Genomic DNA, 57671 nt, shown 5'->3' with positions numbered 1-57671 from the left:
ATGGCCGGCATGAAGAAGCTCGTGCCGAGCAGCCGGTCGAACAACATCATGACGGCAGCGACGAAGAGCGCCGGGAAAGCGAGCAGCGCCATGGCGGTAGCCGTGAATATGCCCCATATCGTCAATGGCATGCGCATCAGCGTCATGCCCCGCGTGCGTCCCTGCAGCACGGTGACGACGTAATTCAGCCCGCCCAAAGTAAAGCCGATGATGAACAGGATCAGCGATGACAGCATCAGGATGATGCCCCAGTCGCGCCCGCCCGGCGTTCCTGAAAGAAGCGCCTGCGGCGGATAGAGCGTCCAGCCGGCGCCCGTCGGCCCGCCGGGTGCGAAGAAACCGGCCACCAGCACAAGGACGGCGGAAAGGTAGAGCCAGTAGCTCAGCATATTGGCATAGGGAAACACCATGTCGCGCGCGCCGAGCATCAGCGGGATCAGGTAGTTGCCGAAACCGCCGAGAAACAGCGCGGTGAGCAGGTAAATCACCATGATCATGCCATGCATGGTGATGAACTGATAATAATGTTCCGCGTCGATGAAGGAGAAATAGCCGGGAAAACCGAGCTGCAGGCGCATCAGCCAGGAAAGCACCAGCGCCACCATGCCGATTGCGATGGCTGTCAGGAAATATTGAATGGCAATGATCTTGGCATCCTGGCTGAAGACATATTTCGTCCACCAGCTTTTCGGGTGATAAAGCTCGACGTCCTCGACTTCAGCGGGCTGAATGACCTGCCCGGCGCCGGATCCAATCTCGGCCATGTTCCAACCTCCCTGTTCCCCCGATGCGGTCTTCCCTTCCAATATGCGCGGCGCTTATCTGGCCGCCGGCGTTTCCGCCGAAGCCAGCAATTTCGAGAAAGTCGGCTGCTGCTGCAGCCAGGCTTGATAATCGGTCTCGGTATCGACGACGACGGTGCCGCGCATCTGCGGATGACCCACACCGCACAGTTCCGCGCAGAGAACCTCGAAGGTTCCCGTCCGGGTCGGCGTAAACCAGTAGTAGGTGACCGAGCCGGGGATCATGTCCATCTTGGCCCGGAACTCCGGTACGTAGAAATCATGCACGACATCGACCGCGCGCAGCAGCATCTTCACCGGCCTGCCGGCGGGCAGATGCAACTCACCGCCTTCAACGATGACATCGTCCATTCCGGCGAGATCGTTCCTGTTCAGGCCGAGCGGATTGTCGGGTCCAATAGCGCGCGTATCCGCCCGCCCGAGCCGTCCGTCCGCTCCCGGCAGGCGGAAACTCCATTGCCATTGCTTACCGACGACTTCCACCTCGCTCGCACCGTCCGGGACGGTTACGAACTGGTTCCATACGAAGAGGCCCGGGAGAAGCATTGCAGCCACCCCAACCCCGGTTCCGCCCGCCAGCCACCATTCCAGGCGCTTGTTTTCGGGCTGGTATGCCGCCCGGTTTCCGGCGCGGTGCCTGAAGCGGAACACGCAATAGGCGACGAACAGCACAACGGCCGAGAAAACGAAGCCGGTGATCCAGAAAGTGATGATGATCGTATTGTCGATATAGCTCCAGTTCGAGGCTATCGGCGTCCACCACCACGGGCTCAGCAGGTGGAATACGATCGATCCCACCACCAGCAGAACGAGAATCACAACGACAGCCATCGTCTCCTCCCGTGATCCGGCCACGAATACTTCTACAACCCCATCGCGAAGTATATTAGAATTATCTCATAAATTGATCGGGCGAGCAATTATGGTGGCGCCTGCGGCAGCGTCTCCTTCCAGTGCTACGGCCTCAATCGGGAAGGCAATCGCGAAAAGCAGACAGATCGGAAGAAAACGATACCACATGGCATCCCCGCACTCTCCATGGCCGTCCCAACCGCCGCGGCTCCCCTCGCGGGGCCGCAACGGCAGGGAGGATGATCTACGGATAGATTTCCTCTATGAATTCAAGGCGTACGGCTTGGATAATCGGACACGATCAGTTTCCGATAGAGGTGCCAGGTCGAGTGGCCGAGGATGGGCATGACGACCGCGAGGCCGATAAATACCGGGATCGTGCCGACGACGAGCAAGGCCGCGACGATCAATCCCCAAAGCGCCACCGGAACCGGGTTGGCAAGCGTGGCGCGGATGCTCGCATCCACCGCCGCGACTGCGCCGACATCCCGGTCGAGCAGCAGCGGGAACGCCACCACCGTTGTCGCCAGCACGACGACCGCGAAAACGAAGCCGGCCAGATTGCCCCAGATGATGAGGGAGAGACCTTGCGAGGTCGTCAATACGTCCGACAGAAAGGTGGAGAGCGAAACCGGACCGGTCGCATCGAAAGTCGCAGTGTAGATGCTCTGCGCAACAATCAACCAGACGACGAAAAGCACGAACAGCATGACGGCGACCGCGATGATCGACGGCAGGGCCGGAGAGTGACGAACCTCCAGTGCATGCCGCCAGGAGCTATCCAACCCCTGCTCGCGTCGTCGACTGATTTCATAAAGCCCGATGGCCGCGATCGGACCAATCAGTGCAAAACCCGACATCAGCGGATAAATAACCGGCAGCAGATTGGCGCCGGAACTCCACATCACCAGAAAAACACCGGCAATCGGATACATAAGACAGAGAAAAACATAGTGGGACGGCTTTTCTTTAAAGTCCTCAAGTCCCAGCTTCAACGCATCCACAATATCCGGGATGCCAATCTTGCGGACTTCCGGGCGGGCAAATTCACCACTCGCACCGGCCATGACATGGAATGCCGTCATAGCACTTCTCCTCCTGCGCCATGATCCGGCTGGCGGTACAGGAACGCTCGGTGACTTCTTATCGACGCGTCAAACCGCAACCGGCTGTTTTGTAATTTATCAAATTCTGTCGCCTTTGTCGCCTGTTCTTTAAATTGGAGAAATCAGACGCCCGCCGCCGGCACGGTCGGCGGAACCGCACTTGTGCAGGTTTTGGATCGTTGCCAGCTCCGCGCACTGTCTATGGCGCGTGCGAAGCGGGCGTGGTCTTCGGCATCGACCGATCCATCGGGCGTGAATATCTCGGCATCGCCTCGCAGGGCCGCGACATCGACACCGCACAGTTCCGCCAGACCGAGCGCCGTCAACTCGCGCATGGCGGGCACGCAAATGGTTCGACCGCTGGCGGCGGCCAGAAAGCGGGCGAAATAACGGCTGTTCGACAAGCCGCCATCGATGGAGATCGTGTCGCCTATGGGGGCGACCGCCGATGCCGCCTCGATCAACCGCACCGTCAGCAGGGCAATGCCTTCCAGCACGGCACGCACCATGTCACGCCGCTCAGTCGCGTGGTCCATGCCGATGAACAAAGGCACGGCCTGCCTGTCCCAATAGGGCGCGGCAAGGCCCGAAAGGGCGGGCACGAACACAAGGCCGCGACGAATGGCCGACGGCCCCTCGAAACCGTCGAGTTCTGCATTTTCAGCATAGAGGCCGATCTTTTTCGCCCATTCAAGCGCCGCGCCGGCATCATAGATCCCGCCTTCGATGGCAAAGATAGCGGGGGCGCCCTGCATTTGCCAGCCAATGGTCGGCAGAAGCTCTCCCGTCAAAGGCCTCCCGTTACCGGCAACGGCCAGCAGAAAAGCCCCGGTTCCGAAGGTTATCTTGCAATCGCCGGCCTTGCGGCAGCCATGCCCATAAAGCGCTGCCTGCTGATCGACGATGGAAACGCGGATGGGCGTTCCCTCGACCGCGCCGAAGCCACCATCGACAGGGCCGATTGTGGGCAGGCAATCCAGCGGCACGCCGTGAAGCGCGCAGAGTTCCGGGCTCCAGTCTCCGGTTGAAAGATTGAGCAGACCCGTGCGCGACGCCGTTGCAAGGTCGGTGCGGAAACAGCCCGTCAGCCGGTCCAGAAAAAACGCATCGGTGGTGCCCAGCCGCAAACGGCCCGCAGCCCTTGCCTCTGCCACTGCCGGATTGTGCCTGACCAGCCAGGCCAGTTTGCTGGCCGAAAAATAGGGATCGAGCGGCAGCCCGCAAATCTCTTTAGAACGATCCGTTGCCGAAGGCGGCAGGGCGGCGAGCGCTTCGGCGGTGCGGGCATCCTGCCAGACGATGACCGGCGACAGCGCCTCGCCGCTTACGGCATCCCACGCCAGGCAACTCTCGCCCTGATTGGCGATGGCGATGGCATCCACCGGCCCGGCGGCAGCCAGCACCGCGCGGATGTTGCCCAGCAGTTCTTCCGGATCATGTTCCACATGGCCGGCGGCCGGATAAAATTGCGCGTGACGCCGGCTGGCCACGACCTCCGCCGTGCCGCCATCGCTCACCACAAGGCACCGGGTCGATGTCGTTCCCTGATCGATTGCGGCAATGCGCATCAATTGGTCTCCTGAAAGTGGAAAGCAATCTGGCCCGCTTCAAACGCAGCGCCGGGAATGGGCACCAGTACACGGCGTTCAGGAGGCCAACGGCCGGTCTTGCTCCACACTTCCGTTCCGTCGAGATGAAGCGAAAGCCGGCCTTGAACGCGTCTGGTGAAGCGAAGCTGAAAATCGCGAAATGCGGGTCTGTCGAGCCCACCCGGCCTCAACATGGCGGGAACCGCCAGCTTGAGCGGATCGGCGAAGGTGACGGGCACCGCCGGCGCGCCGCATGGTCCCCGGGCGAGATCGTCAGCCACCGCCGCGCCAACCCGACGGCCTTCGCGAAACGCCCAGCCGCCCGTTTCCACGGCCCGCAAGACATTCCCGCCGGCGAAGAATATCGGGTTGGGCATCCGTCCGTCCTGATCGATCAGCGGCCCGGCGCTGCCTGCCGCAACATCCACGGGGGATGCATTGAGAAGCGCTGCCTCCGGTGTGAACCGCCCGGTGAGCAGAACACCGTCGCATTGAACTGTCATGATGCGACCATCCGCCAGACGGATATCGGCCTCCTCGACCCGGCCGCGTCCGCGAATATCCGTGAGTACCGCACCACAATAAAAGGGCACCCCGGCCAGTCGCGGAAACCATTGGAAAGGCGACCGCGCCAGCGGATGGGGCTCTGGCTCGATCATCGCCACCGGCCGGGCGCGATGCGTCAGGCAGGTTAGAAGCGCGGAAAAGGAAACCAGTTCCGAACCGACGATAAGCGGCCGGCGAAAGGGCATGATGCCGTGAAAGGCGACATAGGATTGCAGCGTGCCGGTGGTGACCACACCCACCGGCCGGTCGCCGGGCAGAAGCCGCGCGGAGCGTGGTTTTTCCCGCGCGCCGGTCGCAAGCGCGATACGCCGGGCCTTCAGCGTTTCGACGCCGCGCGCCGACGTCACCAGCACCGCGCCATCCTGCCCGAGTTCCACCACGGAATGACCGGTGCGGATATCGACACCCGCATTTTGCGCCTGCCGCTGCAGGCGTTGCGCATAGGCCGGGCCGAAATAGACGCGTCCGAACTCACGCATGCCGAAGGGCGAATGCAGGCAATGCCGGGTTGCGCCACCAAGGGCCGGCTCACGCTCGAGGATCATCACGCGGGCGATACCGCGCGCTTTCAGCTCCAGCGCCGCCGCCACGCCTGCCGGGCCGCCGCCGACCACGATGACATCCGCACTCATCGGTCGCCTCCCTCGTGAACGGCAAGCGGGATCGCCAGGCGGTCGCCCGCCATCGCGGCCAGCCGGGCGTTGCAATAAAAGCCCTGACAGCGACCCATGCCGGCGCGGGTGCGCCGCCTCAGCCCGCCGAAATCGCCCGGCGGCACCGGGCTTAAAAAGGTCGCCTCAATCTCGCGGCGGGTGACGAGTTCGCAATGACAGACGATTTCGCCGTGATCGGCACGCTGCCAGTCCCGCTCGCAGGTTTCCGTCAGGTTGGGCATCGTCACGCCAGGAGCCAAGGGCGGTGAGACAAAATGCGTGCCGAAACCTTCGTGAAGCTTCAGCGCATGTTGCGCGAGACCGAGTGCGGCGCTGAGGCCCGTGGAGCGAATGCCGCCGAGCGTGATGGCCCGCCGGTCCGGCCGGGCGGAAATGCGGTAATGCTTCTTTTCAGACGCCGGTCGCAGACCGGCATAAACGGCGGTTACGGAAACGGAAGCTAGCGCCGGAACGATCTCCGCACCGCGCTCCAGCAGTACTTCCAGCGTCGCCGTCTCGACCGTCGCGCGCTCGCGGTCTTCCTGCTCTTCCGCCGTCGGGCCGACGAGAACATTACCGAAGGCGGTGGGGCACACGACGATGCCCTTGGTGATTTCGGTCGGAACGGGCAGGACGATGCGCGGCACATGCCGGCGGGCAGCCTTGTCCAGCACCACGAACTGCCCCTTGCGGGGCTTGATGGCAAAGTCAGGCGAAAGCCCCAGACGCGCATCGACAATATCGCCGAACAGCCCGGCGGCGTTGACGACACTCGCGGCAAGGATAACGCCTGCGGTCGTCTCGATCCGCCACGTGCCGTCGAACGCACCGGACAGAACTTCCGCGTTGCGCACCAGCTGCGCGCCGAGCGCCACCGCCTGCGTGAGATAGCCCAGCGGCGCGGACCACGGATCGATGATATGTTCGCCCGGAACGTCGAGCGCGGCGAAAAGGCGGTCGGACAGGCCCGGCATGGCTTCGCGAGCCTGCACGGCCGTAAGGAACTCAAGCCCGGCAATGCCGTTGCGCCGCCCCTGATCCGCAATCGCCTGCAGTTTTTCCGCCTCGTCCGGGTTCCAGGCGCAGACCAGCGCGCCTGTTTCGACGAGGCTGAGGCCCATCTGCCCGTGAATGGAGAGATATTCCTCCCGGCCGGCCTTCACCAGTTCCAATTCCAGACTGCCTTCTGGCGCATCGAAACCGGTATGGAGGATGGCGCTATTGGCCTTGGAGGCGCCGGAGAGGATATCGGGGCCTTTTTCGATGACCACCACCTTCGCACCGGCCAGCGCGAAACGGCGGGCGACCGCGCAACCGACCACACCGGCGCCGATGACGGCGACATCAAATTCCGTGGAGGGGGTTTCAGCCATGGGCTTCCCTTTGCCTTCGTCTTTCAAAGCGAAATCAGCAGGCGCGACGGATCGCGCCGATGCAGCAGCAGCGTTCATAAACGGGAGTGAAATTCGCGCCTGTGCCAGTAGGGGCAGCCAGCGCCAGCCGGCAGCCCCACGACTTTATTTCACGAAAGTTTTGGTCAAGCCCGCCGTGCGGTCGACGATGAGGACGACGGCAAGGGTGAGCACGATCAAGAGAACGGAAATGGCCGCAACGAGCGGATCGGCCTGCGTTTCCACATGCTGATACATGGCGACGGGAAGCGTGGTGATGCGCGGGCCGGTGAGGAACAGCGAAATTACCGCTTCATCGAACGACACCAGAAAGGAAAGTGCCGCCGTCGCCACGACGCCCGGCGCGATCATCGGCATGGTCACGCGTCGGAAGACCGTGAGCGGCGATGCCCCGAGCGTGGAGGCGGCCTCCTCGAAGATCAGCGGCAGGCCGGCAAGCGAGGTGGTGAGAACACGCAGCGCATAGGGCAGCACGATGATGAGATGCGCAATCACCAGACCGGTGAAGGTGCCGAGCAGGCCGGCACCGGCAAAGACGATCAGGATCGCGAGGCCGAGAACGATGGTCGGCAGAAGCAGCGGCGCGGTGAAGAAGGCGAGAAGCGCATCCGCCCCGATCACCCGCATGCGAACGATGGCATAGGAGGCGGGCAGCGCGATCAGCATGGAGAGCGCGGTGACGATGATGGCGAGAAGGGTGCTGGTGCCCAGCGCTCCCATCATCTTGGAATTGTGCATGAGATCGACATACCAGCGCAGGCTCCAGCCGGAGGGCGGAAAGGTCATGTAGCTATCGGCCGAAAACGAGATCGGCACGACGAGAACCACGGGCGCCAGCAGGAAAAGGAACATGATGAAGGCGACGATTTTCAGTGCCAGCGGAGCGGGACGTTCTTCCATCTTCGATCTCCTTTAAAGAATGGCCCGCAGAAGCCGGGAATAAAGCACCAGGGCAGCGCCGAAAATCACGAGAATGATCATCGACAGCGTCGCGGCGAGCGGCCAGTTGAGCGTCACGATGGCCTGATCGTAGATTTCCGTCGCCAGAAGGAAGACACGCCCGCCGCCAAGCAGCTTGGGGGTGATGAACGAACTGACGGCGAGAACGAAGGAAAGCAGGCAACCGAGGGCGACGCCGGGCATGGTAAGCGGCACGATGATCCGCCAGAATACCTTCCACGGCGACGCGCCGAGCGTTTCCGCCGCCTCTTCGACACGCGGATCGAGTCTGCCGAAACCCGCCAGCAGCGCCAGGATCATATAGGGCATCAGGATTTCCGTGAGGCCGATGACGACGCCGACTTTGTTGAACAGCAGCCGCACGCCGCTTTCAGCGCCCATTGCGAAGAGGATGTTGTTGATGAGGCCGTCATCGGCAAGGATCGCGATCCAGCCATAGGTGCGCACCACGGCCGACGTCAAAAGCGGCGAAATGACCAGCACCAACAGCAGCGTCTTCCAGCGGCCCTGCGCCCGGTGAAGATAAAGCGCGATGGGATAGGAGGCGATGAGTGTGAGAACCGTAATCAGAAGACTGGTCAGGATGCTCTGGCCGATCAGTTCGATATAAAAACCGTCGGTCAGGGTGGACGACCAGTTGTCGAGCGTGTGGGCTTCCCCGAGACCACCGCCGCCAAGGCTTTCACGGAAAGAAAGCAGGAGCAGGTTGAAGACGGGCATCACGAAGGCAAGGCCATTGACCGCAATGATCGGCCCGAGAAGAAGCGTTGCGAGAAACACCATGGAGGATGTGCGGCTGCCGGGAGCCGTGATCATGACCGCCGCTGTCATTGGCCTGCTCCGAAGACCAGCGTGTCCTCCACGCGCCAGACGAGGCTGACCGCGCTGCCCGCCGCCACAGGTGTTTCCCCACCAGAAGTCGCACGCTCCACGGACAATGTCTGTCCGCCCGCGGCGATCTCGTAGTGAAGGATATCGCCTGCATAATAGACATCGCGAACCTCCCCGGCGATGCGATTGACCGGCGCCCCGTCGAAATCGGGTGCGGCGTCGCCGGCAACCGTCATGGCCATGCGGTGCGGCCGTACCATAAGGTCGATGGTGCCACTGTGCGAGCCGGGCGCACGCAATACCGCATCCCCGACCGTGATGTGATCGCCGACCGCGTTTCCGACCAGCCTGTTGGTGCGGCCGACGAAGGAGGCGACGAAAGCCGTCGCCGGGCGCTCGTAAAGATCATGCGGCGTACCGAGCTGTTCCAGACGCCCGCCATTGAGCACGGCGACCTTGTCGCACATGCTGAGCGCCTCGACCTGATCATGGGTGACGAAGATGGAGGTGATGCCGAGCTGTTTCTGGATGCGGCGAATTTCAGAACGCATCTCGTCGCGCAGCTTGGCGTCGAGATTGGAAAGAGGTTCATCGAACAAAAGGATGGAGGGCTGGATGACCAGTGCACGCGCCAGTGCGACGCGCTGCTGCTGGCCGCCGGAAAGCTGGGCAGGCCGGCGGTCCTCGCGCCCTTCCAGACGCACCATGGCAATCGCTTCGCGCGCACGCCGTTCCGCTTCGGCAGCCGGCACCTTGCGCATTTCAAGACCGAACATGACGTTCTTGAGAACCGTCATATGCGGGAAAAGCGCATAGCTCTGAAAAACGAGGCCGATATCGCGCTTATAGGGCGCAAGCTGCGTCACATCCTTGCCGTCGATCAGGATCGAACCTGACGTCACGGGGGCAAGGCCGGCAATCATGCGCAGCGACGTCGACTTGCCGCAACCGGATGGACCGAGGAAGGCAACCAGTTCGCCCTTGGGAATCTCGAGATTGAGATTATCCACGGCGACCATGGTTTCGTAGCGCTTGGTCAATGAACGAATCGAGAGGAATCCTGGCTGCATGATGTCTGAAGTTCCCATTCTGGCTTTTTGCCTTTCTCCAGAACATGTCCCATCCCGGCGGGTCGCGGACATGCCCTGTCCCTTGATCTATGCAATCGCGGCGGAAATTCACCTGCACTCTGCGCGGCGCTTTCCCTATGCAGGCCTTTGGGCCACCCACCCCTCCATCGATCCCAACACCGACGGAGGAAATGAGGCGGGGCCCATGCCGTTTCCGCATCCGCCCGAAGGGGATGCTGAAGTCTTGCCATTTTTCACGACAGAGACGCGAAAGCCTTAGCGGCTGAGCGGAATGACCTTGCGGCGCCAGTCCTGCGTGATCTGGTCACGAACCTTCGAGAGGCCGATCCAGTCGACCGGGATAACCTTGTCCATCGCCTTGACGACCGTGCGATCGCTGACATCGGGAGCCACCGTGGCCTTGGCGTTGGTCGGCGCATAATACATGGCGGCTGTGAAGGCGGCCTGGGCTTCCGGGCTCAGCGCGTAATCGATGAACTTGCGGGCCGCCTCGGACGACGGGCCGCCCTTGACGAGGTTGAGCGTATTGATCTGCAGGATCGTGCCTTCCTTCGGAAGAACGACCTTCATCTTGCCCTTGGAACCGTCGGCATTGACCTGGCTGCGGGCATTCCAGCCCACGCCCAGCGACACCTGGCCGTTGACGACAGTTGGATAGACTTCCGGCTTCGGTTCCCAGGTCTGGACGTTCGGCGCGACTTCCGCCATGGCATTGATGCCGGCGTCGATATTCTTGATAAAGTCGGTGCCGCCATTCATGTGGTCCATGATGATGGTCGTACCGATACCGACGATGTCAGGAGCGCTCAGCATGGCGATCTTGCCCTTGAAGGCGCTGTCTTTCAGGGCGTTCCAGCTATCCGGTGCGGTCTTGATTGCATCGGTGTTGTAGATGAGAACGAGGTTGTCGAAAGTCACGCCGACACCGGCGACACCTTCGAAGCGGGCGTTCGGATAGAGGTCCGCAACGTTCTTGGTCACGCTTTCATCGACCTTGTCGAACAGGCCTTCATCCGTGCCGGTCTTGGCGACAGAGACGTCCATCAGCGCGATATCGGATTGCGGAGCAGTTTTCTGCGCGCGCAGCGAGCCGAGCATGGCGGCGGAACCCTGCTGCGGGAAATAGTCTACCTTGATATCCGGGTTGGCGGCCATGAAAGGCTCGATGACGGCCTTGGTGTAGCGTTCCTGGAAAAGGCCGCTATAGCCGAGGAACGTCACGGTCTGCTGGGCGTGCGCCGGCAGGGCCGCCGCGCCAAGCATGAGAATCCCACTCAGAAGTATCGATTTCTTCATTGTCCTGTTCTCCTCTATTGTTATTGGGAGTGGCGAACGGATCCGCCACCCGAAAGATTGTGTCAGGCGCTGAGCTTGGCCTGGACGAATTTGTTGGCGCCGGAAATATCCGGCAGCTTCTCGCCGTTGCGCAGGCGTTCCAGAAGCACGATCTCGGCTTCCTGCATGCCGATGGCGCGTTCCGCCATGGCGCGGGCCTGGCTCGGATGAAGGGCGACAACGCCGCTTTCATCGCACAGGATCGCGTCGCCCGGATTGATCATCTGGCCGCCGACGCTGATCGGAACGTTGATCGCGCCTTCCAGACCAAGGATCTTGGTGGTGATCGGCGACGGGCCGCGGCACCACATGGGCATGTCGACCTTGGTGAACTCCGAGAAGTCGGTCGCCGGGCCATCGACGACACCGGCTTTGACGCCCGCCATCTTCATGGTGTTGGTGATGACGCCGCCCCAGCAGGCGTGGCGGGTATCACCGCAACGGTCGATGAGAACGATATCGCCCGGACGCACGAGTTGCGTCAGGTAGTGGAGCATGGTCGAATCCGCATTCGGGATGCGCAGCGTGACGGCAGTGCCCGCCACGCGCTTGCCCGGAAGAACGGCCCGGATTTCAGGATCGACGAAACCGGAATGAAGCACATGGCCGATCGTTGCGACTTCAACCTTTTCAAGAAGCTCGATGATGTCGGCGCCGATCTGTTCCGGCATGGGGTTGACGATAAACATTGGGTCTTTCTCCGATCAGAGAACGTGGTGGTTCGCCACCGGCACGTTGGCGCGCACCTTGGCCGAATAGTCGAAGTCGAGAGCGGCGCCGGCAGTTCCGACGGTGTCGGAGCATTGCGCGACGATGTGACCCCACGGATCGATGACCATGGAATGACCCCAGCAAGCCTTCTTGCCGCCCGCATGGGTGCCGATCTGGCCGACAGCGAGGAAATAGGTCTGGGTTTCGACGGCGCGGGCGCGGGCCAGCACTTCCCAATGGTCCTTGCCGGTCATCAGCGTGAAAGCGGCGGGCAGAACGATGACATCTGCACCCTTGTCCCGCAGGGCGCGGAACAGTTCCGGGAAGCGGATATCGTAGCAGATGCCGCAACCGACTGTCCTGTCGCCAACCTTGTAGGTCACGACCTCTTCGCCACGGGCAACGGAATCGGATTCGCGGTAGCTGATGCCGTTCGGCGTATCGACATCGAACAGGTGAATTTTACGGTAACGGGCGATCTGTTTGCCGTCCGGGCCGAAAACGAGCGTCGAATTGTAGAAGCGGTTGCCTTCCTTCTCGACGATGGAACCGGCATGCAGCGTGATCGCGTGCTTTCTGGCCAGATCCGAAAGCAGCGAGTAAATCTCGCCGCCGGGGAATTCTTCCCCGCTCTCATGCATTTCCTGAGGATTATCTCCAAGAAATGCGAAGTATTCCGGAAGAACAACAAGATCAGGACTATCCGCCTTGACTGCCTTCTCAATTAAATCGGCAGCAACCTTGAGGTTCTCTGCCTTGTCGTTCTGGGTATTCATTTGAACAAGTGAGACTTTCACGTTGCTCTCCTCTCATGTTGCGAGGAGAATTAAGAACGGGAACTGTTTTCTTGACAAACGGAAAAACTCTATCGAAACCCATAAGGTAAGCTTATAGATTAATCATTTTGCGTTGCAGCATAAAATTTAAGCTGCAGCCGTCATCCATTGCGTGGTGGTTTCACTGACGATTTCCGTCGCCATGTCGGCAATGGCACGGGCAAGCGCGTTGTCGCCGCGCTCCTGATAAACCGTGTGGAAGGTAAGAGGCGGCACCGGCGGCGTGATGTCGAGAATACGCGCTTCGCCCGATTTGATGATGCCGTCCACCAAAACGCGCGGCAAGGCGCCCACCCCGACGGCCGTGGCCACAAGGCGCGTCATGATCGACAGCGAATTGGAATTGTAGATGCGGCTGTCGGACAGGCCATGGGAATCGAGAAGCGCGCGCAACGCCTGATGCGGCTGCGAGCCGGTCGAGAAGGTAAGAAGCGGAAAATGCGCGATATCTTCAAGCGTGACACCGGTTTCCGGCAGCGGCAGTTCGACCGCGCCGACCCAGCAGGATTCGAATGTACAGAGCGGTGAATTATAAATATCCGCAGCCATGATCGGCCCCATGATGAAACCGACATCCACCTCGCCGTTCTGAATGCGCTGCGAGAGTTTCAGGCTGGTATCGATGGTCAGATCGAGGCTGACACCGGGATATTGCTCGTTCACGCGGCGGATAAGCAGCGGCAGCCAGGCATAGACGATCGTATCGGCGGCACCTATCCGCACCGTACCCCTCAGCGCCTCGCGGTTACTGACGATCTGCCGGAATTCGCCGGTGAGGTTGACGATCTTTTCGGCATGTTGCAGCGCCAGACGACCGGCGGGCGTCAGGTTGACGCAGCGCACATCGCGCGTGAATAGCACGACACCGAGCTCCCGCTCCAAAGCGGCAATCCGGTTGGACACCGATGCTTGCGTTGTGTGCAAACGTTCCGCGGCTGCCGAAAAGCTGCTCAATCGAGCAGCCCAGAGAAAAGTTTCGAGGAATCGCGTATTCATGGGCTCAATCTTCTCGCATGGCTCCGCGATCCAGCTCCAAGTCTCTGGCTTCGTCTTGCCCTTGGCCTTTGTGGTTCAAGGGGCAGTATGTCCGATGCGCGCGCCCATAGGCAAGCGATCAAAGCCGGCGCCTCCCTTTCTCATGGGGATCGCGCCGGCCTCGTTTGCAGGGTGGGAGAATAGCCTTGAGGCGACGGGATGGCGGGAGCCAACAGACGCCCGCCATCCCTGCCCGGCTTTAGTGACCGCCCTTTGTGGCCGGCACCGGCGTGTTGAGAAGCTGCTGCTCCCAGAGATAGGCGATGCCGCTGCCGCCGAAGTGCTGGATGAGGATTTCGGTCAGCTCCTCGACATGCTCGGTGCGCGCCCAATCGCGCTGCCATTCGCCGGCGAGCGCCATCACGGTCATCGGGTTCGCACCGGCCGCGATCATGCGCTGGATGGCAACTTCGTGAGATTCCTTCGAAATCCCGCCCGACGCATCGGTGATCACGGTCACGTCCCAGCCTTCGCCGGCGGCCTGGATGACGGGCATTGCCACGCAAACCTCGGTCCACAGGCCGGCGATGATCAGTTGCTTGCGGCCGGTCGCCTTGACGACGTTCACCACATTCTCGTCCTGCCAGGTGTTCACCCAGGTGCGATCAATGACTTCCTGGCCGGGAAACACATCGGTAATCTGCTTGAAGAGCAGTCCGCCGCGCGCCGCGATCACGCTGGTGAGAACCGTCGGAACATTGAAGGCTTTTGCCAGCTTCGCCAGTGCGGTCGTGAGGTTAACCACAGCCTGCGGATCGTGGCTGTTCAGGTTCGCGAGCTGATAGGGCTGATGATCGATCAGAACGAGGACGGAATCTTCAGGGCGGAGAAGTGAATCGAGGCCGTTACGAAAGGTCATGGGTTCATCCTATGTTGGCGGTTTATTGAAGCGCTTGCGCAAAGACATGCACCCCTTCGGGCGTTGCCGCGGGACGAAACTTGTCATTCCTGTTTATGATGCGGTAGTCCTTGTCAGCGCTGAGCTGTGTCGCAAAATGAGGAACGCTGAGTGGATATCGAAGATCTTCGGACATTCGTCGAAGTTGCAGATGCGGGAGGCGTCACTTCGGCCGCGCTGCGGCTGGGCATCTCCAAGTCGATGGTCAGCCGACGGCTCGTGCGGCTTGAAGCCGAGCTTGGTGTCCAGCTTCTGGCCCGATCCACACGCGGCGCTTCCCTGACAGAAGCGGGCGCAACCTTCAGGGACTATGCGGCAAGGATTTCAGCCGAAATCGATGTGGCGAGAGAAACGATTCTTCCGGCTGGCGAACTCCGCGGGCGTCTGCGGATTGCTGCGCCGCTTTCTTTCGGCCCAACGCATTTCGCACGGGTGATTGCGCAAATGGCGCGCCGCTATCCCCAACTCCAGATCCAGACCTGTTACACGGATCGTTTCGTGGATCTGATCGCAGAAGGGTATGATTGCGCGATCCGGGTCGGCCATCTTCAGGATTCCAACCTTGTCGCCAGACGCGTCGGGCCCCTCTACGGAAGTTTCGTCGCCAGCCCGGACTATGTCAGGGTCCATGGTTCTCCGGAGACACCGGAAGAACTCGTCACCCATCAGACTCTCATGCAGGGAACGGAAACCTGGCAGGTGATGGATGGAGACAGGGTGACAAGCATTCGCCCACAGGGACGTTTCAAGGCCGACAACGGGGCCGCCCTCGCCGTCGCCGCAGTTGCCGGTTTGGGGATCGCCGTGTTGCCCGACGACCTCATCCAGAATCATCTGGACTCAGGCGAGCTGGTCCGCGTCATGAAACATTATCCGCCGCCGCCGGCGGGAATATTTGTCGTCAGACCGCCCGGCCAGCATCCGGCAAGAAAAATCCGGGTGCTGACCGAAATGCTGATCGAGTGCTTTGACCACGGCCCGGCGACGGCATTCCGCACCAATGCCGGGGGAAGCCCCCCGGCCGCCACCTAACCGGCACGTTTTCAAAACCGAGCGCGCTCTATCCGTCACTCAGCAATGGGCTTCGGGAGAACCAGATCGCCGACGGTGTATGTGTGAAACTCGCTCCTGGAGACCGCGTCCAGTTTCCGGAATTTTTCGACGAATTGCGGATCGGAAAAGAACTCGTCGACATTGCCGGTTCCCTGAATGGCCTCGACATTAACAACGGTCTCTCCGTCGGTGCTTTTCGCGAGGCTGCTCCAGAGGAATCCTTCTTTCCGTTCGGCAACATAGTGAACGACTTCCTGAATAATGGCGAAGGCTTCGTCCTGCTTTCCCGGATGCGCATGAATGACGTTGACAACGAAGGTCGTGGGAGCGGGTGAGCCCGCAAAAGCTGCGATAGGTTTCGTTTCCATGAGTTATCTCCATTTGAAGCTCGGGCCGTTTCGGCTGCGGCGACATCTGGATATCGGAAGTAAAATAGCGGATAAACGAGCTGCTATTCTTAACATACCGGACAAAAATTCCTTAATTGCGGCGTCATGGACAAGCTCGGAACACTCGGCATATTCATTCAGGTGGCGGAAGCGGGAAGCTTCGTGGCCGCCGGGCATCGCCTCGGCATCTCAGGATCAGCCGTCGGAAAAGCCATTGCACGTCTGGAGGAGGAGCTGGGCGTAAGACTGTTCAATCGCTCGACGCGCAGCATGGCCCTGACGGAGGATGGAAGTTTCTTCCTCGATACATGCCGGCGCATCCAGTCCGAATATGAGACCGTGCAGGCGCAACTGTCGAGATCGCAGGCCGTTCCGCGCGGGCAACTTCGTGTGAGCCTTCCACTTGCGGGCATGCTTCTGATGCCGACGATATCCGCCTTCATGCAGGCGTATCCCGAAATCAGCCTCGACCTCGATTTTACCGATCGTCTGGTTGACGTCATCGAAGAGGGATTCGACGCCGTCATCCGAACGGGCGAGATCAGGGACACACGGCTGATGAGCCGCAAGCTCGGCACTTTCAGACACAGCGTCGTGGCGGCGCCTGACTACCTCAAGGCGCATGGACGCCCGGAGGTTCCGGAAGATCTTGTCCGGCACCGCTGTCTCCACCATCGCTTCGCCAATTCCGGAAAGCTTGAGCCGTGGCCGCTGGTTCGCGAAGGACGCGAAATCAGGATCGATCTTCCGGTCGCCACCGTTGCGAGCACGCTGGAACCCCTGATCTACCTTGCGGAACGATCATTCGGGATAACATGTCTGCCGTCATTCGCGGTGACATCCGAAATCGCTCAGGGGAAACTGGTATCGCTGCTGGACGATTATATGGCCGACACAGGGACTTTCCGCGTCCTCTGGCCGACCAATCGATATCTTTCTCCGAAAGTCAGAGCATTTGTGGACTATATGGCCGCCAATCTTTTCGCCCGGTGATCGCACCGACGGCAAGCGCTCAGTAAGCGCCGCGATAATGATCCCTGATAAAGACGGGAAGATCGTTTGACGGCGGCGTAAAAGGCACCTGATACATCATGTCGCCGACAAAGCCGCGGTGATAGGTGCCATGATTGACGATATGCAGCACGATCTGCTCGCGGGTCATGACGCCTTCCCCTCCTCCGACAAATTCGAAATGAACGGTTTTCGCGAGATCTACGTCCGACCAGATGTCGACCATATCGACATACCAGCGGTCCATTTCCTGAACCGCTTCCCATAATTCGCCAATTGCGGGCGTATGGTCGGTGTTGCGGGCGGTGTAGCCGTGTTTCTTTCCTTGTAGATGATGCCTGAAAATATCGTCCACCACATAAACATGGTTCAGCGTATGCACTATGTTTCCGAACCGCGTCGGCCTCTGCCGAAGGGCTTCACCTTCCGGCAGCTCCATCACGCTTCTGAACGTCAACCCGTTCGCCCAGGCCTTGTAACGTACCAGCATTTTCAGGGTGTCCGTTGCCGAGGGGGTGGATGTGTGAACGGGGCTGAGCGGCGCAATACCCATGCTGAAACTCCTTCGTATTTTTGAATTTCAAAAACGATGATCGGATTGATCCGGCGCTGACGCCCCGGACCGGAGGCATTGGATGAGGATCAGCGTGCCGTGATCTTTTCCTGCAAGAGCCGGATGGCGAGATGCTGGATCAGAATGATCGTCTTGGCATCGCGAATATCGCCGCGGCCGATCATCCGCATCGCCTCGGGCAAGGCGATTTCCAGCACATCGATGTCTTCGCCCTCGTCCGCTGAACCGCCGCCTGCCCCGACCTTATGTTTCTCGGCATATTCACCGTAGAAAAAGGCGAGATATTCCGTGACCGACCCGGGGCTCATATAGATATCGAACAGATGCGTAAGTTCGGAAACCTCATAACCGGTTTCCTCGATCAGTTCCGCACGCATGCGCGTTGCCGGGTCAGCGCCTTCCAGCAGCCCCGCCGGTGTCTCGATCAGCGATTCCAGACCGCCATTCAAAAGCACGGGCAACCGGAACTGGCGGGTCAGCAGGACATTGTCGCTTGCCGGATTGTACAACAGGCATGTCGCCCCGTTGCCGCGATCATATGCCTCCCGGGTCTGCCGTTGCCAGCTTCCGTCCCTCAGCTGAAGTTCATACTCATACTTGGTCAGCCGTCCCCAATCATCCGCCAATACGCGTTCGGAAATGGGGCGGTAAACACTGCTACTCATCAAAGTCACCTCGTTTTCGTCTGTTTTTTCAAAGGCCTTGCAACCGGCCTTCGACATGCGTGCGCGTTTCGCCGCCAACCCATATCTGGCCGGCATCGTCGCGGGTCAGGTAGATGCGGCCGTGGCGGCCAAGGCGCGTTCCCTGCGCCGCGACATAGTCTTCGCCAACCACGCCCGTCGCGAACAGCCATTGCGCCAGCGAGGCGTTGAGGCTTCCGGTGACGGGGTCTTCGACGATGACGCCCAGATGATCGCTGAAGAAGGCGCGAACCTCAAAGGCGGTCTCGCCGCCTTGCGCATGAGGGCCAACCACACCGATATCGATGCGGCCGGGCCAATTGCGGGCCGGGTCGAGGCCAAGCACCTTTTCGGCCGATGCCAGCCTGATTCCCAGCCAGCCGGGACCATTATCGATCCACGCGGCATCGATGATATCGCAAGCCTCGATCCTCAACAGCTGCCGCGCCTCTTCCAGTTCCGTCGGCGTCGGTGCGCCGGAACGGATAAGCGGCGGCGCGGCAAAACAAAGTCGTCCATGCGAGCGCCGGATCGTGACCAGTCCCGCACCGCATTCCTGAACAATGGCGGTTTGATTTTTTGCCATGCCGTTGGCGCAGAGCCAGGCATGGCAGCTGCCAAGTGTGGGATGCCCGGCAAAGGGCAACTCCCTATCCAGCGAGAATATCCTGACCCGGTAATCAGCCTGCGGATGGGTGGGTTGCAGCAGGAAGGTGGTTTCGGAAAGGTTGAACCAGCGCGTCAATCCCTGCATTTCATCCGTCGACAAAGCATCGGCACCGATGACGACCGCCAGCGGATTGCCGGAAAGCGGCCCGGAGCCGAACACGTCGATCATATGGATAGCAAAACTCATGGCATGGCTCTTTCAGTTGGGATTGATCGGCAACGCGGATGGCGGGGCTGTCAGCTCTGCGATAGAAGCAATTTCAGTCCTGCAACGGCAAATACCGCAGAAAGCGCGGATTCGATCCAGCGCCGCAATCTGGTGTAAAGCGCAATCATCGAGGCGGTGGAAAAGAGAAGCGCATAGCTGCCGAATACGATGACACCGAGAAGGGCGCAGCCGCCAATGATCGCCGGCAACATGCCCGCAGGCGCGTCCTCGCGAAAACCCAGCGACATGATCGCTATCCACGCCATGATCGCCTTCGGATTTCCAATATGCATGAGGAGACCCTGCCGGTAGAGCGCCCGATAGGGCGGCGTCGCACGCCCGGTGTTCATCCCCACAAGATCGGAGACCGGCTTCAGGGCCGATCTGCCCGCTCGAAAGGCCAGATACAGCAGGTAGACGCCGCCAAATATCTTGATGATGAAAAGCGCCTGGGCATAGGCGGCCAGCACGGCGGACATGCCCGTCGCCGCAAGAATCGCCCAGAAGAGCGAGCCGGTGATGACACCGGCCGCCAAAGCGAGGGCGGGCAGACGGCCATCACGCATCGCCGTGCCCATGATCGCCATGTTGCTTGGCCCCGGGCTGGCGGTGGCGACGATATAGGTGCCGTAGACGAGGGCGATCTGGCTGACGATCATTCCAATTTCTCCAGAAGCAGGACACTTCCCCAGCACTATTGCTGGAGGTCTCCGCGATGAACGATGTGGACCTTGTTGCCGTCAGGGTCACGCAGATAGGCGCCGAAATAGCCGTCTCCGTAATGCGGGCGTGGCCCCGGAACTCCTTCATCCGTGCCGCCATGCGAAAGGCCGCCGGCATAGGCCATTTCCACCGCCTCTTTCGACGGCGCCAGAAAGGCGACCATGCCGCCGTTGCCAACCGTGGCCGGCTCGCCGTTGAAAGGACGATAGACATAAAAGCGGGGCAACGGGGAGTGTGTTGCCACCCAGCAAAGCGCCGCAGGCCCGCCATCCGGGGCAACGACCCGCCGCGTCAGGCCGAGCGGGACAAGCACGGCATCGTAGAAGCGTTCCGCCCGCTCAAGATCACGCGTTCCGACGGTTACATGGCTGAACATTCGACCCTCCAAGCGCCGGCATGATGGCCGATTGCCCGCCGTAAAGTGTGGATTTCAATCAGCGTCGTCATAGCCTATGTTACACTTGCTGTTTATTGAAATAGTGTAACGTGACACTTTTATCGAAGGTAAGGCTGTGCTGCTGCAATCCCCCTGGACTCCCCGTCTTGCAGATATTGAGGCGAATGCCGCAGAACGGCTGGTGCTTGCTCTTGCCGATGACATCATTGAGGGTCGGCTGACGGGCGGCGACCGTCTGCCCGCCCATCGCGATCTCGCATGGAAACTGGGGGTGGGGCTTGGCACGGTGACAAAAGCCTATTCAGTGCTCGAACGGCGCGGGCTGACACGCAGCGTCAAGGGGCGGGGAACATTCGTGGCGCTCCAGGAGGCGCACAAGGATCGGCAGTTCGACCTCTCCTCCAATGCGCCGCCGGCCACGCTCAACGCCCGCATTCTGGCCAAGACGCTAACGGGGATCGCCCGCAGGATCGATGCGGATCACATCAATCTTTACGCCCCGCCCGCCGGACATCTGGAACACCGTCGCATTCTGGCCCACTGGCTCGAAACGCTGGGCCTGACCGTCGATCCGTCACATCTGGTGCTGACGAGCGGCGCCCGCCAGGCGCTGGCCCTGGCCTTCGATCTCGCCTGCGGCCCAAAAGGCCTGCTCCTGACCGAACGGATCACCTATCCCGGCGCGATCGCACTGGCCCGGCGTAAAGGACACCGGATGCAGGGCGTCGAAATCGATGCCGAAGGCATAGTGCCGGAAGCGCTTGCCGCAGCGCTCGCCGGCACGACGTTGCGTGATGGCGCAGCAGTCTATCTGACGCCGACGCTGCATAATCCGACAACCGTCACCATGGGTACGGCGCGGCGGCAGGTCATTGCGGATATTTGCCGCCGGGCGGGCGTATGGATCATCGAGGACGGTGTTTATGCGGCATCGGCCGAGGCCTTGCCGCCGCTCGCCTCATTGGCTCCTGAAATCTCGTTTCATGTGAACGGGCTCTCCAAGTCCCTTGGTCCCGGCCTGCAGATCGGCGTGCTTGCATTACCGGCAGGGCTGCACGACACCGCCGAAGACCTTTTGCAGGACATGCCGATGGCCCCATCCGCACTCTCCTGCGCGGTGGTTGAGGATTGGCTGACCTCCGGCATCATCTCGTCAATCCAGCGGGATTTACGCCACGAGGCCCGACGGCGCTCCAGCCTGGCGGTTTCATTGCTCGGCACGAACCAGCTTGGCTCGCATCCCGATGCATACAACGTCTGGCTGCCGATGGAACGCGACGCCGCCAATCGTTTCGCATTCGCCGCTACGGCGATGCGTATCAAGTTGACCCCTCCGGAATCCATGCTGGTGAATCCCGGCGATCCGGCGAGCGGTATTCGGCTCTGCCTCGGCGGCCCGTCATTCGACGATCTCACGGAGGCGCTGACGCTTCTGGCGGGGCTGCTGAAGCGTTGGCCTTGAGGCCATCGGCAAATAAACGACAATACGAAAATTGCATGGAAGCGACCGTATATGATGAGTGATCACCCGCTTGTGTCGGACCAGAATGCGTGGAACCCCTGGAGCCCTGCCGAACTGTCCCAGCGACTGGGCGGCGTATCGCGGCCATGGTGCGTTGTCGGCGGCTGGGCTCTCGATCTGTGGCAGGGGAGCAAGACGCGCGAACATGACGATCTCGAATTCACGGTCCTGCGCCAAGATCTGAGTATTTTTCGCCGGAAACTGGATGACATGGAGTTCTATACCGTCAACGATGGCGTTATCGAACCGCTGCCGGCGGACCAGCACCCGGCTCCCGAGATTTTTCAAATATGGTGCTTCGATCGCCCTGCCGGGTGCTGGCGCGCCGATATGATGATCGAGCCGGGGACGAATGACACCTGGGTTTACAAGAGAAATCCGGAAATGACGCGGCCGCGGATCGAAATGGTGTCGCTGACCGCAGACGGCATCCCTTATCTCAATCCCTCCGCCGTGCTTCTGTTCAAGGCAAAGCACAGGCGCCCCAAGGACGAGGACGATTTCGCAAGAGCCCAGCCCAAATTACCTCTTTCGGAAAGCCTTTGGCTGCGAGACTGCCTTGAGCGCCTGCACCCGGGTCACGACTGGGTACGGGCGCTGCGCCTCCCGTAAGGCCCACTTGCGGTTAAACCGTTCGCAAAACGCCAGAAACGCCTCATTTTACGACTTTGATCGCCCAATGTTTAGTCAAATATCGCAGGCGCATCTGTTTTATGCAGCAGTACCTATCTAAACGGATAGGTACTGCGCTTTCAAACCAGCCATACTACCCACCCAAAAGAGTGAAGGCCCTATTCGCCTAAGCTCTTTCGTCCGGCGGCAAGCCGATGCACCGTAAGGCATCGGAACAAGCGGCGCAGTCACCGGAAGCTCGGCAAGCGTCGGATACGCAACTTCAGGCCTGGTTTTGCCCGCATATGCAAGTCGTTGCGGTGCTGAAGGAGATATCGAGAATGCGTGACGTCCATGTTCGTGTCGTATCCCCCATCGTAACACGCGGCTTTCGCAAGCTGGCGGATCTCAAGGCGCTGGAATATTCAGGCATCAGCCTTTCCCACGCCGAAATAGCCACCGGGCCGGGCTCGATTGAAAGCGAGTTCGAGGCGGCGATGTCCGTTCCCGGCACCCTGCTTGAAATAGCCCGCGCCGAACGTGAAGGCGTCGATGCCGTCATCATCGATTGCATGGGCGATCCCGGCCTGCGCCCGGCCCGGGAGATTTCCGGCATGGTCGTTCTCGGGCCATGCCAAACCGGCATGCATGTTGCTTCTATGCTGGGACACAAATTCTCCGTCATCACCGTCATGCGCCGCCTGATCCCGTCTTTTGAAAACACCGCCGCCCTTAGTGGCCTTTCCAGCAAGCTGGCCTCGGTGCGCAGCGTCGATATTCCCGTGCTGGATCTCGAGGCGGACCTTGCCGCCACCGCCCGCCGCCTCGTCGAGGAAGGCAGGAAGGCGGTGGAGGAAGATGGCGCGGAAGCCCTGATTTTCGGCTGCACCGGCCTGATGGGATGCGCCGCCGGCCTGCGTGAAGGGCTGCTTGCCGAGGGCATCGACGTTCCCGTCGTCGACCCCATCCCGACAGCCGTTTCCATTGCCGCCGGCCTTGTTCGCGCCGGTCTTTCCCAGAGCAAGACGACCTATCCGGCCCCCCCGGAAAAGGAACTGATCGGTTACGACGCACTGCACAGGGCCATGTTGCCGCAAGCGGCCGAATGACGGGAGATCACGCAACATGGCGGTATCCGCAATGACGACAACGGACAAGCAGATGGACGGCCTGCCCCTCGCTCAGGTTTCGCCGGCGCGAAAACGCTCCAGCGACGGTTTCGGCTTCTGGCTGCTCCTGCTGCCCGCCCTGATTTTTTTCATCGCCTTTTTCGTCGTGCCCACCGCCTCGCTTTTCGCCCTCGCCTTCAACAAATCGGTGGCCGGCGTCATCACATTGTCGAGCGCGATCACCTTCGACAATTTCGTGCGCATCTTCACCCGCGCCATCTATTACGAGGCCATCCTGCGTTCCGTCGGCATTGCCGCCGTGGTGGCGCTCGTCTGCCTGGTGCTCGGATATCCGCTTGCCTATGTCATCGCCAAAACGGTCAATCCCGGCCGCAACACCCTGCTGATGATCCTCGTATTATCGTCCATGCAGCTCGACATGGTCATCCGGCTCTATGGGCTGATGGTACTTCTGGGTGATAACGGTCTCATCAACGGCGCGCTCATCCGCATGGGCATCGTTTCGCAGCCGCTGCCGCTGATGTACAACATCTTCGGTGTCGTGGTCGGGCTGGTGCAGATCACGCTGCCTTTCATGATCCTCTCCCTGATCGGCATCATCAAATCCATCCATCCGGCGCTGGAAGAGGCGGCCAGATCGCTCGGCGCCTCCCGCACGAGAGCCTTCTTCTCCATCGTGCTGCCGCTTTCCATGCCGGGAATTCTGGCGGGCACGCTTTTGGTCTTCGCACTCGCCATTTCATCCTATGTCGTGCCGGCGCTGATGGGCGGCTGGAAGGTCATGGTCATGCCGATCCACATCTACCAGCAGGTGGCGGAAACCGGGCGCTGGCAATTCGGCGCGGCAATCGCCGTGGTCCTCTTCGTCACCAGCCTGATGGCGATCGCCGTCTATCACCGCGCTGCCATGCGCACCACGGGAGGGCGCAGCTGATGCGTGAGGAATCATCCATTCCGCTGGTTTTCAAGCTTCTGTCGGTCCTGACGCTGACGGTTTTGCTGGTCCCAGTCATCATCGTCATCCTGTCCGGGCTGAATGCCGGCGATTACCTGACCTTTCCGCCGCAGGGTTTTTCCCTGCGCTGGGTCTATGCCTTCCTGACCTCGCCGACCTTCCTTTCGGCCTATGGCGTTTCCTTCCTCGTTGCCGGCATCTCGACAGCGATTTCGACGGTGCTCGGCACCATGGCGGCCCTTTTCCTGACACGGTCGTCCAGCCGGCTTGTCGCACCTTTGCGCGCCTTCTTCATGATGCCCATCGTCCTGCCGGGGGTGGTGCTTGGCCTTGCGCTCTATGTGTTCTACGTCACCACCGGCATCGGGTTGGCGCGGAGCATGGCGGGCCTGATCGTCGGCCATGTCATCGTCACCTGCCCCTTCGTCATCGCCACGGTCACCGCCGCCCTCGTCGGCTTCGACCGCAGCCTGGAAGAGGCGGCGCGCTCGCTCGGGGCGTCTCCCTTCACCGCTTTCCGGCTCGTGACGCTGAAGATCATTTCACCGGCCATTTCGGCTGGCACCATCTTCGCTTTCATCATTTCCTTCGGCCAGTTCGAGGTGACGCTCTTTCTCTCGACGCCAAACCTGCAAACCTTGCCGATGGCCATGTATGTGGCGCTGCGCTACGCCTTCGAACCCACTGCGGCTGCGGCAGGCATATTCGCCATCCTTCTCGTCGTCGTCTCGATGGTGGCGACCTCCAGGCTCATCAATCTGAAGCGCATTTTCGGCGGCTAGGGCCCCGCCGGACATTCAATGAACTACCCGTATCCATAGATTCAAAAACAAGGGGAACATGGACATGACAGGAATGACATTCGATCCCGGCCGCCGCAGGCTCCTCAAGATGGGTGCTGCAGCGGCAACCTTGCCGCTCTTTAACATCAACCACGCCTTCTCGCAGGACGTGACCTATGACGGTTCCGTTTTCGATGCCGGCGGCGCGGTGTTGCGTATCGGGGAATGGGGCGGCCCCTGGGGCGAGCTGGTCAATAAATATCTGCTGACCGACTTCGCGAAAGATTTCAACTGCAAGATCGAATATGATTCCACCTGGCCGTGGTTTCCGAAATTCGTCGCCAACGGGCCGAAGAAACCGCCGCTCGACATCACCAACTGGAACCTGCCGGAAATGTTCAAGACGGCGGCGGCGGGCGATTTCTTCCACACGATCGACGAAATTCTTCCCAATGTGCCGAACGGCAAAAATCTCTGGCCCTTCGCCACCTCGAACGGCGTCGGCGTCACCTGGGCCTTCAACCAGTATGTGCATGCCTATCGCACCGATCTCGTTACCCCGCCGCCGACCAGCTTCAAGGACATGTGGAAGCCGGAATTCGCCGGCAAGCGCGGCACCTACATCACCTCCAACACGCTGCAGATGGATTTCTTCCTCGTCGCCTGCTCGCTGTTCGGCAAGGATCAGTATGATCTCGATGCCGGTTACAAGGCGATGAAGGAATTGATGCCCGCCAAGATTTCGGATTTCACCGGCAACATGCAGACGCTGATGGATCGCGGTGAAGTGGTCATCGCCGTGCAGAGCGACGCCGAACCCATGCAGGCTCGCGACAAGGGCGCGCCTTTCGCCGTGATGTACTGGAAAGAACTTCAGCCGATCCTCACCCAGACCTACACGGTCAGCCGCTATTCCGAGCCGACCCAGAAGAAGCTTGCCTATGCGCTTCTCAACCGGGCGCTGGAGCCGTCCTTCATGACCAATATGGGCAAGGAATTTTACCTGCGCCCCACCGTCTCCAATGCCGTCCTGCCGGACAATCTCGTCAAGGCCGGCATCGTCAACAGCGCCGACGCCACCAAGGATTTCTGGCTGCCGGACTGGAAAGCCTATCTCGAAAACGAAGACGAGATCGTCGAGACCGTGAACGAAATCTTCGCGGGCTGACCCTCGCACCCGCAGAACGTCGTGGCCGGTCCCGCCGGCCACGCCCCAGAGGGAAAGGACAACGGAAGCCGATGTCGGATATTCAACTGAAAAGCCTCGTCAAATCATATGGCGACAATGTCGCGGTCGCGGGCATCGATCTGCACATAGAGCAGGGCGAGTTCTTCTCGCTGCTGGGACCTTCCGGCTGCGGCAAGTCGACGACATTGCGCATGATCGCCGGCTTCATCCGCCCATCATCGGGGCAGATCCTGATCGGATCGGATGATGTCACCCATCTGCCGCCCGAAAAGCGCGACATCGGCATCGTCTTCCAGAATTATGCGATTTTTCCGCATATGAACGTGGCAGAAAACATCGCCTTCGGCCTGAAGCTGCGAAAGAAATCCAGAGAGGAAATCGACAGCTCCGTCGCCTTCGCGTTACGCCAGGTCGGGCTGATGGGATATGAAAACCGCTATCAGCGCCAGCTCTCCGGCGGCGAGCAGCAGCGTGTGGCCCTTGCGCGCGTGCTGGTCACCGAACCGCGCATCCTGCTTCTGGATGAGCCGCTTTCGGCGCTCGACAAATCGCTGCGGGAGGAAATGAAATACTGGATCAAGGATCTGCAAAAGAAGCTCGGCATCACCACCGTTTACGTGACCCACGATCAGGATGAGGCGCTCACCATGTCCGACCGCATCGGCGTGATGCAGAAAGCCAGAGTCGAGCAGGTGGGCACGCCCCAGGAAATCTACGAAAGGCCAAAGACGCTTTTCGTGACCACCTTTATCGGCCAGTCCAACGTCATCGACGCCACGGTGAGAGGCCGCGAAGGCGAAAGGCTCGCGGTCCGCTTCGGCGACAGCACGGCGCTGACCCGGCTTCCATCCGACAATTTTGCCGAAGGAAAGGCCGTCAAGCTGGTGGTCAGGCCGGAAAACATCATCATCGGCAAGGCTGGTACCGGCCTTGCGGCAACCGTCGTTTCGGAAACCTATCAGGGCGCCCTTGTCCGCTACCATCTCTCGGTCGGCGGGCAGGATATCGTCGCCGAACGGCAGAACCAGTCCCATCTTGCGCGGCTTTCCCCCGGACAGGCGATCGGCGTGACGTGGGACCCGGAACGATCCGAAGTCTTGGTGGCCTGAGACCCGGCCACCAGAACCAGAAAATCGGGAAAGGATGCAATGTGCGGTGACCAGCCGCGCAGGCGCCCTTCCCTTGTCAATCGACAGGAGAAAGACATGCGTATTGGCATTGATGTGGGTGGTACGAATACCGACGCCGCCCTTATGGATGGGGCAGCGGTCATCGGCGCCTGCAAAAGCCCGACAACGGCCGATGTCGGCTCGGGCATCGTGGCGGTGCTGAAAAAGCTACTTGGCATGACGGGCGTATCCGTCTCGCAAATTCAGGCGGTGATGATCGGCACGACCCATTTCACCAATGCCGTGGTGGAGCGCAAACGCCTGCTGGAAGTTGCCGCCATCCGCCTCGGCCTGCCGGCAACCAAGGGCCTGCCGCCGCTGACCGACTGGCCGAAGGACCTTGCCGACACGCTTGGCCGCCACACCTTCATGCTGCGCGGCGGACATGAATTCGACGGGCGCACCATCGCGCCTCTCGACGAAAAGGGATTGATGGAGGTTGCCGCCACCGTGCGCGAACGCGGCCTGAAGACGGCGGCCATCACCTCGGTTTTTTCGCCGGTCACGCCGGAAATGGAGCTTCGCGCCGCCGAAATCCTGCGCGATGCGGTTCCCGACATCGCCATCTCGCTCAGCCATGAAATCGGCAGGGTGGGTTTCCTTGAGCGTGAAAACGCCTCGATCATGAATGCCTCGCTGGCCGAGCTTTCCCGCAAGGTCGTCTCCTCCTTCCGCAGCGCGCTGAAGGAACTCGACATCAAGGCGCCCTTTTTCATTAGCCAGAACGACGGAACATTGATGTCTCCCGACTATGTGGAGCGTTATCCCGTCCTTACCTTCGCCTCCGGTCCCACCAATTCCATGCGTGGCGCTGCGATGCTGGCCGGTGTCAAGGAAGCCATGGTGGTGGATATTGGCGGCACGACATCGGATGTCGGCATGCTCGTGCACGGTTTTCCGCGTGAATCGGCGGTTGCGGTCGATATTGGCGGCGTGCGCACCAATTTCCGCATGCCGGACGTGCTGGCAATCGGGCTTGGCGGCGGCTCGCTGGTGCGTGACGAGGGTACGCGCATCGGTCCCGATTCCGTCGGTTACGAAATCACCAGCAAGGCGCTGGTTTTCGGCGGCGATACGCTGACAACTACGGATATCGTGGTGGCGGCCGGGCTGGAGGATATTGGCGACCGCTCCCGCGTTGCGCATATTCCCGCAAAAACCATCGAAAACGCGCTCGACACCATGCATCGCATGGTCGATGAGGCCGTGGATCGCATGAAGACCAGCGCCGATCCGCTTCCCGTCATTCTGGTGGGCGGCGGCTCCATTCTGGTCTCGCGCGACCTGCCTTCGGCATCGAAGGTTCTGAGGCCACAAAACGCCTCCGTCGCCAATGCCATCGGCGCGGCCATCGCGCAGGTGGGCGGCGAGGTTGACCGCATCTTCTCGCTGGAAGGCACCTCGCGTGACGCCGTTCTGGCAAGCGCAAAGGCCGAGGCTTCGGAACGCGCGGTGAAGGCAGGGGCGGCAGCCGCCTCCGTCAAGATCATGGACATCGAGGAAGTGCCGCTTGCCTATCTGCCTGGCAGCGCCACCCGCATCCGCGTCAAGGCGGTCGGCGACCTGGTGATCGGTTGAGGACATGGCGATGAAACTCACACGCGAACATCTTGCCGATCTTGCCGTCGGCGCGGCTTTTCTCGGAACCGGCGGCGGCGGCGATCCCTATGTCGGGCGCATGATGGTACAGCAATGCCTGGACGAAGGCTGCGAGGTCGAGTTGATCGACCCCAGTGAATTGCCGGACGACAGCCTCGTCATCCCGACAGCCATGATGGGTGCGCCGACCGTGCTGGTGGAGAAAATCCCGTCTGGCGAAGAGGCCATCTTCTCGCTCCGTCGCCTTGAGAAAAGGCTCGGCAAAAAAGCCGGCTACACCATGCCGATTGAGATAGGCGGCATCAATTCCACCATTCCGCTGGTCGTTGGCGCCCGGCTCGGTCTGCCCATCGTCGATGCCGACGGTATGGGGCGCGCCTTTCCGTTTCTGGAAATGGAGACATTCGGCGTTTACGGCATATCCGGCTCCCCCATGGCGGTGAGCAACGAGTGGGGTGATTGCGCGCTGATCGAGGCCGTCGACAACAGGCAGATGGAATGGCTCTCCCGCGCCGTCGCCATTCGCATGGGCGGCTGCGCCTATATTGCCGAATATGCCATGAGCGGCGCGGAGGTGAAGCGCACCGCCATTCCCAATACGCTGACACTGGCGATCCACATCGGCAAGGTGTTGCGCAAGGCGCAGGAGGACCACATCAATCCCATTGAGGCGCTTCTCGGTTTCCTGCCATCCACGCTTTACCGTTACGGTCGCGTCATCTTTCAGGGAAAGATCGTCGATGTGATGCGCGAAACCAAAGCCGGTTTCACCATTGGCCGTGCCCGCATCGAAGCCGTCGCGCCATTCACGTCGCAGATGGAAATCGAAATCCAGAACGAGAACCTGATCGCCAGGCAGGATGGCAGGGTAAGAGCCATCGTGCCGGACCTGATCTCGATCATGAACACGGAAACCGCCGAACCAATCACCAGCGAAAACCTGCGTTACGGCCAGCGCGTCACCGTGGTCGCCGTCTCCGTGCCCGAGATCATGCGCACCCCGGAAGCCCTGAACGTCTTCGGCCCGGCCTGCTTCGGCCTGAAGGAACCCTTTACCTCCATCGAGGAGATCGACTGACATGGCAATCATCACGGAGCAGGACATAGACGATCTGGCCGTCGGCGCGGCCGTTCTCGGCACCGGCGGCGGCGGCGATCCCTATATCGGCAAGCTTCTGGCCAAGGCCGCCATCGAAAAATACGGACCGGTCGATCTGATCGCGCTCGACGCGGTGCCCGATGGCGCAGCCGTCGTCGCCTGCGGCGCGATGGGAGCGCCCACCATCCTCATCGAAAAAATCCCATCCGGCGAAGAGGGCGACCTTGCGCTTGAAACCTATGAGGATCACACCGGCATCGATGTCGGCGCCATCATTCCCTTCGAGGCGGGCGGCATCAATTCCATGATACCCATCGTGCTGGCGGCCAAAAAGCGCGTGCCCGTCATCGATGCGGACGGCATGGGCCGTGCCTTCCCGCAGCTTGAAATGGAAACCTTCAACGTCTACGGCGTGCCGGCAAGCCCGGTGGCGGTGGCCGACGAACGCGGCAACCGCGTGCTGATCGAGACCGAAGACGCCGCCAAGGCCGAGTGGCTGGCCCGTGGCGTGACCATCCGCATGGGCGGGCAGGCCTATATCGTCAATTACGGCATGGATGGCGAAACGGCTAAACGCGTTTCGGTGCCCGCCACCATGTCGCTTGCCATCGGCATTGGCCGGACCCTGCGCGAGGCTGCCGCAGGGCATCTCGACCCGGTCAGGGCGCTTGTCGATTTTTTTGCGGGCACGCATTACGGCCATGCCGAAATCATCACCTCCGGCAAGGTTTGCGATGTCGCCCGCAAGGAGGAAAACGGCTGGTCGGTCGGGATTGCCACCATCGAACCCTTCGACACCTCGAAACCGAAAGTCAAAATCCGCATCCAGAACGAAAACCTCGTGGCGGAGGAAGAAGGCGGACGCGTGCTGGCGATCGTCCCCGATCTCATCACCGTGCTCGACATCGACACGGCCGAAGCCATCACCACCGAGAGGCTGCGTTATGGACAACGCGTGAACGTGCTTGCCGTGCGTGTGCCGCCCATCATGCGCACGCCGGAAGCGCTGGCCGTCTTCGGTCCCGCCGCCTTCGGCCTGCCGCAAGCCTACCGGCCACTCGGCTCTTGACGAACGCCCGGCATCAGGCGCTGATAATGCCCTGCCCTTTCCGGACATCATTCCGGCTGGGGCCGGTCGTTCAGTGACGAAAGAGGACCGATGCCGAGCCGTGTCTTGCGTGAAAAGCCGTTGCATGCCGTAAGAACCTTTACCGGCGCCGGGTTGCGCTTCAGCCCGCCGCGCATGCTTTTTTCAGGCATCGAAAGACCCTATCTGCTCTCCAAGCTGGCCGCAGGGCTTTCCAGACAGATCGTCGTTCTTCGCGCCCCGCCCGGTTTCGGCAAGACCGCCCTGATGAAAGCGGCCTATGAACGTCTGGTGGACGGCACCCTCACTTTGCCGGGCATGCGCGATACGGCGGTTTCCCATTGCTCCTGGCTCAACGCGTCGGGCATTGCATCGCCTGAGCGTTTCGTCGGTGAATTGCGTCAATCGCTTGGCCTTGCCGCAATGGCGGACACGCAGGATGCGATGACGGACGCCATGGAAGCGGTGGCGCGGCGCGAGGGCCTGACCATTCTTTTCATCGACAATGTCGACGAAATCGACACCGGCAGCCGATACCGGCTTCTGGAGCAGCTCATTCTTTCCGCGCCCGATACGCTCCGTATCGCCTGCTCGTCCTGTTCTCCCGCGCAATTGCCGCTTGCCCGGCTGAAGGCACGCGGGGTATTGACGGAGGTGACGGCGCGAGAGCTCGAATTCGGGCGATCCGACCTGCGGCGGCTTCTGGCCCGTGGCGCGATGGCGGCGCTTGTCGATCCCCTGATGGAAATCACCCGTGGCTGGCCAGCGCTGGCGCAACTCGCCACCGGCATCGTGACCGGAGGCCCGACGGAAGAAGAGCGGCGCCTGTTGCTCGCCGGGACCCATGCCGATTTGATGGACTACACGCGCGAAACCGTCATCAACCGGCTTTCTCCGGCGCTCCTGTCCACCCTGCGCCGATTGTCGCCTTTCTCGGAATTTCGTCTTGATCTCGCCTCCGACCTCGGTTTGCCCGGCTTGACGGAAGAGGATCTGGCCATGCTGGAGGCCATGCATCCCATTATCGAAAACGGGCCGAATGGCTGGCTCTCCCTGCACCCCGTGCTTCGCACCTGCCTCGAACGGGACACCGCCTTCGTTTCGGAAACGGAAAAGAAGGCGTTGCATCGCCAGGCCGCCCTCTGGTTTGCAACCCGCGCCCATCTGGAACGCGCCGTTTCCCACGCCGCCCAGAGCGGCGATTTCCATATGGCGGAAGAAATCATCGGCAAGGCCGGCGGTGTCGATATTTTCCTGCGGGCTGGGCATCAGGTGCTGGAGCACCTCATCGATAATTTTCCGCCGGAAATCCTGCATGCGTCGCCCGGCCTGATGGTCTGTTATGCCGTGGTGCTCTCCAAGCGCGGCAACGCGGCGGCCGGGCGCGAACGGCTCGATATTCTGAAAGAAAACGGCGAATGGTCCGCTGCCGCACTTGCCGCCGTCGACCGTAGCGTCCTCGACCATATCGACAGCCTGATCGATGTTTATGAAGACCGCCGCATGAGCGCTGCCGAGGCGCAACGGCTGGAACGGGCCGCCGCCGCCCTGCCGCCGCATGCCACGTGGGAACTGGCCTGGCTCTTCAACCACCTCTGCATCATTTACACCCGGACCGGCGAGCTTGAGGAGGCGCGGCGGGCGGCGCTGAAGGCGCTCGGATATTACCGCGAGGAAAAAACGCCCTATGCCCAGGTCTTCATGCTCATCCACCTCGGCCTCGTCAGCACGCTGACCGGTGAATTTTCCGCCGCCCTGCAGTTTTGCCGGGAGGCCGAGGAACTGGTGGAACGGGTGCACTGGACGGACCGGAATCTGCTCGCCATCGTCCGCCTCGCAACTGCCGACGTGCTTTATCAGCAGGGTGAGGTGCTTCACGTCGAGCAGACGCTGACGGAATGCGTGGAGCCGCTGATACGCGGCGAAAGCTGGGTCGACCTTTTCATGCGCCTGTTCTGGCTGCTGGCCCGCAGCCGTCTTCAGGTCAGCGGTTTCGACGCCGCCGCTGCCGCAATCGACAAGGCGGAGGAAGTGGCGGTGGAGCGCAACCTGCCCCGCCTGAAGACCGCGGCTGCGATCATGCGTGTCGATCTGCTCGTCAGGGCCGGCATGATCGAGTCGGCGACGCAGGCGATGGAACGGGTGGAAACCCTGAAACAGGCGGGCGGTCCCGGCAACTGGACCTGGCGCGAGGCCTATGATTTCGACATCGCCAGCGCCCGGTTTGCGCTTGCGCAGGGGCAGGCGCTGCAGGCATTGCTAAGGCTCGAAGCCCTGATCCTTTCCGCCAAGGCGTCCGGCCGCGCCTATCACCGCATGCTGGCCGAAATCATGGCGGTACAGGCATCGTGGAAAGCAGGCCGGCAACAACAGGCCTTCGCCTATCTGCAATCGGCCATCGCCCTTGCCCGCGCTCACGAGGCGACGCAGCTCTTTACCGATGAGGGGCACGATCTTGCCACCACATTGCGCGCCATCGTGCGCCGTTTCGGGCTGAAGGTATTCAGCCCGAACGCGGTGGAATTCATGAGCCGCATCGTCGGACACGGCCTTGGCCGTCAGCCACGTACGGTGATGCCGCTGGGCGGCAATGACGACGGCACAACACATGCCGCCGGACTGCTGAGCGGGCGGGAAACCACCGTTTTGAAACTTCTCTCCGAAGGCCGCAGCAACAAGGAAATGGCCCGCGATCTCGGCCTTTCGGAAGCAACCGTGAAATTCCACCTGAAGAACATCTATGCGAAGCTTGGCGTCAGCCGGCGCGGCATGGCCGTCTCCGTCAGCAAACATCTCAAGCTGACCGACCGCGAATGACGCCGACATCGATATGCGATGTCGGCCGGCTCACATGAGGTTCGTAAACTGGACTACCCTTGAACCAGTTTGAGGCAAATGACGGTCCTGTCATCGCTGAATTCCGCCGTTGTCGAACCTTTGACGGACGGATACTCACGCAGCTTGTGAAAATCCGCCGCCTCGACACGCGCGAATTCCGCTTCCCAGGCCGCAACATCCGTCCCCGCCGGCAGGGACAAATAGCCGTCGGAGAATATTTCAACGCTCGAGAGCCCGTCTTTGGCGATGCGGACGTCAACCGTCCCCTCCTGCATGACGGTTCCGCCATTCACCGAGGCGTAACCCAGTACATGCCCGTGCCGGTTTGCGAATTGCGGCTGGACGCGGATTCCACCCATCAGGAATTCCTCGACCGTTTCAATGTCGTTCTCAAGGCCGCTCATCCCGGCCGCGGCAATAACGACATTTTCCGCATCCCGCGCCGTCATGATACCGTTTGCGACAGCCGAACGCAGGCCTGAGAAGATCGTCGCGCGCGTGCGCGCCTCGGCCGCATCGCCATCGCCGATGGCGGCGAGAAGCTGTTTGAACACGAATATACGCGCCGAAGTGCTTACCGTATCGATCAGCTTTGTGTGCTGAAACAGACGGGTGCCATTGATCCTGACGCCGGAATCGCCGGCAAGCAGCAGGCGGAAGCTGTCGCCCATATCCGCCATGATCGCCAATGTGGTCGATGGCGGATGGCCGGCATTGATGCGCTGCGCCTCCTTTTTCAGGATATCGCTGATATTCTGAAAAAGCGCGGGCGCGGCGAGTGTTTCCAGCCTGCCGTCAAGGCTCATCTCAGCCACGGCATTGGCGGCGGCAAGGGCCGCGATGCGGCCGGAACTCAGCCCGCTGTAACTTGCTCCGGTCGGGTCGGTCGCGCCGTCGAAAACGGCCAGAACCCGTCCGGGAATGAGAAGCGCCACATCGTCCCCCGGCTTTGCGGCGTTCTTGTATTTCGATTGCGAAAAGCTCGCGATATTCATCTTTCTGGTGTCCTTGCAGAGGGAGGCTGGCGGCGACACATGGGTCGCCGCTGCTGCAGTTTTGAATGATATTTGATGGTTTCAGACGAAAGAGGCTTCCTTGTCTTCCGAAAGCCGGAAGACGACGAAGACGCAAAGTCCGGTGCTGACGAGAAGTAAGGTGGAAAGAGCCGCGGCCGTGCCGAACTCGCCGTCAATCACCTGAATATAGATCAGCACGGGCATCGTAATCGTCCGCGCCGTGTAAAGGATCAGCGTCGAGGACAATTCGTTGATGGCGGTGATGAAGCTCATCAAGGAACCGATGATGAGCCCCGGCAACATCAGCGGCACCGTCACCGATATGAACGTCTTTGCCGGCGAAGCGCCGAGATTGACCGCGGCCTCCTCGATGGAAGGCTTGATCTGCCGCAGGATCGAGGTCGTGGAGCGGACGCCGTAAGGCAGGCGGCGGATAAACACCAGCAGGATGATGATGAGTGCCGTGCCGGTAATGTCAAAAGGCGGATAACGGAACGTCGTGACGTAGCCGATCGCCATGACGACGCCGGGTATCAGATAGGGAACCATCAGCAGAAGATCGAGCGAGCCCGAGACTGCATTGTCCCGCCTGACCACGATGAAAGACAGCAGGCCGGAAACGATGGCGATCAACACCACGGCGGCAATCGCAAAGGTGAAGCTGTTGGCAATCGCCTGCGGTGAATCGCGAAGAATGCGGGCATAGCTGTCCAACCCGAAACCGCCTGTGAAGACGGGGCCGTTCGTTGCGAGGAACGATGTGTAAATGACCGTAAGGGACGGCAGCATGGCGACAAAGACGACCAGATAGCAGAAACCGTGCACGATGAAAGATTTCAGCGGGCGCATGGAGCGCTTTACCGGCCGGTTCGTCAATGAGCTGGCATAACGGCGCTTGGCGAGAATGTGCCGCTGCAACAGAAGTGCTGCCATGGAAATCGCAATCATCACCATGGAAATCGTGACTGCCATGGTCGGCGTGCCGGCCATTTCGGAGGTATATTGCGCATAGGCAATGGTCGAGAGCGTCCTGATGCCCTTGCCGAGGATTGCCGGAGTTCCGAAGTCTGCGATGGACAATACGAAGCAGATGATCGCGCCGGTGCTGACTGCCGGAAAGACCAGCGGCAAGGTGATCTTGCGGAAGCGTTCGAACGCCGTGCAGCCGAGGTTTTCCGCCGCATCCTCATAGGATTTGTTGATGGTGTTCAGCGCATTTTCCGTCATTAGAAAGATATAGGGAAAGAACTTCAGGCTGAAGACCATCACGATGCCCGGTATCCCGTAGATGGTCGGCAATGAAATGCCGGCGAAAGACAGGAGATTGGTGACCGCACCGTTGGCGCCGAACAGCATGATCCAGGCATAGGCGCCGATGAAGGGCGGCGCGCACAGAACCAGCACCGCGAAGGTGGCAATGAAGGTACGGCCCTTGATGCGGTAACGCGAGGTGCAGAAGGCAAGCGGAATACCAAGCAGGCAGGCCCCCAACATGCCGAGCACGCCGATGACAAGCGTGTTCCACAATGCCACGGTATAAAAACGCCGCGTCAGCACCTGAGCATAGTTGCCGAAACCGAAATCACCCGTCTTGGCGTCGAAGAAGCTGATGAAGAACACGCTGAAAATGGGCAGGATCAAAAAGATCGCCAGTATGACAACGGCAAATGCCGTCACGCTGGTCCAGAAGCCCGGCAGTCTCAGGCGGAAGCCGCCCGTGGTTGCGGTCGCGGTCATATCCGTCATGACAGGCGCTCCCCGGTAACGCCCTCACCGAAGAGTTTGGTATCGCCCGCAGACCAGGAGAAAACCGTTTTCTGGCCGGGCTGAAGGGCGATGATATCGGGCGACGGCTTGGTGATCGCCTCGATTTCCTCTCCCGACGACAGCACCGCGGCAACATTCATCTCGCGGCCGGTGAAGCTGACCTGCCTTATGGTGACAGGCAGTTCGATACGGCGTTCATCTTCGGTCGCAGGCGAGCCGACGGTAATCGCCTCAGGACGGATGGCGGCAACGACCGTTCGTTGCGGCGCAATGGCGTCGACCTGCGGCAGCCCCACTTTGTGCCCGGAAATGGATGTCCGCCCACCCGAACGATCCAGCGTCAGGAAGTTGTTTGCCCCGACGAAGGAGGCGACGAAACGGTTGGCGGGGTTGTTATAGACCTCCCAGGGCGCTGCGGCCTGCTGGATGACGCCGCCATACATCACACAGACCAGATCGGACATGGCAAGCGCCTCCTCCTGATCGTGGGTCACATAAACCGTGGTAATGTTCATGGCCTGCTGGATTTCGCGCAGCTCGCGCCGCAGATCCACGCGCAGTTTCGCATCGAGGTTGGATAGGGGCTCGTCCATCAACAACACTTTCGGATTGATGACGAGCGCACGCGCCAGACCGACACGCTGCTGCTGACCGCCGGATAATTCATGCGGCATGCGCTTGGCGTAGGGAGCGAGCTGCACGATGTCGAGAATCTTGCCGACGCGTTCGCGAATCTCGGTGGAAGATGCCTTGCGCTGCTTCAAACCGAAGGCGATGTTGTCGAATACGGAAATATGCGGAAAGACCGCATAATCCTGAAAGACCATGCCGACATCGCGCTTATGCGCAGGCACATGTTCGATCGCCTGTCTTTCGATGCTGATACTGCCGCTATCCTGCTGATGAAACCCGGCGATCGTGCGCAGGAGGGTCGTCTTGCCGCATCCGCTCGGACCGAGAAGCGTAAAAAACGATCCCGAGGGGATGGAGATATTGATGTCGGAGAGGGCAACGACATCCCGGTAACTCTTCTTGATGCTGGTGATTTCCACGGCGGCCATGTGCTGCTCCATGACAGATCCTGCACGGCCAGTGACCACGCTGGACAAAACGAAAGCGAATTGTGAATGGGATAAAGGGGGACGGCCGCTTCTGCGCCGTCCCCGGCAATTATCTTACTGAACGTCGAGCAATGTCTCGTTCCACTTTTCCATCAGGCGCGCGCGGTTGTCCGCAGCCCATTTGAAATCGTATTTCGCGTCTGGAACATCGGAAAGCGGAACGAGTGCCGGATTGGCGGGGACATCGGTTCGAACCGAGCGACGACCCGCCTTCACCACGATTTCCTGCGCTTCCTTGGAGACGATGAAATCGATGAAGGCCTTGCCATTGCCGGCATTCGGCGCTCCCTTCACGAGCGCCATGCCGTCAGGCGCGATTGCCGTACCCTCTTTCGGATAAACGATTTCGACCGGCGCGCTGCCGAGCTTGTAACGCAGCGCGGCATCTTCCAGCGTAATGCCAACGGCCTGTTCGCCATCGTTGACGAAACGCGGCACCGCGCCTGAAGAGGTGGAAAGAACCGAGTTGCCGAGAATGCCGGTATAAATTTCCCAGCCTTTTTCCTCGCTGTCGAAATCCTGCAATACCGTCGCCATCTGAATATAGGCCGAGCCGGACTGATCGGCGCGGGCCGACGAAATCAGACCCTTATATTCCGGCTTCGCAAGATCGGCCCAGGACGTCGGAACGGGAGCGCCTTTCAGGGCCTCCTTATTGACGATAAAGGCCGTGACGACAGCCGTGAAAGGCACCCAGTTCGCGCTCGGTGAAAAGGCTGGGTTGATCGATGCAGCCTCAACCGGCTTGTATGGCTCGAAAAGGTCGGCGGAGAAATCGATAACCGTTCCGTCGACGCTCCAGATCACATCGCCCGCCGCCTTGCCGCTCTCCGCCTTGATGCGGTTCATCAGCTCGCCGGACCCGGCTTTGACAAGCTCGACCTTGGTGCCGGTTTTCTTTTCGAACATGGGCAGCAATTCGTCCATGAGCTGCTGCGGGGCAGCGGAATAGACCACGACGGTACCTTCGGCATGAGCGAAAGCCGCGCTGGCAAGGAAAGTGGCGCCGGCAAAAAGGCGCGCGAAAATAGTGCATGATTTACGCATAAGGGGGCTCCGTTTTTTTGTTCCCTGACAGACCGGCCCTGCGACATGATTTCTTTTTGATTTTGCCTGTCGCCACCCGCTGCCTATTATTTATTTTCTTTACGTAAATTAATTAGTCAAGCCGGAATTTATTTTGAATACGAAAATAAAATATCCAATTGAAAAGAAATAATTTTTTATGATTTTCACTTACACGCCTTCAATCTCAACGGCAGGTTTTCCGGCAAAACGAGGTGTACAATCGCACGATTTGCGCTAATCATCCGGCGTAACTTCTCGCGGGGAGACTTGTTTGATCGATCTCGGCTACAATGAGCGGCGGCTGCTCGAGATTTTGCGCGGCAAGGGAGGCATGTCGCGTATCGAGCTGGCGCGGGAGATGGATGTTTCCGCACCGACCCTTACCCGCCTGACGGCCAATCTCCTGGAATCCGGCCTCATCGTCGAAGCGGAGGAGGCCCGCAATGACGGCAAACGGGGGAAACCCTCCACCGCCATCGAAATCAACCCGAACGGGCTTTTCACGCTGGGGGTCTACTTCAATCCAGACGATCTGCGTGTCTGCGTGGCCGATCTCAACGGCACGATAAGGCAGGAAATCAGATCGGAACTGGAAGGGCACAGTTTCGAGCATATTATGGAGATGGCCGAGGCGGCCGCCCGGCAAGTGCTTGAAAAAGCGAAAATAAGAAAGAAAGATGTGCTAGGCTGCGGCATCAGCTTTCCCGGCCATTTCAAGCGGGATCGCGGCCATGTCTTCCGCATCAAGCAGTTCGAAAGCTGGCGCGACATCGACGTCGAGAAGGACTTCCAGCCCTATTTCGACTTCCCGGTCTTTCACGAAAATGACGGCAATACCGTCATTCTTTCCGAGCTCTATTACGGTGCAGGCCGCAATATCCGCAATTTCGCGATGATCTGGCTGACATATGGCATCGGTGGCGCCCTGGTGGTGCAGCGCCATCTCTATCGCGGCACCAATGGCAATGCCGGCGAGTTCGGCGGACTGTTTCCGAAGTCCCATCCCCGCCCCTCGGGACAGGACCTGCGCGACACTCTGGCTGCTCAAGGCATCGGCATTCGACGCCTGAAGGACATTGACGAGAGTTATGCCGACCATCCCGCCGTGGTGTCGTGGCTGGAGCGGGCAACGGATCAGCTTCGCCTGCTTTCACTGACGGTCGCCCGCACGATGGATCCGGCAGCCATCATTTTCGGTGGATCGCTGCCGGACTGGATTCTCGAACATATCGTGCGGCGTATCGGTTCTCTGGAAATACTCGGCGAGGATTTTTTCGTCGAGCCGCCGGAAATACGCAAATCGATCATGAGCGACTTGCCTCATCTCGGCGCCGCCAGCATACCGATCTACCGCGCCACCACGCCCAGCTATTATTCCGGGCGGGCGCTGAAAGGCTGGGCATGACATGCCATGGCCGGCAGAACTGTTTTCCCCATTGGCCTCCCTGTTGATGACAGGGGACGCCGCTATCTGGATATGCGCCGCCGGAATTCCTCCGTGCCCTGCATGATCTTGTCCAGAAGAGCCTCTATCGCCCAGAAACGCTCCTGAATATCGAACGTCACCGCGCGGCTTTCGATGTCGCTTATGGTGCCGAGGCGCTGGTGGTAGAGTTTCGCCAGTTTGGGATAACCCATGGGCTCCGCCATGGCGGCGAGCGCCAGATAGACCGACAGCTCGTCAGCCAGGTCCGGTTGCCGGCCGGCTTCCGTCAGCAGCCATTTGTAGAGATCGGGATGGAAATTGGTGAAGACCCCGGTGAAACCGCGCGATCCCGCTTTCATGGCGTCGAATGCAATCGCCGCATTGGCGTTGACGATGGCAAGCGGCGTATTCGCGGTGAGCGCTACACGCCGCTTGACCGTTTCAAGATCACAGGAGACATCCTTGAGGATAACGAAACGACCGCTATTGGCGCAGAAGGAAATTTCGGCATCGGTCATGAGACGGCGATAGGGAGCCGGGCATTCGTAGAGACCAAGCGGCAGGTCGGAAGGCAGACGCTCGAGGAGCCAGCCGAGATCGTCGAGGAACTTCGAGCCGCCCTCCTGCCGGGCATCCAGCCGGTTGGTGACAAGCACCATACCGTCAACACCCGTCTGCGCGATGGCATTGAGCTCTTTCTGCTGATCTTCAAGCGCCTCGCTGATATGGCCCGAGGCAATGACGGGAATACGGCCGGCGGCGGCTTTCTTAACAAAAGCAGCCAGTTCCACGCGCTCCTCAAGGGTGAGGAACATCATTTCAGAAGACTGGCAAACGGCAAACAGCGCGTCCGATCCATTGGCGATGTACCATTCCACGAGATTGGCGACGCCCTCGAAATCTATCTTGCCGCCCCTGAAGGGGGTAATCATCACGGGAATGATGCCTTCGATACGCTTGGTCATTGTTTTCGTCCTGTCAAACATATGTGGTTCCGGCATTCCGATGCGGAAGCCTTGCCGGCGTGGATCAGAGCTGGTTGCGTGGCTGGCGGTTCGCGAGCACATCGATCACGGCCTCGGCGGTAATCCGGCCGATGGAGGTGTAGGTTTCGTAGGTTTCCGCTGCCGTATGCGGCGTGGTGACGATCTGCGGCAGCGTAAAGAGCGGATTATCGGGCAAGGCAGGCTCCATCTCATAGACATCGATCGCCGCCGCCTGAAGATGGCCGCTGACGATGGCGTCGTAAAGCGCCTTCTCATCCACAAGGGCGCCACGCGCCGTGTTTATGAAGATCGAGCCGGGTTTCATCCGGGCAAAACGGCCGGCATCCATGAGACGGCGTGTCTCTGGCAGGCTTGGCATCATCATCACGAGAATGTCTGAAGACGAAAGCACCTCATCCATCTCGCACATCCGCACGCCAAGCTTCGTTGCGGCAGCCTGGTCGGGAAACTTGTCGTAAGCGATCACCTCCACATCGAAACCGGAGAGCTTGCGCGCGATCTTGCGGGCGATGTTACCGAAACCTAGGAGGCCAACGCGGCGGCCGATCAGTTCCTGCCCGACGAAACGGTCCCATGCGCCACCGCGCAAGGCATCGTGCAGATAGGGTATCCGACGCATTGCCGAAAGGATCAGCCCGAGCGTCAGCTCGGCCACCGCATTGGCATTGCCGCCCGGCGCATTCGTCACCGCGATGCCATGCCGGTGGGCCGCATCGATATCGATATTATCGACACCGACACCAAAACGCGCAATCGCCTTCAGTCGCGGGGCAAGGTCGAAAACACGGTCGTTCCAGGTATCGACACCGGCGATAACGGCATCGACTTCGCCAAGTCTTGCCGATAATTCGTCAAATGTCATCGGCCGCCCGAAGCCGTTTTCAACGACCTCGATACCTTCCGCCTCCAGCATCGCCTTGGCGTCCGCGCAATAGCGGGAATAATTCGTTGCCGTTACCAGTACGGTCTTGCTCATTGCAGTGTCTCTCGGAAAATCGGAATTAAATACGTGCGCCGGCCTGATCGAACAGAACGCAGCGATCGGGATCGAAACTGACGGTCAGGATTTCGCCCGGCGCAGGCGCCATATCGCCCGGCAGGCGGCAATTCAGCCGGTTGCCGGCAATATCCAGCAAGGCGAGCGTGTCCGCCCCCAATGGTTCGATCAGTTGAACGGGACCGGAAATCGTGGCGGACGACGAGGCCCGATGGGCCGAATCCAGCGAAAGATGTTCTGGCCGCACGCCGAGTTCCGCTGCACCTTCATAGTCCCGGCGTTCGACCGAAATGGGGATGCGCGTGCCATCCGGCAGGGTTGCGACCCCCTTCGAAAGCTGCACGGGCAGGAAATTCATGGCCGGCGCCCCGATAAAACCGGCGACGAAACGGGTTCTCGGGTTGCGGTAAAGCTCCTCCGGCGCACCGATCTGCTGGATGTGACCATCCTTCAGCACGACGATACGGTCGGCCATGGTCATGGCTTCCACCTGATCGTGGGTGACATAGATCATGGTGCTGCCGAGCCGCTGGTGGAGCTGCTTGATTTCCGCACGCAGATCGACACGCAGCTGGGCGTCGAGATTGGATAGCGGCTCATCGAAGAGAAAAACCTTCGGTCCGCGCACCATGGCGCGCCCCATCGCCACACGCTGGCGCTGGCCACCGGAAAGTTCGCGCGGGCGTCGCTTCAGCAGATGGGTAAGCTGCAGGGTGCGCGACACGTCTTCGACGCGCTGCTTCACCTGCGCTTCCGGCACACCGTTCATCCGCAGGGCAAAGCCGATGTTCTTTTCCACGGTCATATGCGGATAAAGCGCATATTCCTGAAACACCATCGCAACATCCCGCTCCCAGGGACGAAGCCTGTTGACGACCGTTCCGTCAATGGAGATCGAACCCTCCTGAAAATTCTCCAGGCCGGCAATCATGCGCAGCAGCGTCGATTTTCCGCAGCCGGAAGGACCGACGAAGACAATGAATTCGCCATCGACAATATCGAAGGAGAGGCCATGGATGACACGGTGCGCGCCGTAAGCCTTGACGACGTTCTGAATGGAAAGAGTGGCCATGGAATTATCCTTTGACTGCCCCTGCGGACAGACCCGCGACAAGGCGGCGCTGGACGAGCAGGGTAAGAATGAGCGGCGGAAGAGCGATCATGGTTGCGGCGGCCATCAGCGCGCCCCAGTTGGTGACGCCCTCACCGATGAAATTGAACGACGCGACGATGGCGGTCTTGGTGTCGAAGCCGGAGAGCGCCAGAGCGAACAGGAAATAGTTCCAGGTGAAGATGAAGCAGAGAATGGATGACACCACCACACCGGGCATGACCACCGGAAGAACGATGCGCCAGAGCACCGACAGCGGACGGCAACCGTCCATCTGGGCGGCTTCCACCAGTTCGCGCGGCATGGCGTCGAAATAGGGCAGCATCGTCCACAGGGCGACCGGCATGGCGATGACGGCATGGGTCAGGATCAACACCGTGTAGGAACCGACAAGCCCGAGTTCGGAAAAGATGATGAACCAGGGCAGCAGGAACAGCGTGCCCGGCGCCATGCGTGAAAACAGCGCCAGTGTCGCAGGCCATGTGGTGCGATGCCAGGAGACGGCAAAGGCCGCCGGAAATGCGAGCAGTATGCCGAGCAATGTCGCGCCAGTGGAAACGATGAGCGAATTCAGCGTATTGGACAGAAACTCCGTGCGCTCGAAAAGCTGCCGGTAATTGTCCAGGGTGGGTGTGAAAAAGAGGCTCGGCGGCAGCTTCGTCACCTCGTAACGATCCTTGAAGGACGACAGGATCATCCAGAGGATCGGGGTGATCGCGGCGATGACCAGAATGGCGGTGCTGAGGCCGCCGCGCAGTCTTTCGGCAAGGGAAGGCTGATATGCCTCGTGTTCGTGCATGAAAATTCCTCCTCGATTTACCAGGTGACGGCCTGTCGCAGCCGGGAAAAGGCGACGACGGTGACCATGACGACGGCCGCGAGCGTGATCATGCCGGCCGAGGCATAGCCGAAACGGGAAAACTCGAAGCCCTGCTGGTAGGCATAGATATTGAGCGTGGTCGACGCATTGCCCGGCCCGCCGCGCGTGGTGATATAGATCACGTCGAAGAAACGCAGCAGGTCGACCGACCGCAGGATCGCGGCGGACAGCAGCGTCGGTGCAAGCAACGGCAGGGTGATGTGAACGAGCCTCTTCCAGCCGATGACGCCATCGATCTCCGCCGCCTCGAACACCTTCGTCGGCAGGGATTGAAGGCCGCCCAGAACCAGAAGTCCGATCAGCGGCGACCATTGCCATGTGTCGACGGCGGCAACCGTCAGAAGGACCCACTTTGGATCGGCGAGCCAGAGGCTCGGGCCGATCCCCACCTCCCCGAGCAGCCAGTTCGCAACGCCGACGGCCGGGTCGAGAATGACGATAGCCATCATGCCCACGACCACCGGCGGCATCATGAAGGGCATGACAGCCACCGTGCGAACGAGATTGCGCGCGCTACGCACCCGGTTGAGGGTGAAACCGAGCCAGGTGCCGATCACCATCTGCATGGCGAGCGCGAGTCCATAAAGCACCCATGTCAGAATGAAGGCGTTGTGAAATTCCCCGTCGGAAAGCAGCTCGAGATAATTCGCAAGACCGACGAAGCGATCATCCATGCCGAGCGAGTTTTCGCGCAGCGAAATCCAGATCGCATAAAGAATGGGGAAAACGATCATCAAGCCGACGAATGCCACGGCGGGCGCCATCATCCAGCGAAAGGAAAGAACGGTCTGGCCGGGGCCGGAGATGCGGGAAGGCATCGGAGCGGTCATCACACGGGGATCCCTCATGAAAATGATATTTGTGTCTGCAATTGCTTGCCCCAAGCCGCGCCAGGCCGCACGCCGTGAAACTGACCGGCGGCCTGTGCAACGATTGGGGAGAGCAATATTTCCCGCCGGGGATCCGGCTCCGGACTTTGCAGCACGGAACCGGATTTCCCGGGAGGAATTCCTGAAGCCGGCGAATTATTGCAGGGCGAGCAGGGCCTTGTCCGCCTCGCAGGCGCCATCCTTGATCGTATTGTTGCCGAGCAGATAATCCTGAACCACCTTGCCGATGATCTCGCGGGTCTGCGGCACCTTGTCGGTCGGCGATGCGTAGTCGCCGGTGCCGGTTTTGCTGATCTGCCTGATGGCGTCGGCCCAGCTCTTGCGGATCGGCAATTCGTCGGTGAATTTTTTCATATCCGCACCGTCAAAGACCGAGCTGCGTGGCGGCGCGACACCGGCCTGAATGAGACGGGCCTCGATCTCCGGCGACGTCGCCCATTGCATGAACAGCCAGGTGGCCTCCTTGCGTTTGGAGAAATTCGACATCGACAGACCCCAGCCGAAGGCGACGGGCTTGGAAATGCCGGTTTCCTTGCCGGGCGGCAGCACCTTGATGGCAAGATCTTCAGCGCGGCCGGGGAATTTGACGATATTGGAGAATTCGTTGGAGGACTCATGCGTCATGGCGACCTTACCCTGACCGAGAAGCTCGACGACCTGCGGGAAAGAATGGTTGGAAGCACCGACGGCGCCATAGGTTTTCAGAAGATCGCCATACATCTGCAGGCCGGCTATGGTCTTTTCCTGGCACAGGCCCGGCTTGGTCTTGTCCGCAGACTTGAAGTCGCCGCCAAGATTGAAGACGAAAGACGCCATCGGATAGGGTATCGCATTGCGCACGCCGCGCGCCGTCCAGGCGTTGACCGACTTGTCGCATTCCGAGATTGTTTTTGCGGCGGCGGGAATGTCTTCGAGATATTGCGGTTCAGGAACGTTGCACTTGGCGAAGATATCCTTGCGCCAGTAGAACAGCGGACCTTCGACATTGATCGGCACGCCGGTCAGCTTGCCATCAAAAATCTCGTTCTTGCGCAGCCCCTCGCCGAAATCCTCGAAATTAAAATCCGGCGACGTCAGGCTCGCATCCTTCAGCAACGGGTTGAGATCGGCATACCAGCCAGCCTTGTTGTAGACCGCGCCCTCACGGATTTTCAGCGAAATGAAGGCATCGACATCCGATGACCTCGCCTGCATGAGCGTCGACAGACGCGCGCGGATCGGGTCTTCGTTGAGAATCTCGACGCGAACCTTGATGCCGGTCTTTTCCGTAAATTCACTGGTCATATCCTTGATGGCATTCGGCCAGGGATGGTTCGTGAAAAGAACATTTATTGTCTGGCCTTCCTGTGAACGCCAGTTGAAATCGGCGGCTCCCGCAATCGAACCGGTAAAAACGACACATGATGCAAGGGCTGCCACTTTTGACGCGGCCGCCAGACTGTTTCTGAAAAATTTCATGTCAATCATATCCTCCCAAATCTCGGTTATTTTCCTCAATGACGTATCGCCCCCGGATGAGAATGCGGGCGCATACCTCTCCCTCCCGGTCGGCGCGGATTTGCTGCGCGACCGCATCTCCTCCCTCAAGACAGACGGAAGCTAGCAGGAAAATTTCACTGCCGCAATAGCTAACATGTTACCTTGATTGGCAGTGACATTCCACCTGCCGCGCCCTTACGCATTCGGCAGCGGTTTCATTGGACGTCACGCTCTGGCGTGGCTGCCCCAAGCATAGGGAAACAGCCCGGAAGGCCCGCCAGAAGAGCCGCTACCGTGCGATCGCGCGGTTTTTGGCATTGTGAATGTGCTGCTCCATCGCGGCGGCGGCAGCGGCCGGATCGCGTGAGGCAATCGCATCGAGAAGGTTCAGGTGATCGTACATCGTGGGCAGGACGAGCGGAGGATTGAGCTGCGTATGCGCCTGGCGGATCAGCCTGATTTTTATGGCGTTCACACGGTAGATATTGGTGAGGATCGAGTTCTGCAGGGAATCGATCATGCCGTGATGAAATCGGGAATCCAGTTCCTGCGCCCTGTCCACAAGGGCTCTGGAGACGTGATTGGCGTCCGGTTCGGCATTGCAGGCATCGATGATATCCAGATGTTCCTGCCGGATCGCCTCGAGCGTCTCATCGCTAACCAGCCTCGCAAATATCTGGACCGCCTCCTTTTCCAGAAACAGCCTGACCTGAAATGCATCCTGCACCAGATTGAGATCGACCTGGGCGATCTGCATGCCACGCTGCGGAACCGTCACCAGCAGCCCTTCGGCCTCAAGGCGCGGGATCAGCTCACGGATCGCCGCAAGCGGCAACTGGGTAAGCTCGACCAATTGCCGTTGCGAAACAAATTGTCCGGGGCGAAGCTGGCGGGAAAGAAGGTGCTCCGTGAAACTGGAATAGGCGCGGTCTCTCTGATTGACGTGCCCCTCCGCATTTCTCAGGCTACGACCATCCTTCTTCTTTTTCTCTACCAATGAGCGAACCTCCAATGCATGCATCTAACATGTTAGTAAGGTTACCAATGAGATTCAATCACGGTCGAAGATGAAATTCGAAAATAGGCAATTCAAATTCGAGGGGACTGAAATGCCCGCGTGATCCGTCGCAGCACGGCGTTCGCGTGATCGCCGGTAACCGCGGAAATCATCACCACGTCCAGTTTCGAAAGCTGTGGGAGCAGGCCGTCCCTCACCTCCCGCAGACCGGCAGGCGCCACACTTCGCGCCAGCAGTGCGACGCCGATCCCGGCTTCGGCAGCCGCTCCCACCGCCGTTGCCCCGGTTCCGACGAACACCTCGCGCCAGGCGATGTCTGCCGCCTCCAGCGCCCGAAGGGCCATGGCTCGCAAATTGCAGGGTTCCGGTTGAAGCACCAGCGGCACCGGCAGGTTCGAAGGCAGATCGAAATCCGCGCTGCAGTACCAGCCGAAGCTTTCCTGAAACAGCAACTCGCCATCGCGACGAATGTCGTCATGCCGCAACACGACGATCGCATCGAGCGCGCCGGCATCGTAGAGTTCAAGCAGGGTCCTGGTGCCGGCCGTGCGCAGATGAAGCGTAACGCTCGTCTCACGCTCGCTGATCACCCGGAGTATCCGGGGCAGGTCGGCCCCGATCAAATGATGCGTGAAACCGATCGCGAGGCGGGTCGGCTCCTGCCCAAAGACGTCGAGCGCACGCCGGCCGGCCGCAACATAAGCCCGCGCGGGCTCCAGAAAACGTTCGCCGGCCGCCGTCAAACGCACGCGGCGCGGCGTCCGTTCGACGAGGCGATGCCCCAGCATGTCCTCGAGCCGGCGCAGGCGCAGCGATATCGCCGCCTGTGACGTGTTCATCACGCCTGCAACCCGTGTGAACGACTGCAATTCGGCAACGAGAAGGAAAGCCTCGACGGCCTCGGGATCCAATGAGCGCATGTTTAGCATAACAAGCTGTTATCGCTGAAATGCGCAAGCCCCCAATTCTATCGGGTTCTCACGAGCGCTATTGCACGAAAACTCTCGATAGGAGCTTTTCGTGTCTTCACAGATTTCCTCGACCTCGCCCACGCCCGTCGCCGACCGCCGGATCTGGGCAGTCCTTGCCGTCGCGGTCGCAACGCAAACCGCCGGCTCGTTCGTATCGCAGGGGATTTACATCCTCGTGCCCTTCTGGCGGGAAGCATTCGGTATCTCCCTCGCATCCGCATCACTGGCCGTGACCGTCATGAACGGTGTGCAGATCGTGACGATGTTCACGCTCGGCCGCGCCATCGATATTCACGGCGAGCGCCGCATTGTCGGCATTGCCATGCTCGGCATGGCGCTTGCGATGGCCTGCGCGGCGGCATTCGCAAACAGCCTGCCGGCGCTGCTTTTGTGCATCGCGTTTCTGGGCGGCACCTATGCCGCTGTCCAACCGGGCGGCACGCGGGCGATCATGCGCTGGTTCCCACCTGCCAAACGCGGCATAGCGACAGGGTTTCGGCAGGCTGCGGTTCCTTTCGGAACGATGATCGCGGCCGCCCTCCTCCCGTTCATGGCGGTTCGTTACGGATGGCATGCGGCAGCATGGCTCTGCGCCGGTGTTTCCGTCATGGGCGCCGCACTCTTCTGGGGTCTCTATCGCGAGGGAGGCGATGTGGCCGCAAAAACCCAGCGCCCACTTCCCCTGGCAAAACTCGCCCGCGAGGTCGGGCAGAATCCGAGCTTCTGGCCCGTATTACGGCTTGGTATCGCCATGTCGGCATTTCAATTCACCCTCACCGCACACGTCATCGGCTTCATGGCGGATGGATTGCGACTTGGCCTCTTTGCCGCATCGTCCATGTTTGCCGCAACGCAGCTTGCGGGCATTCCTGGCCGGATTTTGCTGCCATGGCTCAGCGACCGCTTCCGGCCCGGCCTTCGCACGCAATCCTTCGGTCTGGTATCCGTCATTGCCGCAGGCGCGGCCGCAATCCTCGCGGCTCTGCCCATCGGCGCCCCGACGCCGATTATTCTCGTCGTGCTTGTCGTGCTGGGAATATTCGGGATCGGGTGGTTTCCGCTTTATCTTCTTCAGATCGCCGAAAGCGCACCGAAAGGTTCGATAGCGTCTACGATTGCCTTCGCTTCCACGATCTGCCTGGGTGTCATGGCAATCGGCCCCTATATATTCGGCCTTCTGGTCGATCATCTTGGCTACGGGGCAGCGTGGTCCGCATTGATCGTGCCGGTGGTCGCAACAGCACTGCCCCTCGCAATCTCATCGCCGCGCCTGCCGAAAGCTCAGATCGGCTCTTCATGAAACGGGATAGGCGCGGCGGCAATCGAAGACATGAAAGTGACGGTAGCCTTCAGGAAAACCTATGCGGCTGCCGCCTCGGCACCCTGCTCGAAGTCGTGAAGGTGAAGAGCGATTTCAAAGCCCCGGCGTTTCAGCCAATGGGCAACGACCCTCGCGCGGGCGCCCAGCAGGTCATCCACCAGAATGACCCGGGCGCCGCGCACGGCAATGGTACGATAGGCGACACCGAGAAGCTGGCCGCCTTCCGAAGAAATCGAACCTTTAAGGTGGGAGGCCGCGAATTCTTCCGGTGTTCTCACGTCGAGAAAATAGGTCGTTCGCGCCGTGTCCCGCAGCCATGTCTCGGCCGTGGCGCGATCGATGAACCGCAGCCCGTCATCGCGGGAAAATGCCTCCAGACGCGCCTTCGCGATATTTCTCGCGTCGTCGCTGGCGGACGGATATATCTGCGAGCGCCCCGTTTCCAGCTCGAACCCGTCATCCGTCCAGCCACGCGTGCCATCGTGCAAATAGCTGACATCGTTTTCAACACCGGCGTCGATCAAGGTCTGCGCGCCGAGGATCGCGCGGGGAAGGCCCGCGCAGGAGACGACAACCCGTGTTTTGGGTGATGGCACGAGGTCGGAAAACCGCAGCAGAAGCTCGGCACCGGGTACGCCGATGGCGCCCGGCACATGCGCCTTCTCATATTCCGCTATGGTGCGGGTGTCGATGACGACAACATCTTCGCCGGCTTCCTGCCACGCTTTCAGTTCACGGGCAAAAACCACAGGCGTGTTCTTTTCACCCCGGACCTTCTGGACGAAAGGAACGCCGGGAATATCGAATGTCGGCAGGGCGTCGACGCCGCCGTCGATCCATGCCGGAATTCCACCGCGCAGAAAGTAAATATCGCTCCAGCCTCTGGCGGCCAGCCGTTCCGCCGCCTGCTCCGCGCTTCCCTTGCCATCGTCCACCAGAACGGTCCGCACGACAGGACGCGGAATGAAGCGGTCGATCTCCGCATCCAGCCTTTCGGCCGGAAGGTTGGTCGCAAACAATGGAGAAGCGTACCCCACCTCTTCTGCGGGGCGAATGTCGAGAACGGCAAGTTCCTTGCCATCTGTCAGCCACTCGATGAGACGGTCTTTGGTTACGGCATTTACGGACATTGCATATCCTCCTGACAAATTCTGGTTTTTCACATCGGGTTTCAAGCGGTCGGATCGAGCCATAGATCGCCGAAACTCCAGTTCAGCCCCTGCGCGCCGGTGACATAGTTTCTGACGCGTCTGTGCGCCACGATCTGGCTTCCCGCCGCCACAAGATCGACCGAGGCGACGTCGTCATGGATGAGATGCTGGAACCTGCTCCAGGTCACCCAGCGCTTTTTCGGATCGGGCTCGATGGCCGCCGCCTCCAGAAGCGCATCGGCCTCCGGATTGGCGTAGTTGGCCGCGTTGGAAAAGGGCAGCCCGATCTTGAAATTCCTGCTCCAGTAAGCGCGCTGGATGCCGAGCGACGGATCGAAGGTGTTGGAAAGGGATTCCACCACCAGATCAAAGGCGCGGTCCGTGTAGACCGTCTTCAGATAGGTCGGCAGGTCGTATTTGCGGATTTCGACGGCGATGCCGATCTTTTCAAGCTGGCTGCGAAGGACATCGGCAAAGCCGGGCGTCAGATAGGAATTGTAGGTCAACCGCACCGGAAAACGCTTGCCGTCGTCTTTGCGGGGATATCCCGCCGCATCGAGCAATCTTTCCGCTTCCCGGGGATCATAGGCATGGGCCTTGACGGACGCATCATACCAGTTCGGCAGGGCGGTGCTGACGGGGCTCGGCGAAATCTGCGCATAACCAAAGAGCGCCACATTGACGATTTCATCAAGGTTGATCGCCTTCGCAATGGCCAGGCGGACGTCTTTCTTGCGGAAGATTTCATTGTCGTAGTTGAAAAACAGCTGCTGCTGCGGGCCCGCATAAGCATAGGTGTTCGTATCCAGAACGAGATCGGGGTTCTGCTTCAATCGCTCGAGATCCGCCAGCGGCACCGGGTTGTCGCCAATATCCACTTCTCCCGTTTCCAACGCCACCGTCCGCGCGGCCGGATCGGTGATGATGCGCAGGATGATGCGATCGAGATAAGGTTTGCCGGCATCCCAATAGTCGGGATTTCGTTCGAAGATCAGATGGCTGCCCGGTGTCCACTCCGTCAGCCGGAAAGGACCGGTGCCAACCGCGGTCTGCAATGTCTGGCCATCGGCTGGCTTCAGCTTTTCGAAAATATGCTTCGGCACGATCGGCGATTCCGAACTCGATTGCGCGGCAATCAGAAATGGCGCCGGTTTGGACAGTACGATAATGGCGGTCAGGGGATCCGGCGTCTCCACCGCCTCGACGTTCTGATAGGTGATGCGGCCGCGCGGATGAGCTTCCTTCAGACGGAAAATCGAAAACGCGACATCTTCCGAGGTGAAATCCCGACCATCGTGCCATTTCACATTTGGGCGAAGTTTGAACGTGTAACGAAGATGGTCGTCCGAAACGGACCATTCCGTCGCCAGCAGCGGCTGCGGCTTGAGGTCGAAATCGAACGTCAGAAGACCTTCAACGATCTTCGGGCCGATTGCCTGTCCGGTCCCCGATGAGGTGTTGATGGCGAAAAGCGCGTTGCCGGGATCGACACGATAGAGCAGCCTGAGCGTGCCGCCGGAGACGGGCCGGCCCGCGTCGCCATTCGCTGCGAATAGCGAACCCGGCAGGGCCGTTCCTGCCGTTGCCAGAAGAAGCATCCTGTTGAACTGGCGGCGTCCTATCGTCATGAAAATCCCCGTTTGAAAACGTCGTTTCGATGACAAAAGCATCAGGGCAAATCAGGGTTTCCATAAGAAGAAAATTCTTCTTTGCCGCCAAAGAAAACATTTCTTGCAGAATTCTATTTCAGTACGCATGCAAACACGCGCCAAAATTTGTGCCGAATTATCCATTTTGCCCAAATCCTCGTTGCTTCCCTGCGGCCGATGGCGAATGAGAGGAAATCTCGCGGTCGTCTCGTTTTGAATTCCCGTGGAAATGTTGTTTCACTGAAAAATCGGGATTGAGTAGGACATTGCTCGGCAGATGGGTCGGCGAAGCATATCAAATGATACACCTCACAGGCTTTCCAATCCCCGCCATGGGCCCTGCGGTCCATCACCAGCATTACGGAGTTTCTTAGCGATGACCCTGACCAGTCCGATTACCAAACTGGAAATACCGCAGCAGCGTGTTGAAGCCCGCTATGGAGCGCAGGCCGATTTTTCGCCGCCTTTCTGGAACGACACCATTGACGCCTTGCTGAACCACCGCACCGCCCGCGCCTATCTGCCGAAAGCTCTGCCGCAGGGCAGCCTGGAACTTCTGGTCGCAGCCGCGCAATCTGCACCGACATCGTCCAATCTTCAGGCGTGGAGCGTGGTAGCGGTTCAGGACAAGGAGCGAAAGGCACGTCTGGCGGGCTTCACGGGCGGCAATGCCCATATAAAGGATGCACCTGTTTTCCTCATCTGGCTTATCGACCTGAAGCGGCTGCGCACGGTCGCTTCAAACCGGGGAAACAAGGGCGAAGGGCTGGATTATCTGGAAAGCTTCCTGATCGGCGCCATCGATGCGGCGCTGGCAGCGCAGAATGCTGTTGCCGCAATTGATTCACTCGGCCTTGGCTCCTGCTATGTTGGCGGTATCCGCAACAGACCGGAAGACGTGTCGCGCGAACTGAACCTTCCCCCCGAGACGGTTGCCGTCTTTGGCCTGACGGTCGGCTATCCCGACCCGGCGGTGAAAACCGATGTCAAACCGCGCCTGTCGCAATCATCCATTCTGTTTCATGAAACCTATTCGGAACCGGCATGCGACGATCTCAATTCTTACGATGAAGTCTTGAAGGTGTTTCAGGAAAAACAGGGCCTGCCGCAAAACGGCTGGACGGCGCCCATCGCCCAGCGTGTGGAGAACGCCGCCGCGCTGAAGGGCCGCGCGGAACTGAGCCAGACATTGCGTCGCCTCGGTTTCGGCATCAAATAAACTCCATTGCGGCTGACGGTATTGAACGCAGAGGCGTCTTCGGCTCGGTAATGCGAAGTGCTGGCCAGGGGCAGCGCAATCTCTCCCGAAATCGCCGATTTCGGGAACTGATTTTCTATAAAATTAGTAGATATAGAATGACCGGTCTTCCTTTATACCGCTCGAAGGCCTTACGATCCGTTCCAGACTGCTTCTGAATCCCATCCCGCCACCGTCCTCAATTGCCGCCCGCACAGATCGCCGAACCAATCAATAACCGAAATCCTCCGGAAAATCCGGAGCGTAAAAGACAGGACGAGAAACGACAGATGCCACGTTACGTTATCATTGGCGCCGGCGCGGTGGGCGCGAGCCTTGCAGCACAATTCGCGCTTTCCGGCATTGACTATGCGCTTTTCGGACGGGGCGCCCAGATCAGCCATATCAGGCAGCACGGCCTCACCTTCCAGCGCCCCGCGGAGACACGGCAGATCGATCTGAAAGTTTTCGACCTGACGGATCTTCCGGAATTGACGCCGGACGATATCCTCCTGCTGACGGTAAAAGCTCAGGATGCCGTAAGCGCGCTCGCCTTCTGGTCCTGGCAAAGCGTCTCGAACGCGACGACACCGGCAGCGGCAAACCTGCCTATCGTGACTTTTCAAAATGGACTGGCGACAGAAGCGAATGCCCTGAGAACATTTGCCCGGGTCTATGGTGCAAGCATTCTGACACCGGCGCGGTTCACCGAAACCGGCAAGGTGGTGGTGGGCGGCGAGCCGCAATTGGGCGTCGTGACAGTCGGGCGCTTTCCGCTTGGACAGGATGACGTGACCGCGCAGGTCGCGGCTGACCTCAACAGGGCAGGATATCTTGCCGAGGCAAGCGACGATATTCGCCGCTGGAAAGCAGCAAAGCTCCTTCACAACGTTCGCAACGTCCTCGAACTTTTCGACGGTCCGGCCGATCTGAACGACAGGATCAGCGCCGCTCTGGTGGATGAGGCCCGCCATGTGCTTGACGCGGCAGGCTACACCCTAGCCTCGCCCTCAGAGCGAACCGTCGACATTTCGAACTGGCGGGTTGCGCCGAACAGCGGAATCCATCCGGGCCAGCAATCGACCTGGCAGAGTTTCAGGCGCGGAGCCTCGAGCGAAGTGGATTTCCTCAACGGCGAAATCGTTCTGCTGGGCCGGCTTCACAATGTTCCGACACCCTACAACGAAGCCGTTCAAACGCTTGCCGGAAAACTGGCGCATCAGGGCGGGTTTTCAAAGCCGCTGCCACTCGATGCGATCACGTCTCTCATCGCCTCCCCGGACCGGACGGCGCATGCCAATCCCGCTTCTCCTTCATGACCTGCTGCCCATAACAGTGCGACTTTTGAAACGACAGTGTGAGACGATAATGCGAGAAGCCATATCAGACCATATCCTCGCCGCCGCTGGCACGCTCTTCTATCGCGAGGGCATCCGGGCCGTCGGCATAGATCGGATCATCGAAGAAGCAAATGTTGCGAAGGCGACGCTCTACCGGCATTTCCCGTCGAAGGATCACCTCGTTGCGGCCTATCTGGAAGCGCGTCATGAGCGAGTGATCTATTCGCTTCAGAAAGTGCTGGATGCGGACATGGCTCCGAAGGAGCAGATCCGGTTGATCTTCGAGCAGCTCCACGAAAAGGCCGACAGCCCGGATTTTCGCGGCTGCGCTTTCGCTCTTGCGGTTGCGGAACATGGCGAATCCGAGCGCGTCGTGGTCGTTGCGCGTGCCCATAAGGCGAAGGTCAGGGACGTGTTTGCCGCTGTTCTGGCAAGAGCCGGCAGCACCGTGGAGATTGCCGCCGCCCATCTTTCGCTTCTCTACGAAGGGGCCTTAGCAACCGTCGCCGTCGGGCGCGATCCCAAAGCGGTGCTGATTGCGCGTGACTGCGCGCTCTCTGTCTTCGACACGGCCGCCTCCACCGATCAACCCAACTGAAAGCAGCAGACAATGACAAAGACGATCGATTATTTTTTCAGCATCGGCTCTCCCTGGGCCTTCATCGGTCTTGAACCGTTTGCTGCGCTGGCGAAAGAACAGGGCGCCACGATCCGCCCCCATGTCATTCCGCTGATCGAGGAAAACGGCGGCATTTATTCGCGAAACCGACCGGAGGCCAGACGCGCCTACTGGATCAGGGATCTGAAGCGCTGGGCGGCATTGCGCGGAAAAGTGCTGAATTTCGACAATCGCGCCGCGCTCTCGGATCCCGCACCGGCCGGCCTGATGGTTGCCGCAGCGATAGAAACGGGCGAGAACTGGCTGAAGCTGGCAGTTGCGCTTCAGGAAGCCTTCTGGGTTCGCGGTGAAGACATCGGCAAGGCGGACGTCCGCCGGGCGATTGCGACAGCCGCAGGCTTTGATGCTGCAGCCCTTGATGAGCACGGCCAAAGCGATGCGGTTGCAGCATTGCAAAAGGCCAGCTTCGAAGCGGCCAGGACAGCCGGTGTGTTCGGGGTGCCGACCTATCGCTATCAGGATGAACTCTACTGGGGGCAGGACAGCCTTCCGTTCCTCGAGCGTCATCTCAGGGGCGAAAGGCTCGCCGCCTGATACCTCCGCCAGAAAGCGGAGACAGTACTGGCGATCTGCCCGGCAAGGCGTTTCGCCTTCAATGCAGATTCCCATGGAATTTTCTTATGCCTGACCTCTCACCTCCTCTCATCCAATCGCTGCGGAACCTCCTCGGGGAGCGTCTTTCAACGTCACTGACATTGCGCGAGCAGCATGGGCGCGGCGAAGCGCATCATGCAGCCGTGTTTCCCGATGCGGTCGCTTTCGCTGAAACCACGTCGGAGGTATCCGAGATCGTGCGGCTATGTGCGGCGGAGGGGGTGCCCGTCATCGCTTTCGGTGCCGGCACTTCGCTTGAGGGGCATTTGACGGCTGTCAATGGCGGGGTCTCGATCGACCTTTCGCGCATGTCGAAGATAGCCCGTATCAGCATTGACGATCTGGATTGCACGGTTGAGGCCGGTGTCACGCGGGAGCAGTTGAACACATATCTACGCGACATGGGATTGTTCTTTCCCATCGACCCCGGCGCAAACGCCTCGATTGGCGGCATGGCCGCAACCCGCGCTTCGGGCACCAATGCCGTCCGCTATGGAACGATGCGGGAAAACGTGCTCGGGCTGACCGTGGTGCTGCCGACCGGTCAGATCATCAGAACCGGCGGCCGCGCCAGAAAATCT

General features: G+C 60.1%; 54 protein-coding genes (1 of these 54 running past the window's edge). 20 read left to right on the top strand and 34 right to left on the bottom strand.

Translation table 11 applies throughout. From position 1 onward, the window contains the following. The 14 genes from I3J13_RS21030 to I3J13_RS20965 form a co-directional block, all read right to left on the bottom strand. Positions 1 to 764: the start of a cytochrome c oxidase subunit I gene (locus I3J13_RS21030; RefSeq protein WP_196380104.1), read on the bottom strand. It extends 1015 nt beyond the left edge of the window; the window shows 764 of its 1779 coding nt (coding positions 1-764); its start codon is at positions 762 to 764; its stop codon lies off the left edge, out of view. A gap of 54 nt (positions 765 to 818) precedes the next feature. Next, a complete protein-coding gene (locus I3J13_RS21025; protein WP_196380103.1) occupies positions 819 to 1634 on the bottom strand; it encodes a cytochrome c oxidase subunit II in 816 nt (271 codons plus the stop codon). 290 nt (positions 1635 to 1924) lie between these two features. Next, positions 1925 to 2740 (bottom strand): DUF2189 domain-containing protein, encoded by an 816-nt coding sequence (locus I3J13_RS21020; RefSeq protein WP_020812341.1) that lies wholly within the window; start codon positions 2738 to 2740, stop codon positions 1925 to 1927. A 143-nt stretch (positions 2741 to 2883) separates the two neighbouring features. Further along, positions 2884 to 4329, bottom strand: a complete 1446-nt coding sequence (locus I3J13_RS21015; RefSeq protein WP_196380102.1) for an FGGY family carbohydrate kinase — start codon at positions 4327 to 4329, stop codon at positions 2884 to 2886. Next, the gene (locus I3J13_RS21010; protein ID WP_196380101.1) at positions 4329 to 5549 is read right to left on the bottom strand and encodes an NAD(P)/FAD-dependent oxidoreductase; all 1221 of its coding nucleotides are present in this window, start codon (positions 5547 to 5549) and stop codon (positions 4329 to 4331) included. The genes I3J13_RS21015 and I3J13_RS21010 overlap by 1 nt, the downstream gene beginning before the upstream one ends. Then, positions 5546 to 6943, bottom strand: a complete 1398-nt coding sequence (locus I3J13_RS21005; RefSeq protein ID WP_196380100.1) for an NAD(P)/FAD-dependent oxidoreductase — start codon at positions 6941 to 6943, stop codon at positions 5546 to 5548. Before I3J13_RS21005 ends, I3J13_RS21010 begins: the two co-directional genes overlap by 4 nt. A 144-nt stretch (positions 6944 to 7087) precedes the next feature. After that, positions 7088 to 7882 (bottom strand): ABC transporter permease, encoded by a 795-nt coding sequence (locus I3J13_RS21000; RefSeq protein WP_080857782.1) that lies wholly within the window; start codon positions 7880 to 7882, stop codon positions 7088 to 7090. Positions 7883 to 7894: 12 nt separating this feature from the next. Then, entirely contained in the window at positions 7895 to 8773 is an 879-nt protein-coding gene (locus tag I3J13_RS20995) for an ABC transporter permease (RefSeq protein ID WP_196380099.1), read from the bottom strand. Then, positions 8770 to 9843: an ABC transporter ATP-binding protein gene (locus I3J13_RS20990; RefSeq protein WP_020812345.1), complete on the bottom strand. Its 1074-nt coding sequence runs from the start codon at positions 9841 to 9843 to the stop codon at positions 8770 to 8772. The genes I3J13_RS20995 and I3J13_RS20990 overlap by 4 nt, the downstream gene beginning before the upstream one ends. A 276-nt stretch (positions 9844 to 10119) precedes the next feature. Further along, positions 10120 to 11160 carry an ABC transporter substrate-binding protein gene (locus I3J13_RS20985; RefSeq protein WP_196380098.1) on the bottom strand — a complete coding sequence of 347 codons (1041 nt, stop codon included), beginning with the start codon at positions 11158 to 11160 and terminating at the stop codon, positions 10120 to 10122. A gap of 62 nt (positions 11161 to 11222) precedes the next feature. Continuing rightward, positions 11223 to 11888: an RraA family protein gene (locus I3J13_RS20980; protein WP_003521976.1), complete on the bottom strand. Its 666-nt coding sequence runs from the start codon at positions 11886 to 11888 to the stop codon at positions 11223 to 11225. 15 nt (positions 11889 to 11903) lie between these two features. Next, positions 11904 to 12686: a carbon-nitrogen hydrolase family protein gene (locus I3J13_RS20975; RefSeq protein ID WP_059761162.1), complete on the bottom strand. Its 783-nt coding sequence runs from the start codon at positions 12684 to 12686 to the stop codon at positions 11904 to 11906. A gap of 147 nt (positions 12687 to 12833) precedes the next feature. Beyond that, positions 12834 to 13742: a LysR family transcriptional regulator gene (locus I3J13_RS20970; RefSeq protein ID WP_020812348.1), complete on the bottom strand. Its 909-nt coding sequence runs from the start codon at positions 13740 to 13742 to the stop codon at positions 12834 to 12836. 238 nt (positions 13743 to 13980) lie between these two features. After that, on the bottom strand, positions 13981 to 14640 hold the full coding sequence (locus tag I3J13_RS20965; protein WP_003521973.1) for a hydrolase: 660 nt from the start codon (positions 14638 to 14640) through the stop codon (positions 13981 to 13983). A gap of 150 nt (positions 14641 to 14790) precedes the next feature. Here I3J13_RS20965 and I3J13_RS20960 point away from each other — a divergent pair, with 150 nt between their 5' ends. Further along, complete coding sequence (locus I3J13_RS20960; protein WP_196380097.1) at positions 14791 to 15711, top strand: LysR substrate-binding domain-containing protein; 921 nt, start codon at positions 14791 to 14793, stop codon at positions 15709 to 15711. 35 nt (positions 15712 to 15746) lie between these two features. On the opposite strand, the gene I3J13_RS20955 is transcribed toward I3J13_RS20960, so the two are convergent. Further along, positions 15747 to 16100 (bottom strand): antibiotic biosynthesis monooxygenase, encoded by a 354-nt coding sequence (locus I3J13_RS20955; protein WP_196380096.1) that lies wholly within the window; start codon positions 16098 to 16100, stop codon positions 15747 to 15749. Positions 16101 to 16226: 126 nt separating this feature from the next. On the opposite strand from I3J13_RS20955, the gene I3J13_RS20950 reads away from it, so the two are divergent. Next, complete coding sequence (locus I3J13_RS20950; protein WP_196380095.1) at positions 16227 to 17114, top strand: LysR family transcriptional regulator; 888 nt, start codon at positions 16227 to 16229, stop codon at positions 17112 to 17114. A gap of 19 nt (positions 17115 to 17133) precedes the next feature. Here I3J13_RS20950 and I3J13_RS20945 read toward each other — a convergent pair whose 3' ends face one another. From I3J13_RS20945 to I3J13_RS20925, 5 genes are all read right to left on the bottom strand, one after another. Beyond that, positions 17134 to 17685: a DinB family protein gene (locus I3J13_RS20945; RefSeq protein WP_196380094.1), complete on the bottom strand. Its 552-nt coding sequence runs from the start codon at positions 17683 to 17685 to the stop codon at positions 17134 to 17136. A gap of 89 nt (positions 17686 to 17774) precedes the next feature. Beyond that, the gene (locus tag I3J13_RS20940; protein WP_031234327.1) at positions 17775 to 18371 is read right to left on the bottom strand and encodes an NUDIX domain-containing protein; all 597 of its coding nucleotides are present in this window, start codon (positions 18369 to 18371) and stop codon (positions 17775 to 17777) included. Positions 18372 to 18399: 28 nt separating this feature from the next. Further along, positions 18400 to 19245 carry a PhzF family phenazine biosynthesis protein gene (locus tag I3J13_RS20935; protein ID WP_196380093.1) on the bottom strand — a complete coding sequence of 282 codons (846 nt, stop codon included), beginning with the start codon at positions 19243 to 19245 and terminating at the stop codon, positions 18400 to 18402. A gap of 50 nt (positions 19246 to 19295) precedes the next feature. After that, positions 19296 to 19925 carry a LysE family translocator gene (locus I3J13_RS20930; RefSeq protein WP_196380092.1) on the bottom strand — a complete coding sequence of 210 codons (630 nt, stop codon included), beginning with the start codon at positions 19923 to 19925 and terminating at the stop codon, positions 19296 to 19298. Between the two features lie 35 nt (positions 19926 to 19960). Then, on the bottom strand, positions 19961 to 20365 hold the full coding sequence (locus tag I3J13_RS20925) for a VOC family protein (protein ID WP_196380091.1): 405 nt from the start codon (positions 20363 to 20365) through the stop codon (positions 19961 to 19963). 136 nt (positions 20366 to 20501) lie between these two features. Here I3J13_RS20925 and I3J13_RS20920 point away from each other — a divergent pair, with 136 nt between their 5' ends. The 11 genes from I3J13_RS20920 (at position 20502) to I3J13_RS20870 (ending at position 34347) form a co-directional block, all read left to right on the top strand. After that, on the top strand, positions 20502 to 21848 hold the full coding sequence (locus I3J13_RS20920; protein ID WP_196380090.1) for an aminotransferase class I/II-fold pyridoxal phosphate-dependent enzyme: 1347 nt from the start codon (positions 20502 to 20504) through the stop codon (positions 21846 to 21848). Positions 21849 to 21902: 54 nt separating this feature from the next. After that, on the top strand, positions 21903 to 22520 hold the full coding sequence (locus tag I3J13_RS20915) for a nucleotidyltransferase domain-containing protein (protein ID WP_420867950.1): 618 nt from the start codon (positions 21903 to 21905) through the stop codon (positions 22518 to 22520). A 341-nt stretch (positions 22521 to 22861) separates the two neighbouring features. Then, positions 22862 to 23629 carry an aspartate/glutamate racemase family protein gene (locus tag I3J13_RS20910; RefSeq protein WP_196380088.1) on the top strand — a complete coding sequence of 256 codons (768 nt, stop codon included), beginning with the start codon at positions 22862 to 22864 and terminating at the stop codon, positions 23627 to 23629. Positions 23630 to 23645: 16 nt separating this feature from the next. Then, positions 23646 to 24584 carry an ABC transporter permease gene (locus I3J13_RS20905; protein ID WP_196380087.1) on the top strand — a complete coding sequence of 313 codons (939 nt, stop codon included), beginning with the start codon at positions 23646 to 23648 and terminating at the stop codon, positions 24582 to 24584. Further along, positions 24584 to 25387: an ABC transporter permease gene (locus I3J13_RS20900; protein ID WP_196380086.1), complete on the top strand. Its 804-nt coding sequence runs from the start codon at positions 24584 to 24586 to the stop codon at positions 25385 to 25387. Before I3J13_RS20905 ends, I3J13_RS20900 begins: the two co-directional genes overlap by 1 nt. Positions 25388 to 25451: 64 nt before the next feature. Further along, the gene (locus I3J13_RS20895) at positions 25452 to 26555 is read left to right on the top strand and encodes an ABC transporter substrate-binding protein (protein ID WP_236001081.1); all 1104 of its coding nucleotides are present in this window, start codon (positions 25452 to 25454) and stop codon (positions 26553 to 26555) included. A gap of 71 nt (positions 26556 to 26626) precedes the next feature. Next, complete coding sequence (locus I3J13_RS20890) at positions 26627 to 27685, top strand: ABC transporter ATP-binding protein (RefSeq protein WP_196380084.1); 1059 nt, start codon at positions 26627 to 26629, stop codon at positions 27683 to 27685. A gap of 96 nt (positions 27686 to 27781) precedes the next feature. Further along, complete coding sequence (locus I3J13_RS20885) at positions 27782 to 29323, top strand: hydantoinase/oxoprolinase family protein (RefSeq protein WP_196380083.1); 1542 nt, start codon at positions 27782 to 27784, stop codon at positions 29321 to 29323. Positions 29324 to 29333: 10 nt separating this feature from the next. After that, positions 29334 to 30422, top strand: a complete 1089-nt coding sequence (locus I3J13_RS20880) for a DUF917 domain-containing protein (protein ID WP_080821052.1) — start codon at positions 29334 to 29336, stop codon at positions 30420 to 30422. A 1-nt stretch (position 30423) separates the two neighbouring features. Then, positions 30424 to 31512, top strand: a complete 1089-nt coding sequence (locus I3J13_RS20875) for a DUF917 domain-containing protein (protein ID WP_080853737.1) — start codon at positions 30424 to 30426, stop codon at positions 31510 to 31512. Positions 31513 to 31602: 90 nt separating this feature from the next. Next, a complete protein-coding gene (locus I3J13_RS20870; RefSeq protein WP_236001080.1) occupies positions 31603 to 34347 on the top strand; it encodes a LuxR C-terminal-related transcriptional regulator in 2745 nt (914 codons plus the stop codon). A 53-nt stretch (positions 34348 to 34400) separates the two neighbouring features. On the opposite strand, the gene I3J13_RS20865 is transcribed toward I3J13_RS20870, so the two are convergent. The 4 genes from I3J13_RS20865 to I3J13_RS20850 all read right to left on the bottom strand — a co-directional run bounded on the left by I3J13_RS20865 (position 34401) and on the right by I3J13_RS20850 (position 39319). Further along, positions 34401 to 35363, bottom strand: a complete 963-nt coding sequence (locus I3J13_RS20865; RefSeq protein ID WP_196380082.1) for a hypothetical protein — start codon at positions 35361 to 35363, stop codon at positions 34401 to 34403. Between the two features lie 81 nt (positions 35364 to 35444). Beyond that, the gene (locus I3J13_RS20860; protein ID WP_196380081.1) at positions 35445 to 37130 is read right to left on the bottom strand and encodes an ABC transporter permease; all 1686 of its coding nucleotides are present in this window, start codon (positions 37128 to 37130) and stop codon (positions 35445 to 35447) included. Then, positions 37127 to 38224, bottom strand: coding sequence for an ABC transporter ATP-binding protein (locus I3J13_RS20855; protein ID WP_236001079.1), 1098 nt, complete (start codon positions 38222 to 38224; stop codon positions 37127 to 37129). Before I3J13_RS20855 ends, I3J13_RS20860 begins: the two co-directional genes overlap by 4 nt. Positions 38225 to 38326: 102 nt before the next feature. Further along, entirely contained in the window at positions 38327 to 39319 is a 993-nt protein-coding gene (locus I3J13_RS20850) for an ABC transporter substrate-binding protein (RefSeq protein ID WP_003521817.1), read from the bottom strand. A 292-nt stretch (positions 39320 to 39611) separates the two neighbouring features. Here I3J13_RS20850 and I3J13_RS20845 point away from each other — a divergent pair, with 292 nt between their 5' ends. After that, positions 39612 to 40745, top strand: a complete 1134-nt coding sequence (locus tag I3J13_RS20845; protein ID WP_196380080.1) for an ROK family transcriptional regulator — start codon at positions 39612 to 39614, stop codon at positions 40743 to 40745. A gap of 62 nt (positions 40746 to 40807) precedes the next feature. Here the strand turns inward: I3J13_RS20845 and I3J13_RS20840 are convergent, their stop codons facing one another. The 8 genes from I3J13_RS20840 to I3J13_RS20805 form a co-directional block, all read right to left on the bottom strand. Further along, entirely contained in the window at positions 40808 to 41731 is a 924-nt protein-coding gene (locus I3J13_RS20840; RefSeq protein WP_174058564.1) for a dihydrodipicolinate synthase family protein, read from the bottom strand. A 64-nt stretch (positions 41732 to 41795) separates the two neighbouring features. Continuing rightward, positions 41796 to 42749 carry a phosphoglycerate dehydrogenase gene (locus I3J13_RS20835; RefSeq protein WP_196380079.1) on the bottom strand — a complete coding sequence of 318 codons (954 nt, stop codon included), beginning with the start codon at positions 42747 to 42749 and terminating at the stop codon, positions 41796 to 41798. A 25-nt stretch (positions 42750 to 42774) separates the two neighbouring features. Further along, positions 42775 to 43842 (bottom strand): ABC transporter ATP-binding protein, encoded by a 1068-nt coding sequence (locus I3J13_RS20830; protein WP_196380078.1) that lies wholly within the window; start codon positions 43840 to 43842, stop codon positions 42775 to 42777. Between the two features lie 4 nt (positions 43843 to 43846). Then, positions 43847 to 44680 carry a carbohydrate ABC transporter permease gene (locus I3J13_RS20825; RefSeq protein WP_020812374.1) on the bottom strand — a complete coding sequence of 278 codons (834 nt, stop codon included), beginning with the start codon at positions 44678 to 44680 and terminating at the stop codon, positions 43847 to 43849. Between the two features lie 17 nt (positions 44681 to 44697). Continuing rightward, on the bottom strand, positions 44698 to 45591 hold the full coding sequence (locus I3J13_RS20820; protein ID WP_082710833.1) for a carbohydrate ABC transporter permease: 894 nt from the start codon (positions 45589 to 45591) through the stop codon (positions 44698 to 44700). Positions 45592 to 45786: 195 nt separating this feature from the next. Next, complete coding sequence (locus I3J13_RS20815; RefSeq protein ID WP_020812376.1) at positions 45787 to 47109, bottom strand: extracellular solute-binding protein; 1323 nt, start codon at positions 47107 to 47109, stop codon at positions 45787 to 45789. 310 nt (positions 47110 to 47419) lie between these two features. After that, positions 47420 to 48127, bottom strand: coding sequence for a GntR family transcriptional regulator (locus I3J13_RS20810; protein WP_020812378.1), 708 nt, complete (start codon positions 48125 to 48127; stop codon positions 47420 to 47422). A gap of 92 nt (positions 48128 to 48219) precedes the next feature. Further along, the gene (locus I3J13_RS20805; protein WP_080853746.1) at positions 48220 to 49077 is read right to left on the bottom strand and encodes a LysR family transcriptional regulator; all 858 of its coding nucleotides are present in this window, start codon (positions 49075 to 49077) and stop codon (positions 48220 to 48222) included. Positions 49078 to 49168: 91 nt separating this feature from the next. Between I3J13_RS20805 and I3J13_RS20800 the strand changes: the two genes are divergently transcribed. Then, positions 49169 to 50419, top strand: a complete 1251-nt coding sequence (locus I3J13_RS20800; RefSeq protein ID WP_196380077.1) for an MFS transporter — start codon at positions 49169 to 49171, stop codon at positions 50417 to 50419. Between the two features lie 59 nt (positions 50420 to 50478). On the opposite strand, the gene I3J13_RS20795 is transcribed toward I3J13_RS20800, so the two are convergent. Further along, positions 50479 to 51570, bottom strand: coding sequence for a rhodanese-like domain-containing protein (locus I3J13_RS20795; protein ID WP_196380076.1), 1092 nt, complete (start codon positions 51568 to 51570; stop codon positions 50479 to 50481). A 41-nt stretch (positions 51571 to 51611) separates the two neighbouring features. After that, positions 51612 to 53219 carry an ABC transporter substrate-binding protein gene (locus I3J13_RS20790; RefSeq protein ID WP_196380075.1) on the bottom strand — a complete coding sequence of 536 codons (1608 nt, stop codon included), beginning with the start codon at positions 53217 to 53219 and terminating at the stop codon, positions 51612 to 51614. 397 nt (positions 53220 to 53616) lie between these two features. Between I3J13_RS20790 and I3J13_RS20785 the strand changes: the two genes are divergently transcribed. The 5 genes from I3J13_RS20785 to I3J13_RS20765 form a co-directional block, all read left to right on the top strand. Continuing rightward, positions 53617 to 54459 carry an NADPH-dependent oxidoreductase gene (locus I3J13_RS20785; protein ID WP_196380074.1) on the top strand — a complete coding sequence of 281 codons (843 nt, stop codon included), beginning with the start codon at positions 53617 to 53619 and terminating at the stop codon, positions 54457 to 54459. 308 nt (positions 54460 to 54767) lie between these two features. After that, the gene (locus I3J13_RS20780; protein ID WP_196380073.1) at positions 54768 to 55796 is read left to right on the top strand and encodes a ketopantoate reductase family protein; all 1029 of its coding nucleotides are present in this window, start codon (positions 54768 to 54770) and stop codon (positions 55794 to 55796) included. 49 nt (positions 55797 to 55845) lie between these two features. Then, a complete protein-coding gene (locus tag I3J13_RS20775) occupies positions 55846 to 56415 on the top strand; it encodes a TetR/AcrR family transcriptional regulator (protein WP_080820244.1) in 570 nt (189 codons plus the stop codon). A gap of 12 nt (positions 56416 to 56427) precedes the next feature. Further along, on the top strand, positions 56428 to 57030 hold the full coding sequence (locus tag I3J13_RS20770) for a 2-hydroxychromene-2-carboxylate isomerase (protein ID WP_196380072.1): 603 nt from the start codon (positions 56428 to 56430) through the stop codon (positions 57028 to 57030). An 86-nt stretch (positions 57031 to 57116) separates the two neighbouring features. Continuing rightward, positions 57117 to 57671: FAD-binding oxidoreductase (locus tag I3J13_RS20765; RefSeq protein WP_196380071.1), on the top strand; the 555-nt coding region annotated here is incomplete at its 3' end.

Source organism: Agrobacterium leguminum (genome assembly GCF_015704895.1).
Taxonomy (GTDB): Bacteria; Pseudomonadota; Alphaproteobacteria; order Rhizobiales; family Rhizobiaceae; genus Agrobacterium; species Agrobacterium leguminum.
Note: the sequence above shows the minus strand (reverse complement) of the source record. Positions and strands in the feature narration are given on the sequence as shown.

Bases quoted from the DNA above. Each gene is read 5' to 3' on its own strand.
- I3J13_RS20935 (WP_196380093.1), bottom strand. From the start codon at position 19,245: ATGAGTTTTGCTATCCATATGATCGACGTGTTCGGCTCCGGGCCGCTT.
- I3J13_RS20930 (WP_196380092.1), bottom strand. From the start codon at position 19,925: ATGATCGTCAGCCAGATCGCCCTCGTCTACGGCACCTATATCGTCGCC.
- I3J13_RS20975 (WP_059761162.1), bottom strand. From the start codon at position 12,686: ATGAATACCCAGAACGACAAGGCAGAGAACCTCAAGGTTGCTGCCGAT.
- I3J13_RS20965 (WP_003521973.1), bottom strand. From the start codon at position 14,640: ATGACCTTTCGTAACGGCCTCGATTCACTTCTCCGCCCTGAAGATTCC.
- I3J13_RS20780 (WP_196380073.1), top strand. From the start codon at position 54,768: ATGCCACGTTACGTTATCATTGGCGCCGGCGCGGTGGGCGCGAGCCTT.
- I3J13_RS20820 (WP_082710833.1), bottom strand. From the start codon at position 45,591: ATGACCGCTCCGATGCCTTCCCGCATCTCCGGCCCCGGCCAGACCGTT.
- I3J13_RS20925 (WP_196380091.1), bottom strand. From the start codon at position 20,365: ATGTTCAGCCATGTAACCGTCGGAACGCGTGATCTTGAGCGGGCGGAA.
- I3J13_RS20855 (WP_236001079.1), bottom strand. From the start codon at position 38,224: ATGGAGCAGCACATGGCCGCCGTGGAAATCACCAGCATCAAGAAGAGT.
- I3J13_RS20770 (WP_196380072.1), top strand. From the start codon at position 56,428: ATGACAAAGACGATCGATTATTTTTTCAGCATCGGCTCTCCCTGGGCC.
- I3J13_RS20945 (WP_196380094.1), bottom strand. From the start codon at position 17,685: ATGGGTATTGCGCCGCTCAGCCCCGTTCACACATCCACCCCCTCGGCA.
- I3J13_RS20885 (WP_196380083.1), top strand. From the start codon at position 27,782: ATGCGTATTGGCATTGATGTGGGTGGTACGAATACCGACGCCGCCCTT.
- I3J13_RS20805 (WP_080853746.1), bottom strand. From the start codon at position 49,077: ATGCTAAACATGCGCTCATTGGATCCCGAGGCCGTCGAGGCTTTCCTT.
- I3J13_RS20830 (WP_196380078.1), bottom strand. From the start codon at position 43,842: ATGGCCACTCTTTCCATTCAGAACGTCGTCAAGGCTTACGGCGCGCAC.
- I3J13_RS21015 (WP_196380102.1), bottom strand. From the start codon at position 4,329: ATGCGCATTGCCGCAATCGATCAGGGAACGACATCGACCCGGTGCCTT.
- I3J13_RS20955 (WP_196380096.1), bottom strand. From the start codon at position 16,100: ATGGAAACGAAACCTATCGCAGCTTTTGCGGGCTCACCCGCTCCCACG.
- I3J13_RS20790 (WP_196380075.1), bottom strand. From the start codon at position 53,219: ATGACGATAGGACGCCGCCAGTTCAACAGGATGCTTCTTCTGGCAACG.
- I3J13_RS20910 (WP_196380088.1), top strand. From the start codon at position 22,862: ATGCGTGACGTCCATGTTCGTGTCGTATCCCCCATCGTAACACGCGGC.
- I3J13_RS21005 (WP_196380100.1), bottom strand. From the start codon at position 6,943: ATGGCTGAAACCCCCTCCACGGAATTTGATGTCGCCGTCATCGGCGCC.
- I3J13_RS20825 (WP_020812374.1), bottom strand. From the start codon at position 44,680: ATGCACGAACACGAGGCATATCAGCCTTCCCTTGCCGAAAGACTGCGC.
- I3J13_RS21025 (WP_196380103.1), bottom strand. From the start codon at position 1,634: ATGGCTGTCGTTGTGATTCTCGTTCTGCTGGTGGTGGGATCGATCGTA.
- I3J13_RS20795 (WP_196380076.1), bottom strand. From the start codon at position 51,570: ATGTCCGTAAATGCCGTAACCAAAGACCGTCTCATCGAGTGGCTGACA.
- I3J13_RS20995 (WP_196380099.1), bottom strand. From the start codon at position 8,773: ATGACAGCGGCGGTCATGATCACGGCTCCCGGCAGCCGCACATCCTCC.
- I3J13_RS20775 (WP_080820244.1), top strand. From the start codon at position 55,846: ATGCGAGAAGCCATATCAGACCATATCCTCGCCGCCGCTGGCACGCTC.
- I3J13_RS20890 (WP_196380084.1), top strand. From the start codon at position 26,627: ATGTCGGATATTCAACTGAAAAGCCTCGTCAAATCATATGGCGACAAT.
- I3J13_RS20880 (WP_080821052.1), top strand. From the start codon at position 29,334: ATGAAACTCACACGCGAACATCTTGCCGATCTTGCCGTCGGCGCGGCT.
- I3J13_RS20875 (WP_080853737.1), top strand. From the start codon at position 30,424: ATGGCAATCATCACGGAGCAGGACATAGACGATCTGGCCGTCGGCGCG.
- I3J13_RS20970 (WP_020812348.1), bottom strand. From the start codon at position 13,742: ATGAATACGCGATTCCTCGAAACTTTTCTCTGGGCTGCTCGATTGAGC.
- I3J13_RS20990 (WP_020812345.1), bottom strand. From the start codon at position 9,843: ATGCAGCCAGGATTCCTCTCGATTCGTTCATTGACCAAGCGCTACGAA.
- I3J13_RS20840 (WP_174058564.1), bottom strand. From the start codon at position 41,731: ATGACCAAGCGTATCGAAGGCATCATTCCCGTGATGATTACCCCCTTC.
- I3J13_RS20865 (WP_196380082.1), bottom strand. From the start codon at position 35,363: ATGAATATCGCGAGCTTTTCGCAATCGAAATACAAGAACGCCGCAAAG.
- I3J13_RS21020 (WP_020812341.1), bottom strand. From the start codon at position 2,740: ATGACGGCATTCCATGTCATGGCCGGTGCGAGTGGTGAATTTGCCCGC.
- I3J13_RS20985 (WP_196380098.1), bottom strand. From the start codon at position 11,160: ATGAAGAAATCGATACTTCTGAGTGGGATTCTCATGCTTGGCGCGGCG.
- I3J13_RS20980 (WP_003521976.1), bottom strand. From the start codon at position 11,888: ATGTTTATCGTCAACCCCATGCCGGAACAGATCGGCGCCGACATCATC.
- I3J13_RS20915 (WP_420867950.1), top strand. From the start codon at position 21,903: ATGAGTGATCACCCGCTTGTGTCGGACCAGAATGCGTGGAACCCCTGG.
- I3J13_RS21010 (WP_196380101.1), bottom strand. From the start codon at position 5,549: ATGAGTGCGGATGTCATCGTGGTCGGCGGCGGCCCGGCAGGCGTGGCG.
- I3J13_RS20835 (WP_196380079.1), bottom strand. From the start codon at position 42,749: ATGAGCAAGACCGTACTGGTAACGGCAACGAATTATTCCCGCTATTGC.
- I3J13_RS20900 (WP_196380086.1), top strand. From the start codon at position 24,584: ATGCGTGAGGAATCATCCATTCCGCTGGTTTTCAAGCTTCTGTCGGTC.
- I3J13_RS20850 (WP_003521817.1), bottom strand. From the start codon at position 39,319: ATGCGTAAATCATGCACTATTTTCGCGCGCCTTTTTGCCGGCGCCACT.
- I3J13_RS20895 (WP_236001081.1), top strand. From the start codon at position 25,452: ATGACAGGAATGACATTCGATCCCGGCCGCCGCAGGCTCCTCAAGATG.
- I3J13_RS20860 (WP_196380081.1), bottom strand. From the start codon at position 37,130: ATGACGGATATGACCGCGACCGCAACCACGGGCGGCTTCCGCCTGAGA.
- I3J13_RS20785 (WP_196380074.1), top strand. From the start codon at position 53,617: ATGACCCTGACCAGTCCGATTACCAAACTGGAAATACCGCAGCAGCGT.
- I3J13_RS21000 (WP_080857782.1), bottom strand. From the start codon at position 7,882: ATGGAAGAACGTCCCGCTCCGCTGGCACTGAAAATCGTCGCCTTCATC.
- I3J13_RS20870 (WP_236001080.1), top strand. From the start codon at position 31,603: ATGCCGAGCCGTGTCTTGCGTGAAAAGCCGTTGCATGCCGTAAGAACC.
- I3J13_RS20940 (WP_031234327.1), bottom strand. From the start codon at position 18,371: ATGAGTAGCAGTGTTTACCGCCCCATTTCCGAACGCGTATTGGCGGAT.
- I3J13_RS20905 (WP_196380087.1), top strand. From the start codon at position 23,646: ATGGCGGTATCCGCAATGACGACAACGGACAAGCAGATGGACGGCCTG.
- I3J13_RS20950 (WP_196380095.1), top strand. From the start codon at position 16,227: ATGGACAAGCTCGGAACACTCGGCATATTCATTCAGGTGGCGGAAGCG.
- I3J13_RS20815 (WP_020812376.1), bottom strand. From the start codon at position 47,109: ATGAAATTTTTCAGAAACAGTCTGGCGGCCGCGTCAAAAGTGGCAGCC.